Below are 56922 nucleotides of genomic sequence, written 5' to 3' on the forward strand. Positions count from 1 at the left end.
GATTATGCGTAGCGCGTGATTATGCGGAGTGGGGTGATGGAAGTGGCGGTTATCTGGCGCTTTTTCTGTGTTCCTGCTCCACATAATAACGGCGGCGGTGCCGCAGCCCCTCGCCGGGTAGCGGGCGCCGCGGGCTAAGGTCACCGCGACCAGATCAGCGCATGCTCGCCATTTTCACCTTCGAAGACCCATCGGCACCTCAAGTCGGCTCGGCATGTGGGTCCGCCATCAGTGATGCGATCAGCGCGTCAGGCGCATTGAACCGACCGCGTCGAAGTGCCGGCGGGAGCACCGCCTCGACCGCCTCGAGCTTCTCGGTCGGGTCCATCCGCAGATACACTTCGGTGGTCCGGATGTCGGCATGACCGAGCCACAACGCGACCTTGCGGATGTCGCGCGTGGCCTGGAGCATGATAACCGCACAGCTGTGCCGCAACAGGTGCGGCGTCAGCGTGCGTCCCGCCAGGGTCGGGCAGGTTCGCGCCGCGGTCACGGCATGCTTTGCCAGGATGTATTCGAACCCGGCCCGTGTCATCGCGTCGTCCCGCGCATTGACGAACAGTTCCGGCACGGGTGCCGGGCCGCGAACTGTGAGCCAGGCACGAACGTCTCGCGCCGTCTCCTTCCAGAGCGGAAGACTTCGCTCGCGACGGCCCTTGCCCATTACCAAGATATTGGGCGTAGGCTGCAATGTGACGTTTTTCAGGCGCAGACCGACCAGCTCGGATACGCGCAGGCCGGCTGCGAAGCAGACGTGCAGCATGGCTCGATCGCGGATTCCCGAGCGCGTGCGGAGGTCGGGAGCATCGAGCACCGCCTGCACCTCCGGCATCGTCAGATGGCGGATCAACTTCTGGTCGTACCGTTTGCCCGGGATCGCATTGATCTGTGCGACCTGCTCGAGCGCACGGGGATATTTGAGTTCAACGTAGCGCATGAACGCCTTGATTGCGGCGAGCCGGACGTTGCGGGTGGCGGGGCTGTTACCGCGCTCGCGCTCTATATAGCCGAGGAACGCGAGCACCATGTCGGCGTCGATCTCTTCGAGCGTGAGCTGTGATGGCCGCGTTCGCAGTCGATGGGCCGCGAACGCGAACAGCAGCTTGAAGCTGTGCGCATAGGTGTCGCAGCTGTGGGGACTGAGGCCGCGCTGGCGCGGCATATGTTCGCGCAGAAAGCCGGTGATGAGCGGGGCGATCGGCGTCATGCACACCTCCCCAGGGTGAGCATTTCGGCCGCAGCCGCGATGTCGCCCATCAACTCGGGCACCGCTTCCAGATACCAGTAGGTGTGCCGGATGTGGCCGTGTCCGAGGTAGGTCGAGAGCGCGACGAAGTCACGCGCCACCTCTTCCCGTCCGGCAGCGCATTGCTCCAGCACACGCGTCGCGAACGTATGGCGAAGATCGTGCATGCGCGGTCGACGCGGTCGATCGACCGCGACCCCGGCCGTCCGCAAGACGGTATGGAACGCGGCGCGGGCCGTCCCCCAAGGTAGGGGCCGGCCACATTCTGTCAGGAACAGGTGGCCTTCGAGAACGCCGTAATAGCGTTCGCGGACCCTCAGATAGGCTTCGAGCCTTGCCAGGACGCTCGGATGGAGCGGGACGAGCCGGTTCTTGTTGAACTTGGTCGCGCGGATATGCAGCACCCCGTCCGCGAGCACGTCTTCGAGCCGCAGCTTGAGCGCCTCGGATATTCGCAGTCCGGTCGCAGCGAGCAGGCCGAACAGCATCTCGAAGGTGAGGGGTTTGAGCGGATTGAGCCGGGTCGCACGCAGCTCGCGTGCGGACATGAGCATCCGCTCCACCTCGCCCTGCGAGAAGATATAGGGCGCCGGCCTCGATCGCGACCGATAGAACAGACGGTGCTGCGGCACCTCGTGCCCAGCGTCTTCGGCACGGAGGAAGCGGGCGAACACGGCCAGCTCCTGGAGCCTTCGATAATAACTGTCCTGGGTCGAGGACTTCGCCGCCGCCCATGCCAACGCGGTGTCGCTGCGCACATGGACGTCACCGACGCTCGCTGCATATTCTGCGAACGACGCCAGGTGATCGGCGGTTTTGCAGAGCTTGAAGCCGAGCGAACGGCGCAGCTCGATATAGCGATACGCGTCGTCGATCAGCATGCCGACCTCCCCGGCCAGGGCTGCGCGATGGCCGATAGAAGCGCGATGTCGACCTTGGCGTAATGCGCGGTCATCGCCCTGGCGCGGTGACGCAGAACGGTTCCCACGTCGCCAAGGCTGACCCCATGGCGCAGCATCGCGGTCGCTGCCGAATGGCGCAGGATATGGGCGCCTTTGTGCGGACAGTCGATACCGGCGCGCCGGTACGCGGCCGTTGCAAGGCATTTGACGGCGATGCGGTTGATGGGTCTGAGCGGCGCGATCTCCGTCAGGAACAACGCGCGCGTCGGCATCGCTGGCCGCGCACGCTCTATATAAGCGATGATCGCGTCGCCGACCTCCTGGCTGAGCGGGAGCAGTTCTTCGCGCCGACTTTTCCCGAGCAGACGGATGCTGCCTTGGCGCCAGTCGATGTCATCGAACGTCAGCCGGGCGACCTCGCTCGCGCGCAGTCCGAGCCGCACGAGCAGGAGGATAATCGCGCGATCGCGCAGGCGCCGCTCCCCCTCGCACGCGGCGAGGATCCGGACGATATCGGCGTCGGGCAGGAACCGCGGGATCGATGTCAGCTGCCAGGTCGCGGCTCTGGGCATGGCATGATCAAGCCCCGGTTGGCATCGCCCGGTCGCGATCAGGAAGCGCAGGAACGCGCGGACCCCGACCCCGATGCCGTTCAGACGGGCGCCGGATACAGTGCCCGCGCGCCCCAGCATGAAGCGGCGGATCGCGGCGGCATCATAGACAGCAGGGTCATCGCCGAGCTGGGCGATGAACGGCAGGATCGCGCCACGATAGGTACCGAGCGTCGTCTCCGCGAGGCCATGTTGCTCGCGCGCCCAGCGCGCAAACTCGATCATGAGAGCCGGATCGGACCGCTCGGGCAGACGCGGCAGGGCACCGCAGCCCTCCAGATATGCGATGAACAGCTTGGCGGTTTCCACGGCATCCTTGTTGACATCGCCACGGAACCGGGGCCGGTATCCGGCCCTGATCATAGCGAACGATGCCGCATGCGCCTCGCGGATTGTGTCCAGCGCATAGCTGTTCTCGCGCGCCCACTGCGTCCAGCTTGCAAGCAGCCGTACCCTCTCGATGATAGTGAGCGGCGTATAACGTCGCTCGCGGAGCCATTCCGCAAAGTCGTCCGCATGATCCGCCGCCATTCCGGCCTTCAACCGTTCCCCGACAACGCTCTTCGTTGGCTGATCGACACCTCTTGGCATACCGCCTCCTCTTTTTGGTGGAGGCGGGACTATGACCCGACGTGCCTGGTATTCGGAACGCCGCAACTATTCGGACATCCGTTATCGTTACACGAGCATGCGCTGCTCTGGTCGCGGTGACCTTAGCCCGCGGCGCCCGCTACCCGGCGAGGGGCTGCGGCACCGCCGCCGTTATTATGTGGAGCAGGAACACAGAAAAAGCGCCAGATAACCGCCACTTCCATCACCCCACTCCGCATAATCACGCGCTACGCATAATCGACGCCTTCGGAATAAACCCGGTAATCGGGCTGGACGTCGCCGCTCTTGGAGCGGTTGGTGCGGATCTCGATCGCCGCGCGGATCGTGAGAGTTTTCAACTGGCCCACGAAGCCTTCTTCGATGGTGCCGTTCACAAAGCCGATAGCTGCCATTGGTCGTCTCCTTCAAACTGCCGCGGGACCATCCCTGCGACATGGGCGGACAAGGGACCGGCGCATGAGGCGATCCGCGAACCCGCAAGGGCCGCAGCGCAGCGGAGGAGTGCGACGCCGCGATTATTTGAAGCGCAGCGACCGCGAGGAGGCGGCGCAGCCGGCGGGGAAATAATCGCGCCGCCGCACTTTCGCGGGGCGCCGTGCCGGTCCAGGTCGATCGCCCATCGACGGGGATGGTCTTCGGCTTGATCAAGGCAGTCACTAACAGCACCGGATTAGTAACGTCATGAGAGCAGGATGCCCAAGCGGAACACACGCCTCAATGCGCCAGAGACACATCGTCAAGGACGGTTCAACGCAGACGTTCCGCGATTGTTGTTATTCCGACGCCATAGCGCGAGTTGGACAACCCACCGGGTCATCGGGAAATGCACAATCTGGAGCGCCATCACTCCGTTTTGGCGGATCTGTACAATCCTGCCCGACCGGCAACGGCCATAGGCCTCGCAACACGAACTTTCGTCGGACGCTCCCTGATTGCGACCCAGGGGACCGTTCGGTGGTGGGGGGCGATATTCTGCAACGCAGACCATCGTTTAAGGCGGCGCGATTTATCGTGCCGCCTTTTTTCCTTGCCGAGTCCGCGCGCCGTCGCCGCTTGCGGCGGCGGCGCGCCAAAAATGAAAGCGCCGCGCTGGCCCGAAGGGACAGCGCGTCCGTTACCGGTGAGGGAACAATAGGCGGGCGACCAAAAGCCGCCCGCCTATTGTTATGCCGCCAATGGCGGTTCGTCGGTTTCCGGTCCGCTGCTGTCCTCGGTGAGAGGCACAATGCTCGCGGAGAGATCGAAAGCCACACGCGCCGCAGCCTTCACGCTGCCGACACCGCCGCGAGACGTGTAGGCAGTCGGCGGGAACGCCATCCACTGCGGAACCCACGGCTCGGCCTTCGCCCGACCGTTCTCGCCCGCAAGGCAATCGGCGATGATCGCTTTCAGCGCCTTACCCTTCTCACCGGCGTTTGCTGCTGCGACCTCCGCGCCCGCGACCTCGCCGACGATGGCGAGCAGCACTTCGCGGTCGCGAAGCTGGTCGAAGAACGCCGCGTCGGCTTGCCAGTGCTGGTGCATGTCGGTGCCGAGATGAAGGCCGATCATTTCCACCGCCTCGCTGCCCGCTTGCAGCGTCTCGCCCATGACGATTGCGATAATCTCCATTACTACGGGGTCGGGAAGTTCGAGCAACCGAGCGAACAAGGGAGCAAAAGGGGGACGGTGATAACCCTTGCCGGTAACGGTCGGGGCGTCTTCGTCGAAACCAAGCACGGCGAGCACGGCACGGCGCTTCGTATCGAAAGCGGTTTCGGCGGAGCAGGTCTCGACACTCTCGGCAATTTCTTCTTTCGGAGCGCGCTGCGCCTCGACATCGACCCGCCACAGGTCTGCGCCCGCAATGACGTGCGCGGCCATCGCTCGGAGTGCGACACCGGTATGTGCCAGCAGGTCGGCGCGCACCGCCGCATGGCGATGAAGATCGATATAGGCATTGAGCGGACCCGACACCTCGGGACGCGATGGCTTCTCGGAGATGGCAACACCCTCCCCGCTGCCGCTGGAAAGCCGCTTCGCTTCCTTTGCGGTGACAAAGCCCTCGTGGAAGCTGACCTCGCCGCTCTCGCGAACCTCGACATAGACACGACCGCCCTTGCGCTTGCCAGCGTAGGCATGATCCCACTCGCGGAACCACTGGCCGCGCTCCATGATGATCACGTCGGACCATCCGGCCTCAAGATAGTCGGCCTTGCGGGAATCGACCGCTGCCATCTGCGCCGCCCAGAACGCATCGCTGTCGGCAAAGAACCGATCCTCGCCGAACAGGTCGGCAACAATGCTGCCCTTGAAAGCCTCGACGTCGAACAAGGCATGCGTAACCGCAATGGCCGTGCCGCCAAACAGCCACGCCTTGAGTTGATGGCCGGTTGGGCAATAGGCGCTCTCGTCATCGAACAGTGCCAGCCATGCCTTCTGCTGGCTTTTCGATGCAAGGGTCAGATGCCGCACCGTGTTCACGTCGATCTGACCGCCGCGATAGAGGGTGCGGATGCGCGGCAAGAGATTGCCGAGCGCAAGGATGCGCTTCACCGCGCTCGGCTCGAACCCGAACGTATCGGCCACCTCCTCCACGCTGCGCCCTGTTTTGACCAGCGCCACAAACGCTTCCCACTGGCTGACCTCGTCAGGACGGACCCGCGCCAGATTTTCGAGCATCGATGCTTCGAGCGCATCGGCATCGTCACCTTCGTCGAGGATCGCACACGGGATCGGCTTCACCGCTCCGCCCTCGCGCACAACGGCGTTGACGGCGGTAAAGCGGCGACGTCCCGCGACGATCTCGAACCGGCCTTCGGCGCAGTTGGGACGAACGAGCAGCGGAACCAGTACACCCCGCGCGCGAATGCTCGGGAGCAGGTCGGACACATCGGGGTCTTTGCCCTTCCCCCGCATGTTGGCGGCGGCAATCGACAGATGGTCCACATCGATAAAATCGAGCTTCATGATTTTCTTCCTTTCCTTCCACCACACCCGGCCCCGGACGGCGGGGCGGGCGGCGAGGAAAGGCGACGGGACCGCGCTCAAGGACGGCGCGCACCCGCAGGGCCGCAACGCAGTGGAGGAGCCGACGCGTAGCGGCGGCTTGCGCACCGTCCGAGCGGTCCCACAGCCGTGCGCCGACTGCCACGCAGTCCGTGGCCGGCCAACGACCAGCGCCGCTGCGCTTTAGCGCGACGTCATCATCGGACAACAAACGCGCCCTTGTCGCAACCGCCGGCGCCGCGGCGTGCGCGGACCGGTGGCGGGTCGGGGGTGGCGAATCCACGCCCGGAACAGCGCTATGCGCTGTTTACCCGCCGCAAGGGCTGCGCGCCCACGACGCCAAGAAGCGAGACAAGAGCGCGGTGCGGCCAACCGTGAAAACGCGCGACCTCTGGCGGCGCCTGTCTCCGCCAGTGTGCGCTCATTTGAGGCCGCGCCCCGCCTCACCACCCTCAAGACCTCACCACCCTCAAGAACTACCGCGGCGCTCAAGCCGCCACAAGCGATTGGGCTTCATCCATTTTGCTGGCGCGCAGTGCGTCGAGATAATCGCTCCACCATTGGTGCATCGCAACTCGCTCATCCCAATAGCGTCCGCGATTGTAGATGCCGCGCACGGTGTTCGGGTCGGCATGAGCAAGCGAGCGCTCGATGGCGTCCGGGCTCCATTTCCCGCTTTCATTCAACAACGACGAAGCCGTGGTCCGAAGTCCGTGCGCTGTGACCTCGCCAGTCGCGTAGCCCATGCGTCGGAACGCCTGGTTGATCGTATTTTCGCTCATCGGGCGTTTCGACGTGTGAAAAGCTGGAAAGACGAAACCTTCCGGGCCGGTCAGCCCAAGTAGATCTTCCAGATAAGTGAGAACCTGCCGCGACAGGGGAACAGCATGTGGCCGACGCATTTTCATGCGCTCGGGCGGAACCGTCCAGATCGCGGCCGTCATGTCGATCTCGGTCCATAGCGCTTGTCGCAACTCGCCGGGCCGCATCATGACATGCGGCGCGATCTGACATGCAATGCGCGTGATCGCATTTCCGGAATAGGCGTCTATCGACCTCAACAGTTCACCGACACCCGCGGGGTCAAGAATCGCCGCGTGATGCGTCACTTTCGGTGTCACGAGAGCACCACGTAACACAGAAGTCGGATCGACTTCTCCTCGCCCGGTCGCCACGGCATAGCGGAAAACGCGGCTTGCGAACGACCGGCAACGCCGCGCGGTCTCGCGTTTGCCACGGGCCTCAAGCTTTTTGAGCGCGGCAAGCACCTCGATCGGCTTGATATCGGCAACCGGCATCGCGGCGATCGGCTTCAGTTGAGCTAGGAGCCAATTCGCTTTCACCGTCGTCGTTTCGGCGCGACCATCGGCGACCATCTTCTCGATATATTCCTTGGCGACGTCACCAAAGTTGTTCGCCGCCTTGAAAGCTGCGGTCAGCTTTTCTCGTCTCCGCTCGGCTGCAGGATCGAGGCCCTCGGCGAGTTGCTGCCGGGCTTCATCGCGCTTCCTTCTGGCAGAAGCCAATCCAATTTCGGGATAACTACCCAGCGATATGCGGCTTTCCTTGCCAAGGTGGCAGAAGCGAAAGCGCCACAGCTTGGCTCCCGAGGTCCGAACTTCAAGATATAGTCCGTCAGCATCCGGAACCTTATATGCCTTGTTTCGGGGCTTAAGCGCCCGAAGGCGAACATCGCTCAACGCCATCTATCAACTCCTGCATCGATCTGTCTCGATGGTCGGAGGATTCGCCACTCAATCCTTGGCACACGGGTCACCGATTTGGGCACATGCGACGTGACCCGTTTCGTGACCCGTTTTTTGCCGAGATGGAGTGAAATCTCTCTGGACGACACAAAACAGAACCAAGAGAAAAATGGCAGATTTCTGCCATTTTTTCAAGGGTTCTTGGATGTTATGAGAAGGGTAAATGGTGCCCAGAAGAGGACTCGAACCTCCACGACCTTGCGATCGCCAGCACCTGAAGCTGGTGCGTCTACCAATTCCGCCATCTGGGCACGGGGTAGGAGCGGGCGCTTAGCGGGGGGGCTGGCGGCTTGTCAACCGCGGTCCGGCGATCGTGGCATATTTTATCGCAAAGGTTCCCGTTTCAGGCCATCAGGTGGCCGTCGCCCCTTGCCCCCTCCCCCGCTTCGCGGCATGGGGAAGCGATCGGGCGCACGCTGCGCCACCCACACAGAATTGATAACAGGCGGATGCAATGCAGAAACTCGACGGGCAATTGATCACGGTGCTGGGCGGTGGCGGCTTCGTCGGCCGCTATGTCGTGCAGCGCCTGCTCGCACGCGGCGTCCGCGTCCGCATCGCGCAGCGCAACCCGCGCGCCGCGACCTTTCTGAAACCGCTCGGCGGGCTGGGCCAGACGCAGTTCGTCACCGCCGATGTCCGCGACCCCGCCAGCATCGCGCGTGCGGTCCAAGGCAGCGACGCGGTGATCAACCTGGTCGGCGCGTTCGACAATATGCAGGCAGTGCAGGCCGATGGCGCGGGGCATGTCGCCGGGGCAGCCAAATCCGCTGGGGTGCGCGCCCTCGTCCATATCTCGGCGATTGGCGCCGACCGCGACAGCGCGTCGGCCTATGGTCGCAGCAAAGGCGATGGCGAAGCCGCGGTGCGCGCGGCGTTTCCCGCTGCCGTGATCCTGCGCCCGTCGATCATCTTTGGCCGCGAGGACCAGTTTATCAATCGCTTTGCGGCGATGATCCGCATGGCGCCGGTGATCCCGGTGGTGGCGCCGAACGCGAAGTTCCAGCCGGTCTATGTCGGCGACGTCGCCGATGCTGTCGTCGCCGCGCTGGGCGATGCCGCGGCGGGGCAGACCTTTGAGCTGGGCGGGCCGCAGGTGCTGACCATGGGCGAATTGCAGCGCTGGATCGCCGATGCGACGGGCCGCTCGCCGCTGTTTGTCGATGTGCCGGATGCCGTCGCCGGGGCGGTTGCATCGGGTCTCGGCTGGGCGCCGGGCGCCCCGATCACCAAGGATCAGTGGCTGATGCTGCAAAAGGACAATGTCGTCGCCGCTGGCGCCGCAGGGCTGGCCGAGCTTGGCGTTGCGCAGACCTCGCTGGCTGCGGTCGCCGACGACTGGCTAGTGCAATATCGCCGCCACGGCCGCTTTGCGGTGCAAAAGCCCGCCTGACCCAACCAACCGGGCGACGCCCTGCCCCCACCCGATCGTTGGGTCGTCCGGGGTGATCAACCTCAGGACCATTTATGCACGACCTTGCGACCATCATCCTGCTTGGCATCATCGAGGGGTTGACCGAATTTTTGCCGGTGTCCTCGACCGGCCACCTGATCCTCGCCGCCGAACTGCTCGGCTTTACCGGCGAAGGGTCGGCGGCGTTCAAGATCTCGATCCAGCTCGGCGCGATCCTTGCAGTGCTCGTCGCCTATCGGCAGCGGTTCTGGGATGTCGGCATGGGGCTGCTGCGCGCCGATCCTGACGCGATCGCCTTTACCCGCAACATCCTGATCGGTTTCCTGCCCGCAATGCTGATCGGCGCAGTCGCGTACGAAGGGATCCGCGCACTGCTCCAGTCGCCGACGACCGTCGCGGTCGCGCTGATCGTTGGCGGCGTCGTGATCCTCGCGATCGAGCGTATGGTCAAGGTGGTGAAGGTCGAAAGCGTCGAGGCGATGCCGCTTCGGACCGCGATCATCATCGGCGTCGTCCAGTGCATCGCGATGATCCCCGGGGTCAGCCGCTCGGGCGCGACGATCATGGGCGCGCTGCTGATGGGGGTCGAGCGCAAGACCGCGGCAGAGTTCAGCTTTTTCCTCGCCGTCCCCACAATGCTGGGCGCGACTGTGTATTCGCTATGGAAAGACCGCCACATACTCGTGATCGACGATCTGACCGCAATCGCAATCGGGCTGGGCGTCGCGTTTGTCGTCGCGCTGGCGGTCGTGAAGGCGCTGGTGGCGATCGTCGGCCGCTTCGGCTTTGCGCCCTTTGCCTGGTATCGAATCGTTCTTGGCACGATCGCGCTGATCTGGCTTGGCCTGAGGTAGGACCGAAATGGGACTAGATTTGAAAGAAAATTGCGCCCGCGACGCCATCTCTCTCGATCGAGTGTAATTTTAGGACAGTTTACCTTACCTAACTGGCAATTCTTCCGTGACAGAGCCCGTCTGACCATGCATCTGGCCCGCATCGAAGGGGAAATTGCATGGCTGCCGATCGCATGCTTCAATTTGTGGAGCGCGAACAACATTACCCGGACAAGCGTTCCGCCGACGACAGAGCGCGAGATTTTCGCGAGATCGCCGAGCGCTACGCCGCGCCCGATGCCGACGAACAGGCTGCGCGCTGCTCGCAGTGCGGCGTCCCCTATTGCTCGGTGCATTGCCCGCTGCACAACCATATCCCCGACTGGCTGCGCCTGACCGCCGAAGGGCGGCTGCGCGAAGCCTATGAACTCAGCAACGCCACATCGACGATGCCCGAGATCTGCGGCCGCATCTGTCCGCAGGATCGCCTGTGCGAAGGCAATTGCGTCATCGAATTTTCGGGGCATGGCGCGGTAACGATCGGCAGCGTCGAGAAATATATCACCGACACCGCCTGGGCGGAGGGCTGGGTCGAGCCGCTACACCCCGGCAAAGTGACCGGCCAGTCGGTCGGCATCATCGGCGCTGGTCCCGCAGGGCTGACCGCCGCCGAATATCTGCGCGTCGCGGGGCATGAAGTGCATGTCTACGACCGCCACGACCGCGCCGGCGGGCTGCTCACCTATGGCATCCCCGGCTTCAAGCTGGAAAAAGACGTCGTGATGCGGCGCGTCGACCGGCTGGCTGAGGGCGGCATCCATTTTCATCTGGGGTTCGAGGTCGGCGGCGACGCGACGCTCGACGCGCTGCGCCAGAAGCATGACGCGCTGCTGATCGCCACCGGGGTATACAAGGCGCGAGAGATAAAGGTTCCCGGCAACGAAGCCGAAGGAGTCATCGCCGCGCTCGACTATCTGGTCGCGTCGAACCGCAAGGGCTTTGGCGATGCGGTTCCGGCGTTCGACGACGGCCGCCTTGACGCCGCGGGCAAGCACGTCGTCGTCATCGGCGGCGGCGACACCGCAATGGACTGCGTCCGCACCGCGGTACGGCAGGGCGCCAAGTCGGTGAAATGCCTCTACCGCCGCGACCGTGAAAATATGCCCGGCTCGCTGCGCGAAGTGTCGAACGCCGAGGAAGAAGGCGTCGACTTTGTTTGGCTGTCGGCGCCCGAAAGCTTCACCGCCGACAAAAGCGTCAAGCAGGTCGCGGTCGCGGGCATGCGCCTTGGTGCGCCCGATGCCAGCGGTCGCCGCAGCCCTGAGGTCGATCCCGGCCGCACCTTCGACCTGCCCGCCGACATGGTGATCAAGGCGCTAGGCTTCGATCCCGAGGAACTGCCCAATTTGTTCGGCGCTCCCGACCTCAGCGTCACGCGCTGGGGCACGCTGCGGGTCGATCATCAGACGATGATGACCAGCCTGCCCGGCGTTTTTGCCGCCGGCGACATCGTCCGGGGTGCCAGCCTGGTCGTCTGGGGCATCCGCGACGGCCGTGATGTCAGCGACCAGATGGCAAAGTGGTTGAAAGCCAAAGCCAAAAGCGAAAAGAAGGCAGCATGACCAACAGGGGAAGGAATTCATGATGTCGAAATTCAAAACGATGCTGCTCGCCGGGACGTTCGCGCTGGCACCCCTGGCCGCTACCGCGCAGGAAGCACCCGTGGCCGAAGTCGTTGCCGATGATGCTCAAGCTGATGTCAACAGCGAAGACTTTGCCATCGATACCAAGGCGAAGATGCAGAAGGACATGGATGCGGCAATCGCGCTGGTTGAAAAGATGTTCGACACCAGCAGCTTGCCGCCGATCGAGCCCGCTCGCCTGACGCTCGCGCAGCAGACGATGGGGGCTCTAATCCCCGCCGGCAGCCTCGAGAAGATGATCGACAACCTCTATGGCAAGATGTTCAAGACGATCATGGCAGAGCTTGGCGGCCAGTCGGACCTGATGCTGTCGATCAAGACCGGGGTCGAAAGCGACAAGATTGCCACGCTCGACGAGGCAACAAAGAACAAGATCGCCGATATGTTCGACCCGCATCGCCAGGAACGCGAAGACCAGATCACGCGAGTGATCAAGCCGCTGATCAGCGAAGCCCTGACCGATCTGGAGCGGCCGATGCGCGACGGCATGGCCAAGGCCTATGCCCGCAAGTTCAGCGCGGCGCAGCTCACCGACCTCAACAGCTTCCTCGCGACGTCCACAGGCCGCCTCTATGCCAGCGAATGGATGGCCTTGCAGGCCGACCCCGAAGTGATGGTCGCGGTGATGAAGGCGCTGCCGCCCATGGTCACCAAATTCATGGACCGCGGACCGCAGATCGAAAAGGAAATGAAGGAACTGCCCAAGGAAAAGCAGCTATCCGACTTCAGCGACAAGGAACTCGCCTCGCTCGCCAAGCTGATGAAGGTCGATGTGAAGGTGCTGAAAGAGCAGCGCGACATGTCGAAGACCGATGTGATGGAAGCGACCGACGCTGCGGATGCTGCCGCCGATGCCTCGTATGACGGCAGCGCCGCCGACGCGGCGGCAGACGCCGCCGATGCCGCAGCAGATGCCGCTGCGGCCGCTACTGATTATGCCAGCGAAGACCCCGCCTACGACCGCAGCAACTGGTCGGCCGCCGATCTGAAGCGCGTCGAAGACCTGGAGGCTGCCTCGGCCGCCGCCGCCACTGCCTATCTCGAAGCCGAGGCCGAAGCCGCGAACAAGGCGCGCAAACGGCTGGACAAAGCCCCCTCCGAATAGGCGCCAGCCTATACCGTCAGGACGACAAAGATGACCCACTACCCCACCCCCGAACACGCCCGGCTTGCCGAGCACGGCATGTATCGCCCCGACCTGGAATCCGATGCCTGCGGCGTCGGCATGGTCGCGGCGACCGACGGTAAGGCGTCGCGCCGCGTCGTCGAGGCGGCAATCGAGGCGCTGCGTGCCGTCTGGCACCGGGGCGCGGTCGATGCCGACGGCAAGACCGGGGATGGCGCGGGCATCCATGTCGACCTGCCGGTCCGTTTCTTCGACGATGCAATCGCCGCGTCGGGCCATAAAGTGCGCCCGAACCGTCTCGCCGTCGGCATGATCTTCCTGCCACGCACCGACCTGGAGGCGCAGGAGCATTGCCGCACCATCGTCGAGGCCGAGATCATCGACGCGGGCTTCACCATCTATGGCTGGCGCCAGGTGCCGGTCGACGTATCGGTGATCGGCGACAAGGCGCAGCGCACGCGCCCCGAAATCGAGCAGATCATGATCGCCGGGCCGCTCCCCGACGAAGCGTCGCTCGCCGAGTTCGAAAAGCAGCTCTATCTGGTCCGCCGCCGGATCGAGAAAAAGGTGATCGCCGCCCAGATCGCTGATTTTTACGTGTGCAGCCTGTCGTGCCGCTCGATCATCTACAAGGGGCTATTCCTCGCCGAGAGCCTCGCTGATTTCTATCCCGACCTGACGAGCAAGCTGTTCGAAAGCCGCGTCGCGATTTTCCACCAGCGTTATTCGACCAACACCTTCCCGCAATGGTGGTTGGCGCAGCCGTTCCGCTGTCTTGCGCATAATGGCGAAATCAACACGATCCGCGGCAACAAGAACTGGATGAAAAGCCACGAGATCAAGATGGCAAGCCTCGCCTTCGGCGAGCATTCGGAAGATATCAAGCCGGTGATCCCCGCGGGCGCATCGGACACGGCGGCGCTCGACGCGGTGTTTGAAACATTGTGCCGCGCCGGGCGCGACGCGCCGACCGCAAAGCTGATCCTCGTCCCCGAGGCGTGGGTCAACGAACCCGAAATGCCCGATGCGCACAAGGCGATGTATAATTATCTCGCCAGCGTGATGGAGCCGTGGGACGGCCCCGCGGCGCTCGCGATGACCGATGGGCGCTGGGCGGTTGCGGGCATGGACCGCAACGCGCTCCGCCCGCTGCGCTACACGCTGACCGCGGATAATCTGCTCGTCGTCGGCTCCGAAAGCGGCATGGTCCTGCTACCCGAGGCGAGCATCCGCAAAAAAGGCCGCCTCGGCCCCGGCCAGATGATCGCGGTCGATCTGGAAAGCGGCACCCTCTACGAAGACCGCGCGATCAAGGACAAGATCGCGGGCGCGCATGACTACGGCGCACGCGTCAAAGGCTTCCGCACCATGGCCGACCTGCCCAAGGGCGGCAAATCGAGCCTGCCAGTCTTCGAGCGCAGCGATTTGCTGCGCCGCCAGGTCGCCGCGGGCCTGACCATGGAAGATATGGAGCTGATCCTCTCGCCGATGGTCGAGGATGCGAAGGAAGCGATCGGGTCGATGGGCGACGATACCCCGCTCGCGGTCATCTCCGACAAGCCACGCCACGTCGCGCAATTTTTCCGCCAGAATTTCAGCCAGGTCACCAACCCGCCGATCGACAGTCTGCGCGAACGGCATGTCATGAGCCTGAAGACGCGCTTTGCCAACCTCGCCAATATCCTCGATGAAAAGGGGCAAAGCGACCACGTCCTCGTGATCGACAGCCCCGTTCTCGTCGGCGACGACTGGGATCGCCTGCGCGCCTATTTCGGCGATGCCGTTGCCGACATCGATTGCACTTTCCCCGTCGGCGGCGATGCCGCGAGCTTGCGCGAGGCGATCGCGCGCGTCCGCCGCGAGGCCGAGGATGCGGTGCGCGCCGGACGCAGCGAGCTGTTCCTGACCGACCAGAGCATTGGCGAGGATCGCGTCGGCATGGCGATGGTGCTCGCCGCCGCCGCCGTCCACACCCATCTCGTCCGCAAGGGGCTGCGCAGTTACGCCTCGATCAACGTCCGCTCGGCCGAGGTGCTCGACACCCATGCCTTTGCGGTGCTGATCGGGGTCGGCGCGACCACAGTCCACGCTTATCTGTCCGAAGCCGCGATTGCCGACCGGCACGCGCGCGGACTCTTCGGCAGCACCCTGTCGCTCGACGATTGCCGCCTGCGCTTCCGCAAGGCGATAGACGACGGTCTGCTCAAGATCCTCGCCAAAATGGGGATCGCGGTGATCTCCAGCTATCGCGGCGGCTATAATTTCGAAGCGGTCGGCCTCTCCCGCGCGCTCGTCAACGATCTGTTCCCCGGCATGCCGGCGAAGATTTCGGGCGAAGGCTATCAATCGCTGTTCATCAACGCGACCGAGAAGCATGAAGCCGCGTTCGACCAGCGCGCCACCACCCTGCCTATCGGCGGTTTTTATCGCCAGCGCGCGGGCGGCGAGACGCACGCCTATTCGGCGCAACTGATGCATTTGTTGCAGACCGCGGTCGCGACCGACAGTTATTCTACCTATCTGCAATTCTCGCGCGGGGTCGCCGACCTGCCGCCCGTATACCTTCGCGATCTGATGGAATTCAACTATCCGGCGCAGGGCGTGTTGCTCGACAGCGTCGAGGCGATCACCGAGATCCGCAAGCGCTTCGTCACCCCCGGCATGTCGCTCGGCGCGCTGTCGCCCGAGGCGCATGAAACGCTGGCGATCGCGATGAACCGCATCGGCGCCAAGGCGGTGTCGGGCGAAGGCGGCGAAGCGCGCGAACGCTACCAGCCCTATGCCAATGGCGACAACGCCAACAGCAACATCAAGCAGATCGCGAGCGGCCGTTTCGGGGTCACCGCCGAATATCTTGGTGCCTGCGACGAGATCGAGATCAAGGTCGCACAGGGCGCCAAGCCCGGCGAGGGCGGCCAGCTTCCGGGCTTCAAGGTCACCGAGTTCATCGCGCGCCTGCGCCATGCAACGCCGGGTGTGACGCTGATCAGCCCGCCGCCGCATCACGACATCTATTCGATCGAGGATCTCGCGCAGCTCATCTACGACCTCAAGCAGATCAACCCGAAGGCGCGCGTCTGCGTGAAGCTCGTCAGCTCGGCGGGGATCGGGACCGTCGCGGCCGGCGTCGCCAAGGCACACGCCGACGTCATCCTCGTCGCGGGCAACACCGGCGGCACCGGCGCCAGCCCCCAAACTAGCGTCAAATATGCCGGCACCCCGTGGGAAATGGGCCTGTCCGAAGTCAACCAGGTGCTGACCTTGAATGGCTTGCGTCACCGGATCCGTCTGCGCACCGATGGCGGCCTCAAGACCGGGCGCGACATCGTCATCGCCGCGATCCTCGGCGCCGAGGAATATGGCATCGGGACGCTCAGTCTCGTTGCGATGGGTTGCATCATGGTGCGCCAGTGCCACAGCAACACTTGTCCCGTCGGCGTCTGCACGCAGGACGAAAAGCTGCGCGCGAAATTCACCGGCAGCCCCGAGAAAGTCATCAACCTGATGACGTTCATCGCCGAGGAAGTGCGCGAAATCCTCGCCAAGCTGGGCGTGACCAGCCTGGACGAGGTCATCGGCCGGACCGAATTGCTGCGCCAGGTCAGCCGCGGCGCCGAACATCTCGACGATCTCGACCTCAACCCGATCCTCGCCAAGGTCGACGCCCCCGACAACCAGCGCCGCTCGCACGGGCTGCTCCGCAACCCGGTCCCCGACAGCCTCGACGCGCAGATTCTCAGCGACGCAAAACCGCTGTTCGAGCGCGGCGAGCGGATGCAGCTGACCTATAATGTCCGCAACACTCACCGCGCCGTCGGCACCCGCCTGTCGGCCGAGGTCACGGCGAGGTTCGGCATGAACGGGCTCGCCGACAATCACGTCCAGGTCCGCCTGCGCGGCACCGCGGGCCAATCGCTCGGCGCCTTCCTGTGCAGCGGCATCACCCTCGAAGTGTTCGGCGACGCCAACGACTATGTCGGCAAAGGCCTGTCGGGCGGCCGCATCGTCGTACGCCCCACCGTGTCGAGCCCGCTGGTCAGCCAGCACAACAGCATCATAGGCAACACCGTCCTTTACGGCGCGACGTCGGGCACCTTGCTTGCGGCGGGTCAGGCGGGCGAGCGCTTCGCGGTCCGCAACTCGGGCGCCAAGGTCGTCGTCGAGGGCTGCGGCGCCAATGGCTGCGAATATATGACCGGCGGTACCGCGGTGATCCTCGGCCCCGTCGGCTCCAACTTCGGTGCCGGGATGACCGGCGGCATGGCCTTCATCCTCGACACCGACGGCCGGTTCGAACGCCGCGCCAATGCTGAATCGATCGTCTGGCAGCGGATCGAGAGCGCGCATTGGGAAGCGGTGGTGAAGGATCTGGTCGAAGATCATGCCAAGGCGACAGGAAGCAAATGGTCGAGCGAAATTCTTGCCGACTGGGATCGCTGGAAAGACCAGTTCTGGCAGGTGTGTCCGAAGGAAATGCTCTCGCGCCTGACTTGCCCGCTGAGCGATACCGAGACCGAGGTCGTCGCGGCAGAATAATCCTCCCGGTCGCACAGCGATGGGAAGGTGGCAGCGTAGACGCTGACGAGGAGCCATGGCGCAATGTTGCTGCCCCTCCACCATTCGCTCCGCGAACGGTCCCCCTCCCCATGGCTTCGCCACAGCGAGGACCGCTCAACCCGTTCCGGTTGCAGTTCATCGCAATGCGGCGGCACGTTCAGCCCAGCGAAAGCGTTACATCGCTAGACACCCGGCCTTTACCGAACCTTGCGTCCTCTGAAAGGATGACAGCCATGACCCGTTTCGCCCTGATCGCCCTTCCCCTGCTCGCGGTCGCCGCGCCGCTGCCTGCGGCCGCCGCCGACCCCGAACTGCGCGATACCGTCGCGACGCTGAACGATCCGGTGGCACAGGACCGCATGGCCGACACCATCACCGCGATCGTCGGCGCGCTGATGCAGATGCCGGTCGGCCCACTCGCCGACGCTATTGCCCGCGTCGACCCCGAATCCGACGCCGCCTATATCCCCCGCGATGCGACGCTGGGCGAGGTTGCGGGCCGCGATCCCGATTATGCCGATCGCATGGGCGCCGACGTCCGCGCGACAACGCGGATGGCCGGACAAGCTGCGTCGGCACTCGCAGTGTACGCGCCGGTGCTCAAGGACATGGCGCGCGATATGGCCGCGCAATGGGAACGCGAACGCGCCGTGCCGCGCCGCTAAGCGACAATCCACAACCGGAACGGCCGCACCGCGCCATAGCCGTTGCGCGGGGCGCCCCGCTGCCGCTATGCCAGACCCATGTGGCAACTCTATCAATTCCCGCTCTGTCCCTTTTCGCGCAAGGTTCGCCTGTTGCTGGGCGAAAAGGGCGTCGGTTATGAATTGGTCCGCGAATCGCCGTGGGAGCGCCGCGATGAATTCATCGACCTCAATCCCGCGGGCCGCACCCCCGTGATGGTCGATCAGGCGCGCGGCCAGGTGCTGATGGACAGCATGGCGATTTCCGAATATTTCGAAGAAACCGTCGAAGGCAAGGCGATGATCAACGGCACCGCGGCCAACCGTGCCGAAATCCGCCGCCTGACAGCGTGGTTCGACCATGATTTCTATTACGAAGTCACCGGCCCGTTGCTGTTCGAGCGGATGCAGAAACGCATTGTCCACCGCCAGCCCCCCGACGGCGGCGCGCTGCGCGAGGCGATGAAGGCGGCGAACAACCATCTCGACTATGTCGATTATCTCATCGACCACCGAACCTGGCTGGCCGGCGCAACGATGAGCCTCGCCGACCTGACCGCCGCGGCGCATATCTCGGTCGCTGACTATCTCGGCGGCATCGACTGGACCGGTCACGAGCAGACAAAAGGCTGGTATTCGGGCCTCAAATCCCGCCCCAGCTTTCGCCCGCTGCTGGCCGAGCGGATGGAAATCGTGACGCCGCCGAAATATTATGAGGATGTCGATTTCTGAGCTCCGTCATGGCGAGGAGCCGAAGGCGACGCGGCGATCCAGAGCCCGCGTAAGCCGCCCTGGATTGCTTGGCTACGCTCGCAGTGACGATTTGATGAGGAAATCTATCAGCCCGGCCACCGTGCCGCGACCAGATAGTTCAGCGCCTCGCTGCCACCCAGCTTGAAGCCCTTCGCGGGCGAAGGCGACAGGCCGGTGCGATCGACAACCTCTAACCCCGCGTCTTCGAGCAACTTCGTCAGTTCCGCGGGCTTCAGGAACTGGTCCCAGTCATGCGTCCCGCGCGGCACCGCGCCGACGCGTTCGGCCGCCTCGACGAGCAGCAGCTTCGACAGCATCGTCCGGTTCGGGGTCGAGAGGATCATCAACCCGCCGGGCGCCAGTCGTGCCGCGAGGCCGGCGATGAACGCCGCCGGATCGGTGACATGCTCGACCACCTCCATCGAGGTGACGAGATCAAATGTCGCGGGCGGCAAAGCGGCCAGCTCGCCCGCAAAATAGTCGATCTCCAGCCCCTGCCCCACCGCATGCGCGCGCGCCGCCGCGATGTTCTCCGGCGCCGCATCGACGCCCATCACCTGTCCGCCCATGCGCGCCAGCGGCTCGGCCAGCAGCCCCGCGCCGCACCCGACATCGATCGCCGTTCTGCCAGCGAGCGCAAAACGCTCGCGCGCGTCGACATGCCAATGCGCATCGATCTGCGCGCGGATATAGGTCAGCCGCACCGGGTTCAGCTTGTGCAGCATCGCCGACGAGCCGTGCGGATCCCACCAGTCGGCGGCGAGCGCGCCGAAATGGGCGGCTTCATGCGGGTTGATTGTGGCAGCGCTCATGCCCCGCGATGTGGCACTCCCCCTCGCCCCATGCAAGAAATTCTATCCGCTGCGGCGAGCGCTCCTCTTGCCTTCCCGCGCGCCCTTCCCTAACAGCCGAGCGCCGCGGAATTGTTCGAATGTTGCGGTAGAAACCAGTTTCTTGAAAGCGGGGCGAGATGGCGCGGATCGTGATGAAATTCGGGGGCACGTCGATGGCGGGCACCGAGCGGATTCGCACCGTCGCGAAACTCGTCGCGCGCGAAGTTGCGCAGGGCAACGAGGTCGCGGTCGTGGTGTCGGCGATGGCGGGCGAGACCGACCGTCTCGTCAATTTCTGCCGCGAGGCGAACCCGCGCTACGACCCCGCCGAATATGACGTCGTCGTCGCCGCGGGCGAACAGATCACCTCGGGCCTGCTCGCGCTGACGTTGCAGGCGATGGGCACCCCAGCGCGTAGCTGGCTCGGCTGGCAATTGCCGATCCGCACCGAAGAAGCGCATGCCCGCGCGCGCATCGCCGACATCGACACCGGCGCGCTCGGCGCCGCGATGGGGCGCGGCGAGGTTGCGGTGATCCCCGGCTTCCAGGGCTTGATGGACGATGGCCGCGTATCGACGCTCGGACGCGGCGGGTCGGACACCAGTGCGGTCGCCGTGGCCGCGGCGCTCAAGGCCGATCGCTGCGACATCTACACCGACGTCGACGGCGTCTACACCACCGACCCGCGCATCGTCGCGCGCGCGCGCAAGCTCGACTATGTCACCTATGAAGAAATGCTCGAACTCGCGAGCGTCGGCGCCAAGGTGCTCCAGACCCGCTCGGTCGGACTCGCGATGAAAGAGCGCGTGCGCGTGCAAGTGCTCTCCAGCTTTGTCGAGGGCGACGAAGCCCCCGCCCGCGGCACGATGATCGTCAGCGACGAGGAAATAGAGGAACATCAGATGGAACGGCAGCTGATCACCGGCATCGCCCACGACAAGAATGAAGCGAAGGTCATCGTCACCCGCGTGCCCGACCGGCCCGGCGGCGTCGCCAACATCTTTGGCCCGCTCGCCGCGGCGGGGATCAACGTCGACATGATCATCCAGAACGTCGGCCGCGACAAGGGCGAGACCGACGTGACCTTCACCGTGCCCCAGACCGACCTGCTGCGCTCGATCGACCTGCTCGACGCCGCGAAGGAAAAGATCGGCTTCAACCGCATCATCAGCGACGACAAGGTGGCAAAGATCAGCGTCGTCGGGGTCGGTATGAAGAGCCACGCCGGGGTTGCGAGCACGATGTTCCGCGCGCTTGCCGATCGCGGTATCAACATCCAGGCGATCTCGACCAGCGAGATCAAGGTCAGCGTGCTGATCGACGAGGATGAAACCGAACTCGCGGTGCGCGTTCTGCACACCGCCTACGGCCTCGACGCCGACTAGGCCCGCCTAACACCCATCTTCCGTTCGCCCTGAGCTTTTCGAAGGGCCGTTCTTCCTCGGCAACGCTGAAAGGAAGGATGGTGCTTCGGCAAGCTCAGCACGAACGGGTTTGGGAGGATCGGTTCAATTATTCTGCGGCGAGCGGTTCCAACTGGCCGCCCGCACCACGCCGCAGCCGCGCTTGTCCGATGAAATGTACCACCGCAATGTGGACCGCGAACAGACCGAATTTGGACGCCAGCGGGAATATCCCGATGAACAATGGCCACGATGCGGTGAAAAACACCGCGACGACCAGGTTGAGTCCCGCGCTCGCAAACATCATCGCCGCCCAGATAAAACCGAACCGGTCCATCACGTCGCCGACCAGCGCCAGTTGCTCGGGCTGAATATAGCGGTTGAGCCAGCCCTTGCGCAGCATCACCGTTCCGACGATCAGATAGACGATCGTCGGCTTCGCCATCACGAAACGCGGATCGCCGGTAAACAGCGTCGCTGCAGCGGCGAGGAGCACCGACGCCAGGCTGATCCACTGCAATGCCGCGACCTTGTGCCCGCGCGCGAGTTCATAGCCGACGACCGCAACCGCGACGACCGTCCCGGCGACCGTGGCGGTGACGATCCCGGCACCCACGGCCAGCAACACCGCGAAAACGATGATGCCGAGCGAATCGAACAGCATCGGCCCGATGGCATAGAGCAAGGTTCGCATGGCACATCCTTTCCGCGACTCAATGTTGTCGCCGTCAACATGACCCGGGGCGGCCCAGGCGGTCAAGTCTGATTTTACATTGTTAACATTGAGCGCAATGGACGCGCGCTCAACGGCGTCATCATCGTCCGCGTCGTGAAAGGCAGGGACCCATCGCCGGTGGGTTCAACATGAACCAGCGGGAGATGGGCTCCCGCCTTCGCGGGAGAACTCGCTGCTTTTTACGAAGCGGCGAGCCGATGCCCCAAAAAGAAAGACCCGCCCCCAGGCCCATGTCCCCGGGGGCGGGTCGCGACCCGTCATCTGTTCGGCTGATCCCGATCAGGCGAGGTCGAACCGGTCGGCATTCATCACCTTGGTCCAGGCCTTGACGAAATCCTTGACGAATTTCTCCTCATGGCCCGTTTCGGCATAGACTTCGGCGACCGCGCGTAGCTCCGAGTTGGAACCGAACACCAGGTCGGCGCGGGTGGCGCGCCAGGTTTCGCCGCCGCCCTTGCGGTCGGTGGCGACATATTCCTGATCGTCCGACCCATCGACGGCCTTCCAGACATTGGTCATGTCGAGCAGGTTGACGAAGAAGTCGTTGGTCAGCTGACCCGAACGTTTGGTGAAATGACCATGCCCACGCTCGCCGTGATTGGCGCCGAGTACGCGCAACCCGCCAACCAGCACCGTCATTTCGGGTACCGACAGGCCGAGCAGCGAGGCGCGGTCGAGCATCATTTCCTCGGTCTTGATCGCCAGCTTCTTCTTGCCGAGATAGTTGCGGAACGCATCGGCCTCGGGCTCCATCACCTCGAAGCTGTCGGCGTCGGTCTGTTCCGCGGTGGCATCGCCGCGGCCGCCGGTGAACGGCACCGCGACGTTGAAGCCCGCATCCTTGATCGCCTTTTCCAGCCCGACCACCCCGCCGAGGACGATAGCATCGGCGATCGACAGCGAACCTCGCAGCCCATCGAGGGTTTCGATCACCTTCGCCAGCATCGCCGGTTCGTTGACCTCCCAGTCCTTTTGCGGTGCCAGGCGAACGCGCGCGCCATTGGCACCGCCACGATGGTCCGATTTGCGATAAGTGCTGGCAGAGGCCCAGGCGGTCTTGACCAGCTGGCTCACGGTCAAACCGCTTCCAGCAATCGCGGCCTTAACGGCAGCCACTTCGGCGTCCGAAGGCATCGTGCCGGCGGGGATCGGATCCTGCCAGATCAGGTCTTCGGCCGGGACTTCGGGGCCGAGGTACCGGACCTTCGGTCCCATGTCGCGGTGACACAGCTTGAACCAGGCGCGCGCAAAGGCGTCTTTGAAGGCTTCGTGATCGCTGCGGAATTTTTCGCTGATCGCGCGGAACTCGGGATCCATCTTGAGCGCCATGTCGGCCGTCGTCATCATGGTCGGAACCTTGATGTTCGAATCCCACGCCGCCGGAGCCATATCCTCCGGCTTCTGGTTGATCGGCTGCCACTGCTGTGCACCGGCAGGCGAATGGACGAGCTCATAATCATAGTCGAGCAACAGGCGGAAATAATTCTCCGACCATTCGGTAGGGGTGTTGACCCACGATCCTTCGATCCCACTGGTTACCGTGTGTTCGCCGATCCCGCCGCTCTCATGGCTGCTGACCCAGCCGAAGCCCAAGGCGGTGAGGTCACCGCCCGAGGGCGCGGCGCCGAGCAGCGAAGCGTCGCCATTGCCATGCGCCTTGCCAAAGGTGTGGCCGCCCGCGGTCAGCGCGACCGTTTCTTCGGAATTCATCGCCATGCGCTCAAAGGTCGCGCGCATGTCGCGCGCCGACTGCAGCGGATCGGGATTGCCGCCCGGCCCTTCCGGGTTGACGTAGATCAGCCCCATCTGAATCGCGGCAAGCGGGCCTTCGAGGGCCTCCATGCCCTTGTCGGGGTCGATACGCGTCTGGACGCCTTCGTTCACCCACTTGTCTTCGCTGCCCCAGTAAATGTCGCGTTCGGGCTCGAACACGTCGGCGCGGCCGCCGCCGAAGCCGAACACCGGACCGCCCATGCTTTCGATCGCGACATTGCCGGTCAGAATGAACAGGTCGGCCCAGCTGATCTTATTGCCGTATTTCTGCTTGATCGGCCACAGCAGGCGGCGCGCCTTGTCGAGATTGCCGTTATCGGGCCAGCTGTCGAGCGGCGCAAAACGCTGCTGCCCGCTGTTGGCGCCGCCGCGGCCGTCGGCGGTGCGATAGGTGCCCGCGGCGTGCCACGCCATGCGGATGAAGAAGGGACCATAATGGCCATAATCGGCGGGCCACCAAGGCTGGCTGTCGGTCATCAGCGCGGTCAGGTCGGCTTTCAGCGCCGCATAGTCGAGCAGCGCAAACGCCTTCGAATAGTCGAAGTCGTCGCCCATCGGGTTCGACGGGCCATTGGGCGTGAGGACTTCGGTCGCCAGCATGTCGGGCCACCAATCCTTGTTGGTGCGGCCAAGCAGCGAACGCACGCCGCCGGGCTGGTGAACCGGGCAGCCGCTGCCGATGGGGGTCTGGTCGTTCATGCAGTCTCTCCTTTGGGTTTATCGTTGAATACAGTGGCGTGGCAGGATGACGGGCGCATGACGCGCGGGTGACCGGGAGTCACCGCTAGCACGTCGGTCGAGGCCGGTCGCGAGTCGATTGGATCATCCTTTCGCCTTGGGATGGAAAGGATAGGCCGCCCTCCTCCATCGACATAACCGAATAAGCTGAATTCAGTCATTGAACGAACCGATTACAGCGGCGCAGGTTGCCGCAATGAAATGACGTTGGTCGCGTCGCCAACACGCCCCGGCGAAACGGTCGAGGCGCAGCGCAACATCGCGGCGGGACAGCGGGTTGGCTTAGTGTCACCCGGACAATGGTGTGACGAAATGGAGAGAGAAAGTGGCTAACCAGAACCCCAATGAGCAGCAGCAGCGCGACGAAGAACAGCGTCGCAAACAGCAGCAGCAACACCAGGATGGCGGCCAGGATCGTCAGCCGGGCGGCCAGCGGTCCGATCAGGACCGCGACAACCCACAGCAGCGCTGATCGACCGGCTGCATTACAAAGGGGGCGCCCCTCGCAGAGCGCCCCCTTCTCTGCGTCCAGCGAATGGGCTGGATCAGAAACTCAATTTCACCGTTCCGCCCCAGGTACGCGGATCACCGGGCTGACCGGCGATCAGCCCGACGTTGCCCGGCGCTACCTGTAGTTGATCGAAATAGTTGACATCGAAGACATTGCGGACCCAGCCGAACACATCGACACCGTCACCGCGGAATCCGACGCGCAGGTTGGTCAGCGCATAACCTTTGACATTGGTGTAGATCGATTCCGACGGGTTGGATGAGAAGCCTGACCGGTAGTTGCCATCCAAGCCGAGATATATCTGGCCATCCTGCGCCAGCAGCATGACCGGCGCATTGGCTTCGGCACCGAAGGAAAGAGACCATTTCGACACGCCCGGCAGCCGCTGGCCCGAAATATCACAGTTGGCAGGGCTCAGCCCGCCCGGCGTCCCCGGCGCACTCGGTGTCTGGCCTGCGCCGACTGTTGTGCCTCCCGACAATTCGGGCGGACACGGCGCATCAACGAACCTGACATATTTTGCGTCAGTGTAGGCCGCGTTGGCATAGGCGGTGAAGCGGTCGCTGGCACGGACCTTGAAATCGGCCTCGACGCCCTGAGATCGCACCTTGCCGGCATTGGCAAGATAGCCGCGCAGCACGCCGAGTTGACCGTTCGTAACGGTGGCTTGGTAGTTTTTGATGTCGGTGCGGAATGCGGTGAGATTAAACGTACCCTTGCGATCCCAGAACTGTGTTTTGATGCCGACTTCGTAGTGGTTAACAGATTCGGGCTTTATCACCCCGGCGCTGAGGATCGGGTTCCCCGCTGCGTCGGTGGGCAAGCCGTTCTGGTTGATTCCGACCGTCTTGAAGCTCTTGGCATAGGACAAATAGGCGAGGACATCGGGCGCGAGCTTGTAGTTGATGTTCAGGTCATAGCTGAAATTCCAGTCAGACACCGATGGAGCGGACGTTTGTTCCTGATAAATGGCGAGCTGCGCCGTCCGGACCGCACTGGCAGGCTGATTGATCACACGATTGCCCGCACCATCAAAGACTCGGCGCCGATAGAAGCCCGATTTCTTGTCGTAATTGATGCGGGCGCCGGGTTGAATGGTCAGCGCGTCGGTGACCTTCCAGCTCACTTGGCCAAACAGCGCCGCGCTGGTGCTTTTCAGAAACTGTGTGTTGATAGCGGATAAACCGTTCAAGACCGAAGGATCGTTCGACAACGCGTTCGTCGGGTTGATATTCCATCGGCTCGCATTGATCCCTTGCGATTCGGTCCCTTGCGTGTCGACACGCTGCTTGAACCCGAATGCACCGACCACGAAGTCAATCGTGTCGCTGGAGTAATTGTAGCGGAATTCCTGGCTATATTGATCTTGCTGCGACGGGTTTTGAGACCGGGCAACGACAGACAGTCCGGTGAAGTCACGGTCATTCTCGGGCTTCCAGTCCCAGAAACGCCAGGCGGTGATCGAGGTCAAGGTGCCCGGGCCGACGTCCCATTTCACGCGCAAGGACGTCCCGCCTATTTTGTTACCGGCATTCAGGCTGGCGTCGATGTCCGTCAGCCGGTCGAACCGATTGCGGCTGACCACCTGGTAGTTCTGTGCGGCCGCCAAAGAGTCATATTGGCGGTTTAGCGGGCGCTGGGTCAGGCCGGTTCGCACGAACACGGTGCCGCAGCATTCGGGGTCCTGCTTGCTGTAATCGGCCGACAGCGTGATGTCCAAATCGTCATTCGGCCTGAACAACAGCTGGCCGCGTAGGCCGAAGTTGTCCTGTTCGTTGATATAGCGATCCGACGTGACGTTGAATATGGTGCCGCGGCGGCTGGTCGCCGAGACGGCGATGCGTGCAGCAACCGTTTCGGACAGCGGACCCGACACCGCAGCTTTGGCCTGCCGGAAATTAAGATTGCCGACCGTTACCTCGGCCCGGCCTTCAAAGTCGAACGTCGGCTGGTTCGTGGTGATGTTGATCGCGCCAGCAGTGGTATTTTTGCCGTACAGCGACCCTTGCGGCCCGCGCAGCACTTCAACCTGATCGACGTCGAGGAAGTCGAACGTGGCCGCCGCAACACGCGCGTTATAGACGTCGTCGACATAAATGCCGACGCCTTGCTCGAAACCGTCGCTGGTCAGGCCAAAGGGCACCCCGATGCCACGAATATTCACCGCGGTGTTGCGTGGGTTCGACGTATAGACCTGCAGCGTCGGGGCGAGTTGCTGTAACTTCACGACATTGAAATTGCCCGTAGCCTCGATCGAATCGCCTCTGATGACCGAGATTGCGATGGGAACTTCCTGCGCCGTCTCTTGCCGACGGCGGGCGGTGACGATGATGATGTCGCCGCGGCTGACGTCGTTATCGACTTGTGCCGCGGTGTCTGCCGAAGCCGTCGCGGCGGGCGCAGCAACGGCGATGCCCTCCTCCGTCGTGGCTGCCGATATCTCCTCCGCAGCGACGGGGGTGGCGCCGATAGCGAGAAGAAGCGAAAGGGTTAGCGACGATGCCTGCACGCGGCGGCGACGAACGGACGGGTATTTTGCGGTCATGACAATTTCCTGTTGCATAGAAAATTGCCACATCCGGTGGACCGGTCTGCGGCAGGACGAGGGGAGAGTCCCTCGTGGGAGCTTCTGAAATCAGTTGGGGTAACGGTGCCGTTCGGTCACATCGACCTGCACCAGGCGTCCTTCGTGGACGGTTAGCTGGATCGCGCCGAACTTCAGTTTCTCGAGCGCATCAAGCACGGTCTGCACCGCGCGAGGCGTTTGTTCGGACCCGTCTTTGTCGGTCTGCGCAGCGGAACTCATAGATAATCCTTTCCCTGGAGGATTCGCCGCACAAGCATATGCAAAGTGATTTAGTTGACAATGATCGATTTGCTTTCTGCGCCGAAAGGTTCGGTTGCTGCGCCAAACGGATTCCGGCGTGCGACGGGCTGATGGCCCTGACACCGCCAGGGATTGCACGCGAGTCCGAGTGCTGGCAAAGGCAGCCTCAATGAGCAAAATGAACGAATTGATGGCGCGCGGGACCGAACTGCTCGGCAGCGACTACGCCATCCTGTGCGGCGCGATGAGCTGGGTCTCCGAACGCCATCTGGTCAGCGCGATCAGTAACGCCGGCGGCTTCGGGGTGATCGCGTGCGGCGCGATGACGCCTGCGCTGCTCGACACCGAAATTGCCGCGACTAAGGCGCTTGCGACCAAGCCTTTCGGCGTCAACCTGATCACCATGCATCCGCAATTGTTCGAGCTGATCGATGTCTGCGCCAAGCATGGCGTCGGCCATGTTGTGCTCGCCGGCGGCCTGCCGCCCAAGGGCAGCCTGGAGGCGATCAAGGCATCGGGCGCCAAGGTCATCTGCTTTGCGCCAACGCTCGCGATGGGCAAGAAGCTCGTCCGCTCGGGCGTCGACGCGCTGGTGATCGAGGGGATGGAAGCCGGCGGTCATATCGGCCCAGTGTCGACCAGCGTGCTGGCGCAGGAAATCCTGCCGACGCTGGCCGATGAGGTGCCGGTGTTTGTTGCCGGGGGCATCGGCCGCGGCGAAGCGATTGCTGCCTATCTGGAAATGGGCGCCTCGGGCGTTCAGCTCGGCACCCGCTTCGTCTGCGCCACCGAAAGCATCGCGCATCCCAATTTCAAGAAAGCCTTTATGCGTGCCTCGGCGCGCGAAGCGGTTGCGAGCGTCCAGATCGACCCGCGCCTGCCCGTCATCCCCGTGCGCGCGCTCAAAAATGCCGGGACCGAGGCGTTCACCGCCAAGCAGCGCGAAGTCGCCAACAAGCTCGACAAGGGCGAGATCGACATGATGCAGGCCCAGCTCGAAATCGAACATTATTGGGCCGGCGCGCTGCGCCGCGCGGTTATCGACGGCGACGTTGAAAATGGTTCGTTAATGGCAGGGCAATCTGTCGGTATGGTATCGGAAGAAGAGAGTGTCGCCGATATTATCGCAACTTTGGTGCAACAGGCCGACGCCGCATTGCACGCTCGGGGTTGATGCCGCATGATAATGCGGCTGGGGAGAAGATCATGAATTTGTCGCGCAAGATCATCGTGGCCGGCTTACTCGCTAGCGTCGCCGCTTGTACCAAACCGCCGCCGCCGCCGCCGCCGCCCCCGCCTCCACCGGTGGTGATCGTGGTCCCCCCGCGGCCGCTGCCGCCGGGCAATGCCGCCGTCACCCAAATCCTGCCAGGCCGCGGCATCGACGGGCGGTTCGTCACGGCGAACAGCAATGTCACTGGCGACCGCGCCTTCTGGCAGCTCAAGATCGGCCTGAACGTGGCCGCCATCGGTTGCCGTGGTCTCGAAGAAACGACACTGGTGTCGGCGTACAACAACATCATCAAGGCGCATGGCAAGATCATCCGCTCAACCGAGAAGAACGTTATCACCCAGCTCGGCAAGGAAAATAAGACCAACGGCACCGCCGCGCGCGACAAACTGTCGACCCAGCTGTTCAACTACTTCGCGCAGCCCCCCGCGCAGCGTGCCTTTTGCACGCGTGCCAACGAAATCGCGCAGCTGGTCTCTTCGACGCCGACCGCGCAGGTGGTCGAACAGGCGCCCGCACATCTGGCGCGGCTTGACGAGCCTTTCCATGATTTTTACGAGGCCTACGCCCGGTATCAGTATGATGTCGTCGCATGGGACGCCAAATATGCGCCCCCGCCGGCGATCATGACCGCCCCCGCACCGGTTACGCCCTTCGCTCCGACAACGACGACCGCCACGCCGCCGGGTGCAGCGCAGGGGCCGACCGCGCCGGTCGGGACCAACTGACGCCGGCTTGGCGACTGCCAAGAATAGTTTGTCCAGGATGGCGCGCGGGGGTCATGGCGCTCGGCGCATCCATCTGTTAGCAGGGGGCGAATGACCAACGCTCCGCCTCCGCCATCCTCTGCCGCTCAGTCAGCGCGGACCATCCTGACCCGGTTGCACGAGGTCATGGCCTCGCGCGCGAACGCGCAGGGCAAGCTCAATCAGGTTGTCGGCATCATCGGCGAATGCCTCGATAGCGAGGTCTGTTCGATCTATCTGCTCCGCGACGGCGCGCTCGAACTTTACGCGACGCGCGGGCTGAAGCAGGAAGCGGTGCACGTCACCCGCCTCGGGCTGGGCGAAGGCCTGGTCGGCATGATCGCCGATCAGATCGAAACACTCAACCTCGACGAGGCCGCGGCGCACCCCGACTTTTCATACCGCCCCGAAACCGGCGAAGAATTGTTTCATAGTTTCGCAGGGGTGCCGATCATCCGCCGCGAACGAGCGGTCGGTGTCCTCTGCGTCCAACATGCTGACCCACGCCGCTACGCCGATATCGAGATCGAGACGTTGCAAACCGTCGCAATGGTTCTCTCCGAACTAATCACCAACGCCGACCTGGTTGACACCGCCGCGCGCACCGATGCCGCTGCTGCCGACCAGTCGGCGCAGCGGCTGAACGGGCAGAAATTGGTCGACGGCATGGGCGCCGGGGTCGCGGTCTTCCACCAGCCGCGTATCACTATCGAACATACCGTCGCCGAAGATACCGAGGCCGAGCGTCACCGCGTCTATGCAGCGTTCGACAAGATGCGCGAACAGATCGACCGCATGGCAAGTCAGGCCGACTTCGGGGTCGGTGGCGAACATGATGAGGTCATCCAGACCTACAAGATGTTCGCCTATGATGAAGGCTGGTCGCGGCGGATCAATGAAGCGATCGATAGCGGCCTGACCGCCGAGGCGGCGATCGAGCGCGTTCAGCAACGCACCCGGATGCGGATGCGCCAAATCGACGACGCGCTGCTGCGCGATCGCATGCATGACCTGGAGGATCTGTCGAACCGGCTGATCCGCATCGTTTCGGGGCAGATGGGGACAGCGGCGCAGATGGGCCTGCGGCAGGATTCGATCCTGATCGCACGCAACCTCGGCCCCGCCGAACTGCTTGAATATGACCGCCGCCGCCTCAAGGGCGTCGTGCTCGAAGAAGGCTCGCTCACCGCGCATGTCATTATCGTTGCGCGCGCCATGGGCGTTCCCGTAATCGGCCGCGTCAGCGACGTGCGTGCTTCGATCCGCGAAGGCGATTTGCTGCTGCTCGATGCCGCGGCGGGCGCGCTGCATGTCCGCCCGACGCAGGCGGTGCAGGATGCGTTCGACGCCAAGTTGGTAATTTCGCAAAAGCGCCGCGCCAACCTCGCCTCGCTGCGCGACCTGCCCGCGATCACCAAGGATGGCGTGCCGATCGAACTGATGATCAACGCGGGTTTGCGTGAGGACGTCGCTGCGCTCGACCTGACCGGCGCATGTGGTATCGGGCTGTTCCGCACCGAGTTTCAATTTCTGGTATCGGCGACATTGCCGTCGCGCGACCGCCAGCAACGGCTCTATCGCGACGTGCTCGACGCCGCAGGCGATCGCCCGGTGATCTTTCGCACCGTCGACATCGGCGGTGACAAGGCGCTGCCCTATATGAATGTCGAGGGCAGCGCGCTGGAGGAAAATCCGGCCATGGGCTGGCGCGCCCTGCGGCTGGCGCTCGAGCGCGAAGGGCTGCTCAAGGTTCAGGCGCGCGCGCTGATGGAGGCCGCCGCCGGACGCACGCTCAACGTCATGTTCCCGATGGTGTCTGAACCCTGGGAATATGAGGCCGCGCGCAATCTGTTCGTCGGGCAGCGGGCGTGGCTGGCGCAGCATAACAAAAAGCTGCCGGTAGCGATCCGCTATGGCGCGATGCTCGAAGTGCCGGGGCTGCTCGAAACGCTCGACCTAATGCTACCGCATCTCGATTTCCTGTCGGTCGGCACCAATGACCTCACCCAGTTCCTGTTCGCCGCCGACCGCGCCCATCCGCGCCTCGCCGAGCGATATGACTGGCTGTCGCCGATCGTCATGCGCTATCTGGCGCGCGTCGTGCGGACGGTGGTGGGATCCAAAGTCGCGCTGGGCGTTTGCGGCGAGATGGGTGGGCGGCCATTGGAAGCGATGGCGCTGCTCGGCGTCGGCATCGAACGCCTGTCGATCACCCCCGCCGGGGTCGGCCCCGTCAAAGCGATGATCCGCTCACTCGACCTCGCCGCGCTGCGCGCCGACATGCCGAAAATTCTGGCCCAACCATCATCCAACCCGCGCGGCCAGTATCAGGCATGGGCGGAGGCGCATCGGGTTGATTTGGGGGATTGAACCACAGGTGAGCGCTCCGCAGGACAGAGCAGGCTGGCCGGGCATTCGTGCACTGCTCGCGACGTTGATAATCCTTTTGGGACTAATCGTCGTAGGATCCGCGATCACCGGCGCCAATCACGGCTCGGGCCTCAGTCAATTTTTTTGGCAGCGGCAGGACTGGCCTATGCTTCTCGTCTTGCTGGCAGGCCTGTTGCAGCTGCGCCGAACGAATACCGGCACGAGAGTAGCGCTCTTCAACGCACAAATTGCGCCTTGGATGATCTGGCTCGCTGCTTTCATTATCGCCCTGCTCACCTGGAGCGGGCACTACTGGCTAATGGCTGGCTATGACCTCAGCCGCGACGAACAGATGGTGCTTTTCGATGCAGCGATCATCGCACAGGGCGATGGATTCGCGCGCCTTCCCCACGACTGGAGCGCCGTCGGATCGGCGCTCAGTCGCGTTTTCATTCTGCCGGGAATAGCCGACAATGCGTGGGTGTCCGCCTATCTGCCCGGAAATGCGGCGCTGCATGCGATCGGAGCAGCGCTGGGCGACACGCGTTTGGCCGCTCCCATCCTTGCAGGATTAGCAATCGTTGCACTGTGGGATTGCGCACGCCGTCTTTGGCCCGATGATACCGCACCCCAAGCAATCGCGCTCTTGTGCCTGCTGCTATCGGCGCAGTTCCTTGTCACCGCGACGACCAGCTATGCGATGACGGCCCACCTCTCCCTCAACCTTGTCTGGCTTACGCTGTTCCTCCGCGGGCGGTGGTGGTGCTACGCGCTGTTGTTGCCTATCGGGTTTGTCGCGACCGGCTTGCACCAACCGATTTTCCATCCCCTGTTCGTCGCCCCATTTCTCTGGCTTCTCGTCGAGAGACGCGGATGGCGACTCCTCGCTTTCCTGACCATCGGTTATGCGGCCGTCGGACTTTTCTGGTTGGGCTGGCCAGCAATGGTCATCGCGGCAACGGGCAGTGCTTCCCATCAGACTGCGGTCGAGGGCGCTAGCTATCTGACCCGCCTGATCGACACGCTTGGCGGTTGGTCGCCGTCGGGCGTCTGGGTGATGGCGCTCAACTTGTTGCGTTTTGCAGCGTGGCAGCACTTGCTGCTGCTTCCTTTGGTCACGGTCGGCGTCGTGACGAGTTGGCGCAGCAGCGGGCTTGTCCGCGCACTGGCGCTGGCACCGCTTATCACGATCGCGGTGATGCTGATCTTGCTTCCCTACCAAGGGCATGGTTGGGGGTACCGCTATTTGCACGGGCTGATCGGCAATCTTTGTCTGCTTGCAGGCTTCGGCTGGCTCGCACTGCGCGAACGCGGAATCGACCGGTGGCGTGTCGTCGCCTTATCAAGCGCCGCAAGCCTGATTGGACTGGCGTGGCTGGGCGGAAATGCCCACCGCATGGTCGTACCCTATGCAACGATAGATCGCGCGATTGCCGCAAGCCGTGCCGATTATGTTCTGATCGACGACACGACCGCACCTTTTGCACAGGATCTGGTCTATAACCCACCCTATCTGGAACGCCGCCCGATACGGCTGGCTGCGTCAGCCGTTTCTCAGCTGCGCTGGCCGCAGTCATTATGCACCGGGAAGCGCGTGGCGATCGTTGACCAAAAAGCCCTTGCATCGATAAACCGGCTGTTCAAAACGGCGCAGCCAATCGGCGCCAGCCCCGCGCTTCAAAAGGCGCGCGCGCGGCTTTTGGCATCGGGTTGCACGGTGATTCAATGAAAATTGCCATTGTGTACGACTGCATCTTTCCATGGACGATCGGCGGAGCTGAACGCTGGTACCGCAACCTTGCCGAACGGCTCGCGGCAGCAGGACATGACGTCACCTATCTGACGCTTCGCCAGTGGGATGCTACCGACCCGCCGCAGATTCCCGGCGTTGAAGTCATTGCCGTTGGCCCGCGGCTTGCGCTCTACTCCGAGGGGAAGCGGCGCATCTCACCGCCTGTACGTTTTGGATGGGGCGTATTTCTCCACCTGTTGCGACACGGCGCCCGATATGACCGTGTACATCTCGCTTCCTTTCCCTTCTTTTCGCTACTGGCCATCGGCCTGTTATTGCCCGTTGCCCGCTATCGCATTGCAGTCGACTGGCATGAGGTATGGACCTCCGAATATTGGCGCGCCTATCTCGGTCCGCTTGGTAAGATCGGCGTCTTGGTGCAACGCCTCTGCGCACGAATCCCGCAAAAGCCTTACGCGTTTTCCCGCCTGCACGCCGCGCGAGCGCGGGATCTGGGATGCCGCGAACCCGTGACGATCCTGACCGGGGAATTCGCCGGCAGCGCAAGCGCGGGGTTCGACGCCGCCGACCCGCCGGTCTTTGTCTATGCTGGTCGGCTGATTCCAGAAAAGCGGGTATCGTTGCTCATTGATGCTTTCGCGCTTCTTAGGAAACGAAAACCGGATGCGCGATTGACCATCTTTGGACGCGGTCCAGAAGAAGAAGCGATCGGAGCGCAGATCGCGCTGCTCGGCCTAGATCACGCCGCGCGGCTTGCCGGCTTTGTCGCCGAGGCCGACATCGAAGAGGCAATGGCGCGCGCAGTCGCAATCGTCCAACCATCGGAACGCGAGGGCTATGGAATGGTGGTCGTCGAAGCCGCGTCACGCGGCGTCCCCGTCGTCGTTGTCGACGCGCCCGACAACGCCACGGTCGAACTCGTGGATGCAGGCCGCAACGGCTTCATCGCCGACAACGCCAATCCCACAGCCCTAGCCGATGCGATGAACGCTGTGCTGACAGCGGGTGCGCCTCTGCGTGCGCGAACGCGGGACTGGTTTGCCGACAATCAAACGCGCCTGTCAATCGACCACAGCCTTTCGGTGATCCTGGCAGATATGGAAGCCGAAAAAGATAGGATTTAACCCGCTATTAACCACAACGTCACACAAGCAAACTTTCTTTGCCTGCGTGGAAAAGCAACATGACCAATCGCCATACTATTGCCGATGTCAGGCGCTGCCCTCTGGATAACGGACAGCCATGCGACTTTACTTCACTCGGCTCGTTCATCGACAAGAGCGGGAAGGTTGGCGAAGTCAGCGTCATCCGCTGCACGCGTTGCGGCATTGGTGTCTCGTTGCCACCCCTGCCAGACGTTGCCTTCCTCTACGATGGCCGCGAAAGTCAGGATTTTCAACCCGACGCGCGCGGCCTTTCACACCGGATCAAGGATATCGCCTTTCGGCGACAGGCGCGCGCACTGCTGCGGCAGCTAGCGCACCGACCCAAGGCGGCTCTCGATTTCGGATGCGGCAGCGGCCAGTTCACTCGTTGCCTCGACGACCTTCTTCCCTGCGCAACGGTCACTGGCACCGATTTCCATTCAGAACCGCCTGCCGAACTCGCCGGTCGAGACTACTTCCCAATCGCTACGGCCTCTGTACATGCCGACGCTTTCGACCTTGTAACCGCCTTTCACGTGCTGGAGCATGACGATGATCCGGAGAGCCTGCTGAACCGCATCGCCGCGCTGGCGGCGCCGGGGGGTACGCTGGTGATTGAGGTACCGAACATCGATTGCATGTGGACGCGCCTTCTCGGCCAGGCATGGGACGCTTGGTATCTCCCCTTCCATCGCATTCATTTCTCGCGTCCCGCGTTGCGTGCGCTGATCGACAACGCAGGACTAACGATCGAACAGGATATCGATATTTGCGTACCGACGATGGGCCGCAGTCTTGCCAACGCCTTTGGGCGACCCAACAGCCTGCCCTTCCTGTTAGCGGGTATCGCGCTGCACCCGCTGCAGTGGCTGGGCGAGGCTCTGAGCGGCAAACCCTCGGCGATCCGGATCATCGCACGCAAGAATTGACCGCCAGACCTTCGCCGGGCGGCTGGTCACCAGAATATCAGCGGTTCTTCCATTAGCCCTGCACTCGTTGTCTATGGCCGGTGACGAGCAAGCAGGACGGCGGTACATCAACGGTGTCGGGACGCACGCCCATCGCGATCGCCTTGGCGAGGGCGACAGCGATCGGGCGCGGCATCGCCATATGATTTTGCAGGTCACGCAGTTTCAGCCGACGCTGGATTTCAATCGGGCGGCTACGCCCACCGGTGAGGCTATGGAGGAGGCCGCCGGTCATCCGCGAAAGCGTTTCCCATCGCCGAGTCTCGCCGCGGTCGAGATAGCCCTCGATGCTGTCGACGGCCAAACCGTTGCGCTCGCAGATATCATGCCAGTCCGTTTCCGACAGATAATGGAAATGGGCAAGCCGCTTGTCGAGTTCGGCGAGATAGGCCTCGTGCGATGCCCCGGGAACGATGCTGCCCGACAGATTGGCTCGAAAACCCGGACCAGGGACAGTGAACCAGAATTGCCCACCCGGTTTCAGCAAACGACCGACTTCAGCGATCACGCCTTCGAGATCAGGGATATGTTCAAGCACCGAATTTGAGATGACATAGTCGAAGCTCGCGTCCGGCTCGGGAATCGCCTGTGCCGGCACGGTATGGATGCGTTCGTAGAAGTCATATTGCGCCGCCGCTGTGGTTTCGAGCGGATCGATATCGACGCCGACAAGGCGCGGCACGACCCCCGCTTCGCGGAACAAGATATCGGTCAAGATCCCGTCGCCGCAACCGAGGTCGAGACCGAGGCCGTCGGGCGCGATCGCGTCGGCAAAACGCTGGATTTCAATGCTACGCAAAAAGGCGGTCGCGGGCTGCGCTGGGTAACGCGCGACGAATTCGGTCAGAAGATCGGAAGGGATCGACATATTTAGCCTTTCACAACGAAGATTTGACGCGCGAGCGCGGCGCAATCGCCCACCCGCTCGTAAAGAAGTTCCAAACGAAGAGCAGCCCGGTCACGACCGGTGCGGCAAACAGCATAGGCATCGCCCCCCAATCATGGACGAGCAGGAAGAGCAGCCAGGCGATCGGCGTATTTACGATGAGTACAGCGGAATAGCGTGCAAACGCCCGCCAGCCGGGTTCGGTCGCAAAGGTCAGCATGCAATGCAGCGCATAGGAAAGCGGGATCATCACCGCCGCGCTTATCAAAACCGCGGCACCATAATGAACGCCGGTCCAATCGAGTCCGATGAGCAGCGCATTATTGAACACGATGCAAAAAAGGCTGACCGCAACATAGCGAGGTCCATGTTGCAGGCGAATATTCACCGCTCCGCGCCGTCGGGCGTCAGCGCCGCACGGTGACCATTGATGATCGCAAGCAGGAAGCCGCCAAGGATCGTCTGGATCGCGACCGTCGCTCCTGTCAGCGCCACCACCGTCGGCAGCACCGTTGCAAGAGCGGCAAAACCTGTTTGCGACCAGTAATAGATCACCACAGCAACGCCGACCGTCGAACCGAGCAGCAGCAGAACTCCGGCGATCAGCATGGTTTCAAGCGTCAGATAGTCGGCATAGCGGCGGATCAGCGGGCGAAGCGTGCGATAGCCCCGATTGACGCCGTGAAAATGCGTCGCGAGCGCCATGATCGCGGCAAGATGGCCAACGCTGACCAAGAAACCAGCAGCAATCGTCCAACTCGCCCCGATCAGCGGCTCCCCGCCAGCCACGCCGATCAGATGTGCCAGAGCGATGAGGAGGATCAGCGCGCCGCTGCCCATCGCCAGCATCGCCGGCACGCCGAAAACCCAAGTCGGCGACAGCATCAGCAGGTAGCGCAAATGCCGCCAACCGTCGCGCCACGGACGCAGATGCGGCGCGCGGTCGCGCAGATCCACGGACAGGGTCGCCGGAACCTGAGCGACTTTCATCTTCTTGAGCGAAGCCTTGATCACCATCTCGCTCGCAAACTCCATGCCCTCACCTGCAAGGCCGAGTTGAGAAAAGGCGTCACGACTGATCGCGCGCAGACCGCAATGTGCGTCATTGATGCCCGAACGAAAGAACAGGTTCAGAATGCCCGTCAGCAGAGGATTGCCGATGTGACGATTCTTCCAAGGCATCGCGCCAGGGGCAATCCCGCCGTCGAACCGCGATCCCATGCACAGGTCATGCTTTTCGATCAGCTTGCCGATCATGGCGACGCCTTCGGTGAAATTATAGCTGCCGTCGCAATCACCCATCAGGATATAATCGCCAAATGCAGCCTCGCAGCCCCCGATGAGTGCTGCGCCATAACCGCGCCGCGCGATCGCGACGACGCGCGCTCCGAGTGACTCTGCTAGCGCCTGACTCCCATCTGTCGAGCCATTATCGGCGATGACAATCTCGCCTTCCAGTCCAAAATTTTCTTTGATCTGATCCAATGCATGGCGGGCGTTGGCGATGCAATGCGGCAGACTGATCGTTTCGTTGAGGCAAGGCATGACGATTGTCACACCGAGCGAATACGCACGATCGATAGTCAGCACTTCAGCCCGCTGTTGATACATAAAGATCCCCACAATGCCCGCACTGTTGGCCTAACCGGATGTGGTTAACACGGTCCTAATTCGGATTGACGCGCGGGGTAATTGTGTTCGCCAAGATGTTTATGGTATGTTCTTTTCATTGGAATAGGGAGAACAAGGATGAGTGATTCGACGCCCCGTGCCACCGGTCAATGCCATTGCGGCGCGATCCGCTATTCGATGACCACGACTGTGCAGCATCATGCGCTCTGCCATTGCAGCGATTGCCGCCGTCACGCCGGTGCACCGATGGTCGGGTGGGCGCTGGTCGGGCAGGACGAGATCGAGATCACCGGCACACCCAAAATCTATGCGTCGTCCGAACATGGTCGGCGCCATTTCTGCGGCGAATGCGGCACCGGGCTGTTCTATACCAGCGAAGCCATTTTTCCGGAGCAGATCGACGTCCAGTCGGCGACGCTCGACGACCCGAGCCTCATCCCTGCACAGGTGCAAATTCAGACTGCGGAGCGGATCGGGTGGATGGAAAAATTGGACAGCCTGCCCGCGTTCGAGCGCTATCCGCCGTTCAAATAGGATCGGCGCGGATCATCGGCGGCGTCATTGGCGCAGCGTTTGCACTAAGCGTGCGTCAGCATCATTCTTCGCGCCGTGTCTTGCGCTGTTCGTCCCACCACGCGATGCGTTCGGCGATTCGCTTTTCGAACCCGCGATCGGTCGGCGTGTAATAAGTTTGCGCGCCCATCCCCTCTGGCCAATAGTCGGCGCCCGAAAAGCCGCCCTCCGCATCATGATCATATTCATAGCCCGCGCCATAGCCGAGATCTTTCATCAGCTTGGTCGGGGCGTTGAGGATATTTGCGGGCGGGGCGAGGGATCCGGTGTCGCGGGCCGATGCGAACGCCGCCTTCTGCGCCGCGTAAGCGGCGTTCGATTTGGGGGCAGTAGCGAGATAGAGGCACGCCTGCACGATCGCGAGTTCGCCTTCGGGTGAGCCGAGAAACTGATAGGCGTCCTTCGCGGCAAGGCATTGCACCAGCGCCTGCGGGTCGGCGAGGCCAATATCCTCGCTCGCAAAACGCACCAGTCGCCGCAGCACATAGAGCGGCTCCTCGCCCGCGACGAGCATCCGAGCCATATAATAGAGCGACGCCTGCGGATCGGAGCCGCGCAGCGCCTTGTGCAGCGCCGAAATCAGATTGTAGTGGCCGTCGCGGTCCTTGTCATACACCGGCATCCGGCGGTGCAGAAACTGCGCGAGCTCGGCGGGGTCGAGCGAATCGGGGATCGCTGCGGCGAACAGGGTTTCGACCTGATTGAGCAGGAAACGCCCGTCGCCGTCGGCGCTCGTGACCAAGGCGGCCCGGGCATCGTCGGTGACCGGCAAGCTGCGCCCGATATCGGCCTCGGCACGCGCGACTAGCTGCGTCAGCGCATCCTCGCCAAGGCGATTGAGCACCAGCACTTGCGCCCGCGACAATAGCGCCGCGTTCAACGCAAAGCTGGGGTTCTCGGTCGTCGCGCCGACCAGCACCACCGTGCCGCGCTCGACATAGGGCAGGAAGCCATCCTGCTGCGCGCGATTGAACCGGTGAATCTCGTCGACGAACAGCAAGGTCCGCTTGCCCGCCGCGGCCATTTTTTCGGCGTCGGAAAAAGCCGTTCGCAAGTCGGCGACGCCCGAGAACACCGCAGACAGCGCCGAAAAGCGCATTCCTACCGCTTCGGCAAGCAACCGCGCGATCGTCGTCTTGCCGGTACCCGGCGGCCCCCACAGAATGATCGAAGACAATTGCCCCGCCGCAACCATGCGGCCGATCGTGCCTTCGGGCCCGGTCAGATGCTCCTGCCCGACGACGTCGGCCAGCGTGCGTGGGCGGAGGCGCTCGGCAAGCGGCACCGGGCCGGTCGCCGCGCCTTCCCGCTGAGCCGGTGCATCGCCGCCGAACAGATCCCCGGCCACGATGGCCCTAGCCCCCGCGCCGCTGTTTCTGGCGGATCAGGCGCAGATAGGTGTCGGCGACCGCCTGGTTGATTGCATCCCATTGATAGGCGCCGCTTTCGATCACCGCCGCCGCGCCATGGTCGGCGCGGAGCGGAATGTCGCGGCAATAGCGCTGCAGATGATCGGCAAAGCCGGTGATCGACCCCGGCGACACAAGATAACCCGTCCGGCCGTGCTTGACGATGCTGGCGCTGCCGGTGGCGCGCGCCGCGACGACGGGCAGTCCGCACGCCATCGCTTCAAGCGTCACATTGCCAAAAGTTTCGGTGACCGATGGGTTGAAGAAAATGTCGCACGACGCCAGCGCATGTGCCAGATCTTCGCCACCCTGAAACCCGATAAAACGCGCGTTTGGCAGGCGCGATTCGAACCATTCGCCTGCCGGTCCCTCACCGATCACGACGACCTTGTGCGGCACTCCGCGCCGTGCGAGCACGTCGATGGAGTCGGCGAACACATCCAGCCCCTTCTCCATCACCAGCCGACCGAGGAAGGCAATCGCGGGAACGTCGTCTTCGATACCAAGCGACTGGCGCCACGCGATGTCGCGGCGCCCCGGGTTGAAGATCCCCTGCTCGACGCCGCGGGTCCAGATCCCGATATCGTAATTCATCCGCTGGTCGCGCAGCACCTGCGCGAAACTTTCCGACGGTGCGATCAGCGCGTCACATCTGCGATACAGCTTACGCAGCCAGGCAACCATCAACGGCTCGAGGAACGACAGGTTATAGTAACGGAAATAGGTTTCGAAGCGTGTGTGGACGGAACAGGCCACCGGTATGCGGCGTCGCCGCGCCCACGCCGCCACCTGCCGCGAAACGCGGTCGGGGCTGGAGATGTGGAGGACGTTCGGCGCGAAGGCAGCGATGTCCTGCCGCACGCGCGACGAGAAGGTCACCGGGATGCGATATTCGCTGCGGCCGGGGATTGCGAAGGAGGGTACGCTCACCAGATCGCCTGTCGGCTCGAAATCGGGGTTGGCGACGGTCGGCGAATAAACGCGCACCGCGGCGCCATGCGCGAGCAGATAGCCGACAAGGCGGTTGAGTGCCTTGTTCGCGCCATCGACGGTCATATTGTAATTGCCGCTGAACAGGGCGATGCGCAGATCGGAGACGTCCATCGCGTCTGCGCTAATCCTCTCGCCGCGCAAACGCAACGCCGCCGTCAGGCCATGATGCTGTACGGTTCGCCCGGTTTCTGTCGGCACATCCGCTTTGCCACCCGCGTTTCCTCGCCCTCGACGATTGCGATGTCGGTAATCGACAGGCATCGGCTGCCATTGGGTTCGGTGTTAAGCGCGGTGATCGTCGACGAACCCGCCACCCCTTCGCGGGTCGGGCTCGTCCATTTGGCTGTGGCACCGACCTCTTCCTTCTTGGTCACCGCGATAGTCGCCTCGGCGGCGACCTTCTGTTCCTTTTCGTCGAGCTGGCACGCGATCTCGGAAACGAGCACCGCGCCGAATAGGCCCGACACCGCGGTGCCGATGCCTTTCAGCCCTGCCGCACTGCCCGCAACGCCGCCGATCAGCCCGCCGAGCGCGCCGCCTCGTTTGCGGGCGCGCTTGCATTTGGCGTCGGGGTTGGCGCCGTCAGCGCGCTTCGTCTCGTCGCCCTTCTTCCCAGGCTTGTCGACGTTGTGGGCCGTTGCAACCGCAGCGGGGACTGGATAGCCATTGCATCCCGTGTTGAAACAGAAACGGTCGGCAAGATAGGCGCGGTCGGTCTGATATTGCGCCTCGATGCCGCGATAGGCGGCAAGATTGGCCCCTTCTGGATTGGACGCGGCATGTTCGGCCATCACGGTCTGGAAAAAGCGATACTGTGTGTCCGCCGAATAGCGTTTGTTGGCGCCTACCTGGGTCGAATAGAGCGACGACAAAACGTCCTGATAGGCGATCATCGCCTGCCGATAGGGCAGCATCTTGTCGCGATAATAGGCGTCGATCGCCACGGTGCAGCGGTTGATGGCCTCGGCTTGGTCGAATGGCTCTTTCTTCTTGCGATAGTCCTCGCGGCAAGCCGGATAGCTATCGGTATCGAGCGTCGGTCGTGGTGGCAGGGCGGGCAGCGGCGGTTCGGCGACCACGGGCGGGACATAGGCTTTGTCGCCCTCGCCCGGTGCGCCCTGCCACGCGGCGGCGGCGCCGCTGGACAACAATATCGCGCCGATGGCGACGAGCACCGTTTGATGTCGCAACTTCATTCGCATCCCAAATCCCCTGCCCCTGTACTTCAAAGGCTACGCCTCAATATTCGTCCCCACAAGCTTGGTCAGTGACGCCGGTCATACCGCCAAGCGCCAGCGACCGATATTGTTCTGGCGCCGGCGGTGGACTAGAGTCAGGGTTGAATTGGGAGGGGTGGCATGCGCAGCTGGATCAAATCGGTCACCGCAATCGCCGCGATGCTGGCATGCACCGCGGCGACGCCGCCGGGCATGGACCCTGACAACCCGACCTGCCCCGCCAAACCCAATTGGTCCGATTACAAGACGATGGTGCTGACGCCGTTCAAGCGCAGCGGCGAAACGGTGCTGCTCGCCGAAGGCCGCGTCGACAGCGAGCTTCCCGCACGGCTCGAAAAAGTGCTGACCGACAATCCGTCGATCAGCGAAATCTGGATCCGTTCGCCCGGCGGCGACGCGCGCGCCGGCAATGCCGCGGGCTTGCTGATCCGCAAATTCAGCAAAGAGCGGCAGATGATCACCCGCATTCCGTCGGGATGGACCTGTTTCAGCGCGTGCAATTTCGTCTTCATGGGCGGCCGCGCGAGGACGATCGATCCCGGCGGCCATTTCATGGTCCATATGTTCACGATGACCGGCGACAAGGACGCGATCCAGTCGAGCGTCGCGCTAGGTACCGAATCGACCACCGAGCTGATCAGCGATGTCGAGCGCGAAGCGGCGCTGATGGCGACCGAGGACAATGACCTGCTCATCCGGCTCGACGTCTCGCGCGATCTGCTGTCCGACATCATGTATCGGCAGAAAGCCGTCGCGACGGACAGCGACCGTTCGACGCGCCGTTGTCTGACGCAGAAAGAAGCGCTGAAATATAATGTGGTCAACGTCGACGATTAAGTAGCGGTTTAGTCGCCGGTTTCGAACGGCGCTTCCAGGTCGACCTCGACGGGTGGGTGCAGGCGCAGGCGATGGACGCGGCGCTCGTCGGCCTCGGTCACCTCGATCCGCCAGCCGCTGGGGTGGAGCAATATCTCGCCAACTTCAGGGACGTGCCCCGCCAGCACCGCGGCAAGACCGCCCAGCGTGTCGACATCTTCGTCAATCTCGGCAAGCCGCGGGTCGATCGCTTCACCGATATCGTCCAGCTCGGCGCGCGCGTCGGCGTTCCAGCAGCCGTCGTCGCCGGGCGTGAACAGCGCGGTGGGCTCGTCGTCATGCTCGTCCTCGATCTCGCCGACAATTTCCTCGACCAGATCCTCGATCGTCAGCAGTCCTTCGGTACCCGAATATTCGTCGATGACGATCGCCAGATGGGTGCGCTTGGCGCGCATTTCCGCCAGCAGGTCGAGCACCCCCATCGACTGCGGGACGTAGAGCGGCTGGCGGATCAGATCGAGCAGCGGCGGCGGCGGGCGCCCCTCGGCCAGCACCGCGAATACGTCCTTGACGTGAATCATGCCGACAACTTCGTCGAGGTTCCCGCGATACACCGGCAGGCGGCTGTGCCCCGCCTCGGCGAATTGCGCCACGATTTCGTCGAAACTCGCGCTTTCGGGGATCGCGATGATGTCGGCGCGCGGCACCGCGACATCGTCGACCGTCTGTTCGCCGAAATGGAGCAGGTTGCGCAGCATCTTGCGCTCGATCGGCGACATATCGCCAACGATATTGCTGCCGCGCCGGTCGTGACCCTCTTCCTCGGCCTCGTCGATGACCTCTTCGATCTGCTCGCGCAGCGACGGTTCCTTGTCGCCGCCGAACAGCAATGTCCGAAGCCCGGCCCAAAGGCCGGACCTACTGTCCTCTTCCGATCGGTTCGAAGACCCCTGGTCGTCGGGCATATCTGTCGTGGTTCCTCAGTTAGTCCTGATCCGCATATGGATTGGCGATGCCCAGCGATGCAAGCGCTTTCACTTCCAATGCCTCCATTGCCCCAGCGCTGGCGTCGTCGCCATGATCATATCCCAGCAGATGCAGCGTGCCATGGACGATCAGATGCGTCGCATGGTCGGCGATCGAAATTGCCTTTTCTTCGGCCTCGCGCGCGCAGGTTTCGCGCGCCAGCACGATGTCGCCGAGCAGGATTTCACCATCGTCGCTGTTAGCGAGACCTTCGAGGAGATCGTCCTGCACTTGCGGAAAGGAGAGCACGTTCGTGGGCTTGTCCTTGCCGCGGAAATCGCGGTTGAGCGTTTGCACCTCGGCGTCGTCGGTCAGCCGCACCGCGACCTCGACCAACGGGGCGGCCTGGGCAAGCGACGCAAAGGGCGTCAGCGCGAGGGCGGCGGCGACGGCTTCCGCGGCGCGCTCTTCCCAATCGAGCGCGTCGGGCCAAGGGGCGGCTTCATGGGTTTCGACGCTTAGCATGCAATATGTCGCGCAAGGAAAACAGCGGAAAACTGCGTAACTTCACTCGCAATGCCTGTTTTCCAGGCGGCGCGCGTGCCCGCTGGATGATCGTTGAAGGTCATACCCATCCGCTACCGCGGCACGGGAATGTAGGACAGCGTTTTTTCCGGTTCCGGTTGGGGTTGCTTTGCAGTGGGGAGCGGATGCGGCCGGTCCTCCCCGGAACGGGGAGGGAGGATTTCTGACCGCCATATCCGCTTACCGCCCATCATTCTCAATGCACATGCCCAAGCTTGTCAGGATTGCGCATCACATAGATGCCGACGACCTTGCCGTCCTCAATCTCAAGCGCAGTGGTCTGCAGCTTGCCGTCAGCCTCGCGGGTGACGAAGCCCGGCAAGCCGTTGATCGTCCCGGCGTGGACCAGCGTCGAGCCATATTTGCCAAAGAGCACCGCCAGGCTTCGGTGCAGCTTGAGCACGATGTCATAACCGAACACCGGCTCCGTCACCGCCGGACGCTTGCCGCCGCCGTCGGCCCACATGCAAACATCGGCGGCGAGCAGCGCGCCAAGCGCGGCCATGTCGCCGCTGCGCGAAGCAGCGAAAAAGGCGTTGGCGATCTGGAGCCCCTGCTACTTCTCAAGCTTGTAGCGCGGACGGGCATCGCGGACGTGAGTACGGGCGCGCGCGGCAAGCTGGCGCGTTGCGGCGGGGTCGCGGTCAATCGTCTTTGCCACTTCGTCGAATTCGACACCGAAAACATCATGGAGCAGGAAGGCGGCGCGTTCGAGCGGCGACAGGCGTTCGAGCGCGAGCATCAGCGGCAGCGTGACATCATCGGTCTCCTCCTCCTCGACCAGGGGATCGGGGAGCCAGGGACCGACATAGGTCTCGCGGCTGCGGCGCGCCGATTTGATCTGGTCGAGGCAGAGGCGGGTTACCGTCCGGCGCAGAAACGCCGCGGGCTCGCGTACCGCGGCGCGGTCAGTGCCGAGCCAGCGGATAAAGGCATCCTGCACCACATCCTCGGCATCGGCGACCGAGCCGAGCATGCGGTAGGCAACGCGGGTGAGCAGCGGGCGCAGCGGGTCGAAACTGACCGCCGCGTCCGCCGCGTCTTGGGAACCCGGTCGGGTCATCAGGCCGCCTTGGCCGCCGGCTGTTCAAGCCACAAGCCGAAGCCGACCGCGATGCGGTTCCAGCCATTGATGATGTTGATCATCAGCGTCAGCTTCACCTGTTCCTCCGCCGTGAAATGCGCCTCGAGCCCGTCTTTCGCAGCCTGTTGTGTGTGACCTTCGGACAGGCGGGTCAAGGCGTCGGTCCACGCCAGCGCAGCGCGTTCGCGCGGCGTATAGACGGGCGCTTCGTGCCAGGCGGCGAGCAGGTAGATGCGCTGTTCGGTTTCGCCCCTGGCGCGCGCTTCGGCGGTGTGCATGTTGATGCAATTGGCACAGGCGTTGAGGATCGAGGCGCGAATTTTCACCAGTTCGATCAGGCTCGGCTCCAGGCTGTCCTGTACCGCAAGGCTGACGCCCATCCACTGTTTCATCAGCTGCGGCGCGGCGGCGAAGGGGTCGGTTACGACGGTCATAATCTGTCTCCTGTGGTTGGTTTACACGGACATGACGAGACAGGATCGGCGGGTGTGACATGGCGCGCGAAAAAATTTCGCACGGGCGTGAAAATCCGGTAGCTTGCCCACCTCGACAATGATGAGGAGGGGTCCAATCATGAAGTTTCTCGATGGTTTCGGCGAACAGGCCTATGCGCTGCTGCGCATCGTCGCGGGTCTGTTGTTCATGGCGCACGGGGTGCAGAAATTCTTCAACTTCCCCGCCGCCTTTCCCTATCCGTTGACTCCGATGCTGCAAGCCGCGGGCGCGATCGAGCTGATCGCGGGCGCGCTGATCGCCGTCGGGCTGTTCACCCGCCCCGCGGCGTTCGTCGCCAGCGGCATGTCGGCGGTCGGCTATTGGGTCGCGCACGGGATGCAAAGTCCCTTCCCGATCGCCAATGGCGGCGAGACGATCGCGCTTTACTGCTTCATCTTCCTGTTCATCGCGACGCGCGGAGCGGGCATTTGGAGCATCGACGGCGCACGGTCTAAATAGCACCGTCCCTCCTCCCCCAAAGGCGCCCAAAGAAGGAGCGGGACAATTTGGGGTCGTCCGGTCCCCCGGGCGCGATTTGGATTGCCGGAGGCAATCCAACCCCGAACTCGCAGCATCGTGAAGGGGCACCCGCGGTGTTTCCTGCTGCGGACACGTAGGATGATCACGCACCTGCCCCTCCACCACCTTCGGTGGTCCCCCGCCCCGTGCCGGGGAGTCACGCAGGTTGTCAAAGCTTGCGGGTATTCGCCTCGATCAGCTTTTTCGCTTCGGCAATGGCTTTGGCGGTGGTCAGTTTCTTGTCCTGCACCTCGTCGGCAATTTCGAGCAGGCGGCCGCTGATCACGGTGCCGGTCTGCGCTTCCTCGTCGATCGCAATGCCGCCCTTGGTCGCGGCGACGCGGTCCCATTCGGCGCGCACCGCGGCCCAATAATCCTTGGTCGCCGCCCAATAATCGTCGGCCGACTTCACGTCATACTCGTCGTTCTTGGCATAGGTGTTGAGGACATATTCCTGGACGATCGGGATCAGCTTGCCGTCCTTTGTCCCCATCTTGGTATTGTCCTGCCAGTGGATCCAGCCGTCGGGCGAGCTCTGGTGGCGGTTGATCGACAGATAGCGGTCATAGACCGGGTTACGCACCGCGTCGCGGCGGGCGAGCGGGCGCCAGGTCCAGCTCGACCGCCAGCGGCGGACCCCGCCCTGCGTTTCGAACTGGCCCCAGCCGGCGTAGCGCGGACTGTCGTCGACCTGATAGACGGTTTGCGACCAGCGCCCGGTGCGCATGCGTTCGGGGACATCTTCCCAGGCCCAGCTGTTACGGTCCGAATAGGCGAGGATTTTGGCAGGTTCATATTCCCAGTCCTGCCGCCAATGCTTGATGATGTGCGACTTGCCTTCATGCTCGATGACCAGCAGATGCTGCAGCACGATCTTGCGGCCGGTATCCTCGATCACCCGCACCACCTCGTTGCCGCCTGATTTCTTGGGCTCGAGCGGTTGATAGGTCGGATCCCAGCGCGTCGATTCCTGCATGTCGAAGCGAACGCGGTAATTGCCTGCCATCGCCAGGATGTCGGCGCGATCCTGTTCGAAATTGGCCGCGGCAGCATCGGCGGCGATCGGCGAATGGGCGAAAGCGGTGACGGGCAGTGCGGCCGAGAGCAGCAAGGCGGCGGCGAAGTTGCGGATGGTTTTCATGGGGTGCAGTCCTTCGGTTGGTCAGAAACGGAAGCTGAGCGACACGCTCGCGTTGCGGCCGGGCTGGGTATAGGCGTCGGTGACGGTCGAGGTGGAGGCGAGTCCACGAACGTCGCTCCACCAGGCATATTTCTTGTCGAGGATGTTGAAGACCCCGGCACGCAGCGTCAGCCCATCGACGATGCGGGCGAATGCTGTCGCATCGAGGATCGTGAAGGCATCGGGGCGGAAGCAGCCGGGGGTGCAGATGCCGGTGGTGCGCGATGCGCTGACGCGGGCGCTATGCGTCATGATGATCTGCCCGCCAAAGCGCCCCTGCGTTTCGCGATAGCCGACCCCGGCCACCAGCTTGAGCGGATCGATCGTCGACAGCGGCGCGCGCCCGCCGGTCGGTTCGATCACATCACCCTTGGCATAGGATAGGGCGAGCGTCGCATACAGGCCGGACGACGCTCGCCCCTCGAACCGCGCCTCGGCCCCTTTGACCCGGACGCGATCGAGATTCACGAATTGATAGAGGATGGGATTGGCGATCGTCCCGGCGCCGCCAATCTGTTCCTGGCTGATGAAATCCTTGTAGCGTGCCGAAAAGCCGGTGAAGTCGAGGCTGACCGCGTCGCTGGCAAAGCGGATGCCGCCTTCTACGCTTTCGCTGCGTTCGGGACCAAGATCGGGATTGGGGATCGAGCGGTAGGAAAAGAAGGGAGAGGTCAGATTTTCGAAGAACTGGTTGACCTGCCCCGGCTCGGGCGCCTTGAAACCGGTCGCATAATTGGCAAACAGCCGGACCTGATCGGTGATTTTCCACACCGCGCCGAACTTCGGCGACAGGCGCGAGCCATGCTGTTTCGCACCGACGAAGCCCGGCAGCAGCCGGTCGTTGTCGGGCGACAAATCATACCAGTCGAATCGCAGCGCCGGATAGAGCAGCAGGCGGCCATCGGCGATCGCGATTTCGTCACCGACGAACAGACCGGCGCGGGTGAAGTCGGTGCTGGGGAAGGCGCGCGTCGGATAGGTCTCGCCAGCAGGCGGCACGGTTCCGCCGCGCAGACCGCGCTGGCGCGTCTGGCTGATGTCGCCGCCGAACACGAGGCGATGGGTGATCGCGCCAATGGTAAAATCGGCGCGCGCGTCGGCCGAGGCGCCGAAGACGCGGTTCTCAAAGGTGTTGAGGCGGGTGCGGTCCGGGAGGGTGGTGCGGTCTTCCTCGGTATATTGGCGATCTTCGCCGTCCTGCCAGTAAAGCGCGACGCGGGCGAAATCGATCGCCCCCTCGCCGTCCCAGCTCCAATCGAGGGAGACGCGCTTGCGGGTTCCGCTGTCGAAGCCTTCGAGGCGATCGACCGACGCGCTGAGGCCCGAGAGGCCGTTGGTGTAGAGGTGCGTGTCGAGATACTCGCCAGTCAGGCGCAGCTTGTGGCCGTTCGCCGGGTCGTACACGAGGCGCGCTTGTGCGGCGTCGGAGCGCCCGTCCTGCGGATTGGGCCGCGTCCGCGCGGCGCCGGTGCCGCCAACTGCCCCCTGATTGTCCAGCTCCTGGTAATCGCGGCGGGTGTAGGCCGCCATCGCCGACCAGTCGCCGCTGCGGCCCGCGAGAATCGCAGTTTCGCTGAACTCCTGATCGGCGCTGCTGTACGCGGCGCGGAGCAGGCCGCCGATGCTCTTGCCTTCCTCGACGAAATCCGACGGATCGGCGGTGATGAAGCTGACCGCCCCCGCCAGGCCATCGCTACCGTAAAGCGCCGACGAGGGGCCGCGCAGGATTTCGACCGATTTGATCAGCCCCAGGTCGACATAATCGCCGCGGCCCGACGCCTGCGCGCCAAAGCTGAAGCCGTCGGGAACGCGGACGCCGTCGACCTGGATCAGGACCCGGTTGCCGCCGATGCCGCGGATATTGAAGCTGTCGTTTCCGGCGCGGCCGGTGGCGCCAAGCGCGGCGCCGAAGCGCGCGGGCTGGCGCTGGACGCTGACCCCGGGTTCGAAGCGGACGAGGTCGCGGATGTCGGTGACCAGCTCGTCGGCGATCTGTTCGTCGGATTTGACGGTGACGGTGACCGGAATATCCTCGGCCTTCACCGCGGTGCGCGTCGCGGTGACAACGATCTGGCTCTTGCGCGCGGCCCAATAGTCGCCGTCATTGTCCTGTGCAAAAACCGGCGTTGCGGGCGCTGCGAGCGCAAGGCCCAGCGCGGTGCCCGCCGCAAGGCGAATGACGGACGGCGAACGATCGCTAGTCAAAATACTTCCCCTGAATATCTGCGAGTGATTCGCAATAGCGTCGCTCTAGAGGCGTCAAATCAGGGGGTCAAGTTTTATGCTATTGCAACTCGTTTGCGTTAATCGCTGCATGGATATGGGGATCGCATGCCGGGCGACGCGCGGTGAAGCGGAACGGTCCTCACGGTGGCGAAGCCATGGGGAGGAGGCAGCGCGAAGCGCGGACGGAGGGGCGATGGCGCAAACGTCGCCGCCCCTCCACCTCGTTTCGCGAACGACCCCCTTCCCTATCACTGCGCGACAGGGAGGATTTTCAGGAGTTAAGCCTCTGGCCCCTCATAGGCGTCGACGATCCGTCCGACGATCGGGTGGCGCACAACGTCGGCGCTGGTGAAATAACTGACGTTGATGCCCTCGACGCCTTCCAGTCGGCTGACCGCGTCGGCAAGGCCCGAGCTGGCGGGGATCGGCAGATCGACCTGTTTGGGGTCCCCGCACACGACCATGCGGCTGTTCATGCCGAAGCGGGTCAGGAACATCTTCATTTGCGGGATCGTCGTGTTTTGCGCCTCGTCGAGGATGATGAAGGCGTCGGCGAGCGTCCGCCCGCGCATGAAGGCGAGCGGCGCGATCTCGATCTCACCGCTGGCGATGCGGCGCTCGACCTGTTCGGCGGGCAGGCAGTCGTGGAGCGCGTCGTAGAGCGGGCGCAGGTACGGATCGACCTTTTCCTTCATGTCGCCGGGCAGGAAGCCGAGCTTCTCGCCCGCCTCGACCGCGGGGCGCGACAGGATCAGGCGCTGGACGCTGCCGGTGATCAGCTGCGCCACCGCTTGCGCGACCGCGAGATAGGTCTTGCCCGTCCCCGCCGGGCCGAGCGCGAAGATCACGTCGTCGCGCGCCAGCGCCTTCATGTAAGGAACCTGCGACGGGGCGCGCGGCACGATCGTCTTTTTGCGCGTGCGGATCATCACCGTCGGCGCTTCGTCCTTGTCGTGGCGGATGATGCCGGCGAGCGTCGGCTGCGCCGACATCGCGATCACCCCGTCGACCATCCCGGCGTCAACCTCCTGCCCCTGTTCGATGCGGTTATAGAGATCGACGAGCACGTCGCGGGCGCGCGCCGCGGCTTCGGCCTCGCCCTCGATCTGCACCCGGTTGCCGCGCGCCGAAATATAGACGCCGAGGCGGTTTTCGATGCCGACCAGATTGCGGTCGAACTCGCCAAACAAAATGCCCAACAGCTGCGTTCGCTCAAATTCCGCGGTCAGTCGGACGCGGTCGCCGGGTTCGGCGGGGGTCGAGGCGGTCAGCGGGCGTTTGGACATATGGGCAAGTCACCTAAGCTAAGAATGATCCTGTGTACTCGCGCAAAGGCGGGAGTCCATCACCGATAGTTTCACAATTCGACGGAAGGCGAGCAAGTGTGTCGTCGTGGAGACAGCTTCCGCCAGTCGCACTAGGCGACTTCTTCCGCCAGTGCTTCGGCGGCAACGCTGTTCGCTCCGGCCGATACGATCCGCACGTCGACCATGTCGCCGATCGCCAATCCCGGCGCGATGACATGCGCCGACTGGAGCCACGGCGTCTTGCCGATCAGCTGCCCGTCGAGCTTGCCCTTGCGTTCGAGGAGGAGCCGCGTCGTGCTGCCGACACTCGCTTCATTAAACGCCTGCTGCTGTTCGTTGAGCAGCCCCTGCAAGCGCTGGAGGCGATCGTTCATCACTTCCTCGGAAATCTGGTCGTCCATCGTCGCTGCGGGGGTGCCGGGGCGGCGCGAATATTTGAAGCTGTATGCCATGGCGTAGCGCGTCTGGTGAATCAGATCGAGCGTCGCCTGAAAATCGGACTCACTCTCGCCGGGGAAGCCGACGATGAAATCGCCCGAGATCGCGATGTCGGGGCGTACCGCACGGACGCGTTCGATAACGCGCAGATAACTTTCGCTACTATGGCTGCGGTTCATCGCCGCGAGGATATGGTCGCTGCCCGCCTGCACCGGCAGATGGAGAAAGGGCATCAGCTTGTCGACCTCGCCATGCGCCGCGATCAGCCCGTCGGTCATGTCGTTGGGGTGACTGGTGGTGTAGCGGATGCGCTCCAGCCCGTCTTCGCGCGCCAGTTCGCGGATCAGTCCGTCGAGGCCGATCGCCCTGCCCTTGGCGTCTTCGCCGTCCCAGGCGTTGACGTTCTGGCCGAGCAAGGTGATCTCGCGCGCACCGCCCGCGACCAGCGCGCGCGCCTCCGCGACCAGGTCGGCGAACGGGCGACTGATCTCGGCGCCACGGGTGTAGGGAACGACGCAATAGGTACAGAATTTGTCGCAGCCTTCCTGCACCGTCAGGAACGCGGTCGGGCGCTGACCCGCGCCGCGGGCCGGTAGCGCACCGAACTTGCTCATCGCGGGCATGTCGAGGTCGACGGCTTTCTCGCCGCGCGCGGCGCGGGCGAGCAGGTCGGGCAGGCGGTGGTACGCCTGCGGGCCAACGACGACGTCTACGGTGGGGGCGCGGCGGGCGATTTCGGCGCCCTCGGCCTGAGCGACGCAGCCCGCGACGGCGATCGTTGGGCGACTGCCGTCGGCGCGCTTCAAGCGGCCGATGTCCGAATAGACTTTCTCGGCGGCTTTCTCACGGATGTGGCAGGTGTTGAGCACGACGAGGTCGGCGTCGGCGCCGTCTGCGGCAGCAACATAACCTTCGGCGCCCAGCATCTCGGCCATGCGCTCGCCGTCATAGACGTTCATCTGGCAACCGAAGGATTTGACGTGGAAGGTCTTGGCAGAATTTGGTGGGGAGTCGGATTTCATCGGCGCGCTATAGGCGATGCCGCGGCGCGGCGGAAGGCCGCGCAGTCGCCGCAATTTTGCCAGCGATAGCGATACGCGCCGCCTCGTTGATCGCCTTGCGGTCGCGCTCAGCTTCGTCGGGCAACGGGTCCAGATAATGGATGGTGAGCGGGATTGCCCGCTTCCGCGCGAGCAGGCGCTTAAAATTGCCGAGCCCCGATTCAGGATCGAGCCATGCGATGTCGTTCACCTCCGGTCCATAATCGAGGAGCACCGGCTGGACCTGCAGATTGGGCGGGGTCGGGATGATCGCCTGGAACAGCGAAGCGCGGAACGGCAACAGGCCGTCACCGGGTCCGGTCGTCCCCTCGGGGAACAGCGTCACCGGACGCCCACGCGCGAGGGCGTCGCGCAGGCTGTTCGCCTGATTGTGGATGTCGCGCTTCGCTTCGCGCTGGACGTAGATGGTGCTGTTCTGATCGGCGAGCCAGCCAACGACGGGGGTTGTTTTCACTTCCGCCTTTGACACGAACGCCGAACGCGCGGCACCGCCGAGCGCCAATATGTCGAGCCAGCTGACATGGTTCGACACGAACAGGACGTCGCGGCGGAGCCGGGTGCCGGTGGTGCGGATGCGCAGCCCAGCGATCCAGCCCACCGCATTGAGGAACGCCATCACCATCGGCGACGGCCGACCGACGGCGCGGTAGAGCAGGTGCGGGACGATCAGAAACAGGAGCGCCAGCACCATCAGGGTCAGGCGAGCGACCGTCCGCCAGGTGATCGCGGCGCGATCAGTCGCGCTTGCGATCGAGGGCGACACCATAAAGCTCCATGCGATGGTCGACGAGGCGGAAGCCCAGCCGTTCGGCGATCACCTTTTGCAACGCTTCGAGTTCGGGATCGACAAATTCGATCACCTTGCCCGTTTCGACGTCGATCAGATGGTCGTGATGCGCCTCGGGCGCGGCCTCGTAGCGCGAGCGGCCGTCGCCGAAATCGTGGCGATCGAGAATACCCGCCTCTTCGAACAGGCGCACGGTGCGATAGACAGTGGCGATCGAAATGCCGCTGTCGACCTTTGACGCGCGCTCGTACAGCGTCTCGACGTCGGGATGATCCTCGGAATCCGAGATGACGCGCGCGATGATGCGGCGCTGCTCGGTGATGCGCAGCCCCTTTTCGTGGCACAGTGCTTCAAGATCGATGGTACCGGACATGCTGGCCTTTCCTGCAAGATGCAGCCGCGTCTTTCTTATCCTGACTGTATAGGGTCACCCCGGCGCGAGGACAAGGGCGGCGGCCCGCGACACGGCCGTTCCCTGCCTCTGCGGGCGACCAATCGCGACGGATCAGACTTTGGCCTTGCGCTTGCGTCCGCCGCCACGGCCCTTGGTGCCAAGCCCGATTTCCTTCGCCAGCGCCCGGCGCCGTTCGGCGTAGTTAGGCGCGACCATCGGATAGTCGGCGGACAGGCCCCATTTGGTCCGATAGTCGTCGGGGGTCATGCCATAATGCGTCATCAAGTGACGGCGCAGCATCTTCAGCTTTTTGCCATCTTCCAGGCAGGTGATGAAGTCGGGCTTGACCGAGGCGCGGATCGACACCGCAGGGACCAGCTTTTCCTCAACGACCGGCGCGGAGCCGAGACCCGTCAGGGCGGCGTGGACATTGTTGATGAGCAAAGAAAGATCGGAAATCGCAACGCTGTTATTGCTGACGTGCGCCGCGACAATGTCGGCAGTCAGTGTAACGAGCATCTCGTTGGTATCGGCTTGGTCAGACATGACACTATTCCTTATTGTTTTGACCCAGAAGCTGAACAGCGAACATTGGAATTCTTGTTGCGCCACTTACAATGTTGCCACTTTGCAAGCGATTGCGCAACAACCGATCAGTTGCCACCTGATACCGATTGCGTTCGCCGCATGGTAATCGCATCACGCATCTTGCCGTCCTGGCCGCGATAATAGGCCGCACGCCGACCCACTTCCGAAAATCCCGCGCGCGAATACAGATGAACGGCGTCATTGTCGGCGCGCATTTCCAGAAAATACTCATCGGCTCCTTGCGCCATCGCCCATGCCTGCCAGTCCTGCATCAACAACTTGCCGATCCCGCGTCCGCGCCAGTCCGGGTCGACCGCGAGCAGCAAGAGTTCGCTTTCGGGTCCAGCGATCCGCGCCGCCGAAAAGCCGCATGGCTGGTCGCCATCCCATGCAATGCAAACGCGCGCCGAGGGCAAGGCGAACAGGGTGAGCAGCTGCGCACCGCTCCACGCTTCGCCATAGGCCGACTCGAAGCCGGCATCCATCACGCGCATCACTGCGGCCAGATCGGCGACGCGCGCGGTGGCGAGGCGAATGTTGCCCGTCATGCTGGCGCCATCGGCTTGGCGTCGGGTGCGCGGCCATAGATCGGGCTGGGCTGGTCGAGCAGCGCGGCTGGCGGCAGGTGCACGAACGCGCGCGCATCGGGCAGCGTCGCCACCGCACGGCCGCTACCACGGCGCGCGACAAATTGTTCGGCGCGGTTGCCGACGACCAGTTCTTCGGTCAACGTGGCCGCGTCATCGGGCAGCAGCGAGCGGAGATCGGCGCGCGGCGACAGGTCGGCGGCGAACGGCTGGACAAACCATTGGCCGTGCCCGCCTTCCATCACGACGAGCGCGCCGCCCGCCGCTGCAATCGCGTCGGCAGCGCTGGCGGCGACCAGCGCGAGCGTCGAAAACCCCTGCACCGGCACCTGCCAGCCCAAAGCCAGTCCGCGCGCCGCAGCAACGCCGATGCGAACCCCGGCAAAACTGCCCGGTCCGCAGCCGACGACGATCGCGTCGGCCTTGCCGCCGCCGACGAGTTCGGCGATCAGCGGAACCAGCCGCTCGGCGTGACCGCGACCGATCTCCTCGTGGCGATAGTCGACGAGGGTCGCGCCGTCCAGCAGCGCCACCGAACAGGCCTCGCTCGCCGAATCGATCACCAACTGGCGCATGAAGTTGAGAGTGTCCGGCTCAGGCGATACGATTGAAACGACCGAAGTCCGGGCGCGGGCTGCGCTCGAAAATCGTCGATGGATCGCCATAACCGAGGGTCGAAATGAAATTGCTCTTCACGCTCGGCTGGTCGGCAAAAAAGGCTTCGTCGACCGCCGCATTGTTGAAGCCCGACATCGCGCCGGTGTCGAGGCCGAGCGCGCGCGCCGCGAGGATGAAATAGGCGCCCTGCAGGCTGGAGTTGCGAAACGCCGTCGTCTTCGCCAGCTCCTCATTGCCGACAAACCAGCTGCTCGCGTCGGTATGCGGGAAGAGTTCGGGCAGATTTTCGTAGAATTCGAGGTCCATGCCGAT

Annotated in this window: 48 protein-coding genes, 1 tRNA gene and 1 pseudogene (1 of these 50 running past the window's edge); 18 read left to right on the forward strand and 32 right to left on the reverse strand. The window is 63.4% G+C overall.

The features are described 5' to 3' along the window. Nucleotides 1-199: 199 nt before the first annotated feature. The 7 genes from CDQ92_RS00570 to CDQ92_RS00605 form a co-directional block, all read right to left on the reverse strand. The gene (locus tag CDQ92_RS00570; protein ID WP_088439143.1) at nucleotides 200-1207 is read right to left on the reverse strand and encodes a tyrosine-type recombinase/integrase; all 1008 of its coding nucleotides are present in this window, start codon (nucleotides 1205-1207) and stop codon (nucleotides 200-202) included. Then, nucleotides 1204-2127, reverse strand: a complete 924-nt coding sequence (locus CDQ92_RS00575) for a tyrosine-type recombinase/integrase (protein WP_088439145.1) — start codon at nucleotides 2125-2127, stop codon at nucleotides 1204-1206. Before CDQ92_RS00575 ends, CDQ92_RS00570 begins: the two co-directional genes overlap by 4 nt. Beyond that, nucleotides 2121-3350, reverse strand: coding sequence for a tyrosine-type recombinase/integrase (locus CDQ92_RS00580; RefSeq protein ID WP_088439147.1), 1230 nt, complete (start codon nucleotides 3348-3350; stop codon nucleotides 2121-2123). Before CDQ92_RS00580 ends, CDQ92_RS00575 begins: the two co-directional genes overlap by 7 nt. Nucleotides 3351-3598: 248 nt before the next feature. Beyond that, nucleotides 3599-3763, reverse strand: coding sequence for a DUF736 family protein (locus CDQ92_RS00585; RefSeq protein ID WP_088439149.1), 165 nt, complete (start codon nucleotides 3761-3763; stop codon nucleotides 3599-3601). Nucleotides 3764-4535: 772 nt separating this feature from the next. Then, nucleotides 4536-6320 carry a ParB/RepB/Spo0J family partition protein gene (locus tag CDQ92_RS00590; protein ID WP_088439151.1) on the reverse strand — a complete coding sequence of 595 codons (1785 nt, stop codon included), beginning with the start codon at nucleotides 6318-6320 and terminating at the stop codon, nucleotides 4536-4538. 527 nt (nucleotides 6321-6847) lie between these two features. Beyond that, nucleotides 6848-8065, reverse strand: coding sequence for a tyrosine-type recombinase/integrase (locus tag CDQ92_RS00600; protein ID WP_088439155.1), 1218 nt, complete (start codon nucleotides 8063-8065; stop codon nucleotides 6848-6850). A gap of 224 nt (nucleotides 8066-8289) precedes the next feature. Beyond that, nucleotides 8290-8376: transfer RNA gene (locus CDQ92_RS00605), tRNA-Leu, on the reverse strand. Nucleotides 8377-8579: 203 nt separating this feature from the next. Here CDQ92_RS00605 and CDQ92_RS00610 point away from each other — a divergent pair. The 7 genes from CDQ92_RS00610 (at nucleotide 8580) to CDQ92_RS00640 (ending at nucleotide 19173) form a co-directional block, all read left to right on the forward strand. Then, the gene (locus CDQ92_RS00610; RefSeq protein WP_088439157.1) at nucleotides 8580-9518 is read left to right on the forward strand and encodes a complex I NDUFA9 subunit family protein; all 939 of its coding nucleotides are present in this window, start codon (nucleotides 8580-8582) and stop codon (nucleotides 9516-9518) included. 74 nt (nucleotides 9519-9592) lie between these two features. Beyond that, a complete protein-coding gene (locus tag CDQ92_RS00615) occupies nucleotides 9593-10393 on the forward strand; it encodes an undecaprenyl-diphosphate phosphatase (RefSeq protein ID WP_088439159.1) in 801 nt (266 codons plus the stop codon). A gap of 158 nt (nucleotides 10394-10551) precedes the next feature. Continuing rightward, nucleotides 10552-11994 (forward strand): NAD(P)-dependent oxidoreductase, encoded by a 1443-nt coding sequence (locus CDQ92_RS00620; protein ID WP_088439161.1) that lies wholly within the window; start codon nucleotides 10552-10554, stop codon nucleotides 11992-11994. Between the two features lie 19 nt (nucleotides 11995-12013). Beyond that, on the forward strand, nucleotides 12014-13180 hold the full coding sequence (locus tag CDQ92_RS00625; RefSeq protein ID WP_088439163.1) for a DUF2059 domain-containing protein: 1167 nt from the start codon (nucleotides 12014-12016) through the stop codon (nucleotides 13178-13180). A 30-nt stretch (nucleotides 13181-13210) separates the two neighbouring features. Then, entirely contained in the window at nucleotides 13211-17737 is a 4527-nt protein-coding gene (gene gltB / locus CDQ92_RS00630) for a glutamate synthase large subunit (RefSeq protein ID WP_088439165.1), read from the forward strand. A gap of 254 nt (nucleotides 17738-17991) precedes the next feature. Then, entirely contained in the window at nucleotides 17992-18423 is a 432-nt protein-coding gene (locus CDQ92_RS00635; RefSeq protein WP_088439167.1) for a hypothetical protein, read from the forward strand. Between the two features lie 78 nt (nucleotides 18424-18501). Further along, a complete protein-coding gene (locus tag CDQ92_RS00640) occupies nucleotides 18502-19173 on the forward strand; it encodes a glutathione S-transferase family protein (protein ID WP_088439169.1) in 672 nt (223 codons plus the stop codon). Between the two features lie 107 nt (nucleotides 19174-19280). On the opposite strand, the gene ubiG is transcribed toward CDQ92_RS00640, so the two are convergent. Continuing rightward, nucleotides 19281-20006 (reverse strand): bifunctional 2-polyprenyl-6-hydroxyphenol methylase/3-demethylubiquinol 3-O-methyltransferase UbiG, encoded by a 726-nt coding sequence (gene ubiG / locus CDQ92_RS00645; protein WP_088439171.1) that lies wholly within the window; start codon nucleotides 20004-20006, stop codon nucleotides 19281-19283. 158 nt (nucleotides 20007-20164) lie between these two features. Between ubiG and CDQ92_RS00650 the strand changes: the two genes are divergently transcribed. Continuing rightward, complete coding sequence (locus CDQ92_RS00650; protein ID WP_088439173.1) at nucleotides 20165-21412, forward strand: aspartate kinase; 1248 nt, start codon at nucleotides 20165-20167, stop codon at nucleotides 21410-21412. A gap of 127 nt (nucleotides 21413-21539) precedes the next feature. On the opposite strand, the gene CDQ92_RS00655 is transcribed toward CDQ92_RS00650, so the two are convergent. Together CDQ92_RS00655 and katG are read right to left on the reverse strand one after the other, a co-directional pair. Then, nucleotides 21540-22124, reverse strand: a complete 585-nt coding sequence (locus CDQ92_RS00655; RefSeq protein WP_088439175.1) for a septation protein IspZ — start codon at nucleotides 22122-22124, stop codon at nucleotides 21540-21542. A gap of 321 nt (nucleotides 22125-22445) precedes the next feature. Further along, the gene (katG, locus tag CDQ92_RS00660; RefSeq protein WP_088439177.1) at nucleotides 22446-24638 is read right to left on the reverse strand and encodes a catalase/peroxidase HPI; all 2193 of its coding nucleotides are present in this window, start codon (nucleotides 24636-24638) and stop codon (nucleotides 22446-22448) included. A 364-nt stretch (nucleotides 24639-25002) separates the two neighbouring features. Here katG and CDQ92_RS21020 point away from each other — a divergent pair, with 364 nt between their 5' ends. Next, entirely contained in the window at nucleotides 25003-25149 is a 147-nt protein-coding gene (locus tag CDQ92_RS21020; RefSeq protein WP_158213748.1) for a hypothetical protein, read from the forward strand. Nucleotides 25150-25222: 73 nt separating this feature from the next. Here the strand turns inward: CDQ92_RS21020 and CDQ92_RS00665 are convergent, their stop codons facing one another. Together CDQ92_RS00665 and CDQ92_RS00670 are read right to left on the reverse strand one after the other, a co-directional pair. After that, nucleotides 25223-27751 carry a TonB-dependent receptor gene (locus tag CDQ92_RS00665; protein ID WP_237246104.1) on the reverse strand — a complete coding sequence of 843 codons (2529 nt, stop codon included), beginning with the start codon at nucleotides 27749-27751 and terminating at the stop codon, nucleotides 25223-25225. 72 nt (nucleotides 27752-27823) lie between these two features. Then, entirely contained in the window at nucleotides 27824-27994 is a 171-nt protein-coding gene (locus CDQ92_RS00670) for a YezD family protein (protein ID WP_088439179.1), read from the reverse strand. Nucleotides 27995-28184: 190 nt separating this feature from the next. On the opposite strand from CDQ92_RS00670, the gene CDQ92_RS00675 reads away from it, so the two are divergent. From CDQ92_RS00675 to CDQ92_RS00700, 6 genes are all read left to right on the forward strand, one after another. Then, entirely contained in the window at nucleotides 28185-29189 is a 1005-nt protein-coding gene (locus CDQ92_RS00675; protein ID WP_088439181.1) for an NAD(P)H-dependent flavin oxidoreductase, read from the forward strand. Nucleotides 29190-29221: 32 nt separating this feature from the next. Continuing rightward, nucleotides 29222-29974 (forward strand): hypothetical protein, encoded by a 753-nt coding sequence (locus CDQ92_RS00680; protein WP_229667537.1) that lies wholly within the window; start codon nucleotides 29222-29224, stop codon nucleotides 29972-29974. A 90-nt stretch (nucleotides 29975-30064) separates the two neighbouring features. Then, on the forward strand, nucleotides 30065-32362 hold the full coding sequence (ptsP, locus tag CDQ92_RS00685; RefSeq protein ID WP_088439183.1) for a phosphoenolpyruvate--protein phosphotransferase: 2298 nt from the start codon (nucleotides 30065-30067) through the stop codon (nucleotides 32360-32362). A 166-nt stretch (nucleotides 32363-32528) separates the two neighbouring features. Beyond that, entirely contained in the window at nucleotides 32529-34091 is a 1563-nt protein-coding gene (locus tag CDQ92_RS00690; protein WP_144035665.1) for a hypothetical protein, read from the forward strand. Beyond that, nucleotides 34088-35239: a glycosyltransferase family 4 protein gene (locus tag CDQ92_RS00695; RefSeq protein WP_088439187.1), complete on the forward strand. Its 1152-nt coding sequence runs from the start codon at nucleotides 34088-34090 to the stop codon at nucleotides 35237-35239. The genes CDQ92_RS00690 and CDQ92_RS00695 overlap by 4 nt, the downstream gene beginning before the upstream one ends. A gap of 59 nt (nucleotides 35240-35298) precedes the next feature. Beyond that, on the forward strand, nucleotides 35299-36189 hold the full coding sequence (locus CDQ92_RS00700; protein ID WP_088439189.1) for a class I SAM-dependent methyltransferase: 891 nt from the start codon (nucleotides 35299-35301) through the stop codon (nucleotides 36187-36189). A 52-nt stretch (nucleotides 36190-36241) separates the two neighbouring features. Here CDQ92_RS00700 and CDQ92_RS00705 read toward each other — a convergent pair whose 3' ends face one another. The 3 genes from CDQ92_RS00705 to CDQ92_RS00715 are packed head-to-tail and all read right to left on the reverse strand — an operon-like array spanning nucleotide 36242 to nucleotide 38704. Further along, nucleotides 36242-37096 (reverse strand): class I SAM-dependent methyltransferase, encoded by an 855-nt coding sequence (locus tag CDQ92_RS00705; protein WP_088439191.1) that lies wholly within the window; start codon nucleotides 37094-37096, stop codon nucleotides 36242-36244. Between the two features lie 10 nt (nucleotides 37097-37106). Next, a complete protein-coding gene (locus tag CDQ92_RS00710) occupies nucleotides 37107-37502 on the reverse strand; it encodes a GtrA family protein (protein ID WP_088439193.1) in 396 nt (131 codons plus the stop codon). Next, nucleotides 37499-38704, reverse strand: coding sequence for a glycosyltransferase family 2 protein (locus CDQ92_RS00715; RefSeq protein WP_229667540.1), 1206 nt, complete (start codon nucleotides 38702-38704; stop codon nucleotides 37499-37501). The genes CDQ92_RS00710 and CDQ92_RS00715 overlap by 4 nt, the downstream gene beginning before the upstream one ends. A 159-nt stretch (nucleotides 38705-38863) precedes the next feature. Here CDQ92_RS00715 and CDQ92_RS00720 point away from each other — a divergent pair, with 159 nt between their 5' ends. Next, nucleotides 38864-39280, forward strand: coding sequence for a GFA family protein (locus CDQ92_RS00720; protein ID WP_088439197.1), 417 nt, complete (start codon nucleotides 38864-38866; stop codon nucleotides 39278-39280). 61 nt (nucleotides 39281-39341) lie between these two features. Here CDQ92_RS00720 and CDQ92_RS00725 read toward each other — a convergent pair whose 3' ends face one another. Genes CDQ92_RS00725 through CDQ92_RS00735 form a run of 3 tightly spaced genes read right to left on the reverse strand, consistent with a single transcriptional unit; the run spans nucleotide 39342 to nucleotide 42917 of the window. Then, nucleotides 39342-40667 (reverse strand): replication-associated recombination protein A, encoded by a 1326-nt coding sequence (locus CDQ92_RS00725; RefSeq protein WP_088439199.1) that lies wholly within the window; start codon nucleotides 40665-40667, stop codon nucleotides 39342-39344. A 7-nt stretch (nucleotides 40668-40674) separates the two neighbouring features. Beyond that, nucleotides 40675-41832, reverse strand: a complete 1158-nt coding sequence (locus CDQ92_RS00730; protein ID WP_088439201.1) for a glycosyltransferase family 4 protein — start codon at nucleotides 41830-41832, stop codon at nucleotides 40675-40677. Between the two features lie 44 nt (nucleotides 41833-41876). Further along, on the reverse strand, nucleotides 41877-42917 hold the full coding sequence (locus CDQ92_RS00735) for a hypothetical protein (protein ID WP_088439203.1): 1041 nt from the start codon (nucleotides 42915-42917) through the stop codon (nucleotides 41877-41879). A 162-nt stretch (nucleotides 42918-43079) separates the two neighbouring features. Between CDQ92_RS00735 and CDQ92_RS00740 the strand changes: the two genes are divergently transcribed. Continuing rightward, nucleotides 43080-43796 carry a COG3904 family protein gene (locus tag CDQ92_RS00740; RefSeq protein ID WP_229667541.1) on the forward strand — a complete coding sequence of 239 codons (717 nt, stop codon included), beginning with the start codon at nucleotides 43080-43082 and terminating at the stop codon, nucleotides 43794-43796. An 8-nt stretch (nucleotides 43797-43804) separates the two neighbouring features. Here CDQ92_RS00740 and CDQ92_RS00745 read toward each other — a convergent pair whose 3' ends face one another. The 4 genes and pseudogenes from CDQ92_RS00745 to CDQ92_RS00760 all read right to left on the reverse strand — a co-directional run bounded on the left by CDQ92_RS00745 (nucleotide 43805) and on the right by CDQ92_RS00760 (nucleotide 46844). Beyond that, on the reverse strand, nucleotides 43805-44740 hold the full coding sequence (locus CDQ92_RS00745; RefSeq protein WP_088439205.1) for a hemolysin family protein: 936 nt from the start codon (nucleotides 44738-44740) through the stop codon (nucleotides 43805-43807). Nucleotides 44741-44759: 19 nt separating this feature from the next. Next, nucleotides 44760-45266, reverse strand: coding sequence for an rRNA maturation RNase YbeY (ybeY, locus tag CDQ92_RS00750; protein WP_088439207.1), 507 nt, complete (start codon nucleotides 45264-45266; stop codon nucleotides 44760-44762). A 256-nt stretch (nucleotides 45267-45522) separates the two neighbouring features. Beyond that, a pseudogene (locus tag CDQ92_RS00755) lies at nucleotides 45523-46389 on the reverse strand (sigma-70 family RNA polymerase sigma factor). Then, on the reverse strand, nucleotides 46389-46844 hold the full coding sequence (locus CDQ92_RS00760) for a carboxymuconolactone decarboxylase family protein (protein WP_088439209.1): 456 nt from the start codon (nucleotides 46842-46844) through the stop codon (nucleotides 46389-46391). The pseudogene CDQ92_RS00755 and the gene CDQ92_RS00760 overlap by 1 nt, the downstream one beginning before the upstream one ends. Nucleotides 46845-46983: 139 nt before the next feature. Here CDQ92_RS00760 and CDQ92_RS00765 point away from each other — a divergent pair, with 139 nt between their 5' ends. Then, on the forward strand, nucleotides 46984-47364 hold the full coding sequence (locus tag CDQ92_RS00765) for a DoxX family protein (protein WP_088439211.1): 381 nt from the start codon (nucleotides 46984-46986) through the stop codon (nucleotides 47362-47364). 229 nt (nucleotides 47365-47593) lie between these two features. Here the strand turns inward: CDQ92_RS00765 and CDQ92_RS00770 are convergent, their stop codons facing one another. From CDQ92_RS00770 to CDQ92_RS00815, 10 genes are all read right to left on the reverse strand, one after another. Next, complete coding sequence (locus tag CDQ92_RS00770; RefSeq protein ID WP_088439213.1) at nucleotides 47594-48565, reverse strand: DUF6607 family protein; 972 nt, start codon at nucleotides 48563-48565, stop codon at nucleotides 47594-47596. Nucleotides 48566-48586: 21 nt separating this feature from the next. Next, on the reverse strand, nucleotides 48587-50809 hold the full coding sequence (locus CDQ92_RS00775) for a TonB-dependent hemoglobin/transferrin/lactoferrin family receptor (protein WP_229667542.1): 2223 nt from the start codon (nucleotides 50807-50809) through the stop codon (nucleotides 48587-48589). Between the two features lie 299 nt (nucleotides 50810-51108). Beyond that, nucleotides 51109-52116 (reverse strand): PhoH family protein, encoded by a 1008-nt coding sequence (locus tag CDQ92_RS00780; RefSeq protein WP_088439215.1) that lies wholly within the window; start codon nucleotides 52114-52116, stop codon nucleotides 51109-51111. Between the two features lie 131 nt (nucleotides 52117-52247). Further along, nucleotides 52248-53597 carry a tRNA (N6-isopentenyl adenosine(37)-C2)-methylthiotransferase MiaB gene (gene miaB, locus CDQ92_RS00785; protein WP_088440489.1) on the reverse strand — a complete coding sequence of 450 codons (1350 nt, stop codon included), beginning with the start codon at nucleotides 53595-53597 and terminating at the stop codon, nucleotides 52248-52250. 7 nt (nucleotides 53598-53604) lie between these two features. Beyond that, nucleotides 53605-54402 carry a lysophospholipid acyltransferase family protein gene (locus CDQ92_RS00790; protein WP_229667543.1) on the reverse strand — a complete coding sequence of 266 codons (798 nt, stop codon included), beginning with the start codon at nucleotides 54400-54402 and terminating at the stop codon, nucleotides 53605-53607. Continuing rightward, nucleotides 54371-54796 carry a Fur family transcriptional regulator gene (locus CDQ92_RS00795; protein WP_077147848.1) on the reverse strand — a complete coding sequence of 142 codons (426 nt, stop codon included), beginning with the start codon at nucleotides 54794-54796 and terminating at the stop codon, nucleotides 54371-54373. Before CDQ92_RS00795 ends, CDQ92_RS00790 begins: the two co-directional genes overlap by 32 nt. A gap of 132 nt (nucleotides 54797-54928) precedes the next feature. Then, a complete protein-coding gene (locus tag CDQ92_RS00800) occupies nucleotides 54929-55363 on the reverse strand; it encodes a Ros/MucR family transcriptional regulator (protein WP_088439217.1) in 435 nt (144 codons plus the stop codon). 107 nt (nucleotides 55364-55470) lie between these two features. After that, on the reverse strand, nucleotides 55471-55953 hold the full coding sequence (locus tag CDQ92_RS00805; RefSeq protein WP_088439219.1) for a GNAT family N-acetyltransferase: 483 nt from the start codon (nucleotides 55951-55953) through the stop codon (nucleotides 55471-55473). After that, the gene (tsaB, locus tag CDQ92_RS00810; RefSeq protein WP_088439221.1) at nucleotides 55950-56567 is read right to left on the reverse strand and encodes a tRNA (adenosine(37)-N6)-threonylcarbamoyltransferase complex dimerization subunit type 1 TsaB; all 618 of its coding nucleotides are present in this window, start codon (nucleotides 56565-56567) and stop codon (nucleotides 55950-55952) included. Before tsaB ends, CDQ92_RS00805 begins: the two co-directional genes overlap by 4 nt. Before the next feature lie 19 nt (nucleotides 56568-56586). Then, nucleotides 56587-56922 carry the 3' portion of a malonic semialdehyde reductase gene (locus CDQ92_RS00815; protein WP_088439223.1) on the reverse strand. 258 nt of this gene lie beyond the right edge of the window, so the window shows 336 of its 594 coding nt (coding positions 259-594); its start codon lies off the right edge, out of view; the stop codon is at nucleotides 56587-56589.

This window comes from Sphingopyxis bauzanensis (assembly GCF_002205675.1).
Lineage (GTDB): Bacteria > Pseudomonadota > Alphaproteobacteria > Sphingomonadales > Sphingomonadaceae > Sphingopyxis > Sphingopyxis bauzanensis.

What these genes read in the sequence shown, in the direction of transcription:
- CDQ92_RS00570 (WP_088439143.1), bottom strand. Translation starts at nt 1,207, where the DNA reads ATGACGCCGATCGCCCCGCTCATCACCGGCTTTCTGCGCGAACATATG.
- CDQ92_RS00575 (WP_088439145.1), bottom strand. Translation starts at nt 2,127, where the DNA reads ATGCTGATCGACGACGCGTATCGCTATATCGAGCTGCGCCGTTCGCTC.
- CDQ92_RS00580 (WP_088439147.1), bottom strand. Translation starts at nt 3,350, where the DNA reads ATGCCAAGAGGTGTCGATCAGCCAACGAAGAGCGTTGTCGGGGAACGG.
- CDQ92_RS00585 (WP_088439149.1), bottom strand. Translation starts at nt 3,763, where the DNA reads ATGGCAGCTATCGGCTTTGTGAACGGCACCATCGAAGAAGGCTTCGTG.
- CDQ92_RS00590 (WP_088439151.1), bottom strand. Translation starts at nt 6,320, where the DNA reads ATGAAGCTCGATTTTATCGATGTGGACCATCTGTCGATTGCCGCCGCC.
- CDQ92_RS00600 (WP_088439155.1), bottom strand. Translation starts at nt 8,065, where the DNA reads ATGGCGTTGAGCGATGTTCGCCTTCGGGCGCTTAAGCCCCGAAACAAG.
- CDQ92_RS00610 (WP_088439157.1), top strand. Translation starts at nt 8,580, where the DNA reads ATGCAGAAACTCGACGGGCAATTGATCACGGTGCTGGGCGGTGGCGGC.
- CDQ92_RS00615 (WP_088439159.1), top strand. Translation starts at nt 9,593, where the DNA reads ATGCACGACCTTGCGACCATCATCCTGCTTGGCATCATCGAGGGGTTG.
- CDQ92_RS00620 (WP_088439161.1), top strand. Translation starts at nt 10,552, where the DNA reads ATGGCTGCCGATCGCATGCTTCAATTTGTGGAGCGCGAACAACATTAC.
- CDQ92_RS00625 (WP_088439163.1), top strand. Translation starts at nt 12,014, where the DNA reads ATGATGTCGAAATTCAAAACGATGCTGCTCGCCGGGACGTTCGCGCTG.
- gltB (WP_088439165.1), top strand. Translation starts at nt 13,211, where the DNA reads ATGACCCACTACCCCACCCCCGAACACGCCCGGCTTGCCGAGCACGGC.
- CDQ92_RS00635 (WP_088439167.1), top strand. Translation starts at nt 17,992, where the DNA reads ATGACCCGTTTCGCCCTGATCGCCCTTCCCCTGCTCGCGGTCGCCGCG.
- CDQ92_RS00640 (WP_088439169.1), top strand. Translation starts at nt 18,502, where the DNA reads ATGTGGCAACTCTATCAATTCCCGCTCTGTCCCTTTTCGCGCAAGGTT.
- ubiG (WP_088439171.1), bottom strand. Translation starts at nt 20,006, where the DNA reads ATGAGCGCTGCCACAATCAACCCGCATGAAGCCGCCCATTTCGGCGCG.
- CDQ92_RS00650 (WP_088439173.1), top strand. Translation starts at nt 20,165, where the DNA reads ATGGCGCGGATCGTGATGAAATTCGGGGGCACGTCGATGGCGGGCACC.
- CDQ92_RS00655 (WP_088439175.1), bottom strand. Translation starts at nt 22,124, where the DNA reads ATGCGAACCTTGCTCTATGCCATCGGGCCGATGCTGTTCGATTCGCTC.
- katG (WP_088439177.1), bottom strand. Translation starts at nt 24,638, where the DNA reads ATGAACGACCAGACCCCCATCGGCAGCGGCTGCCCGGTTCACCAGCCC.
- CDQ92_RS00665 (WP_237246104.1), bottom strand. Translation starts at nt 27,751, where the DNA reads ATGCAACAGGAAATTGTCATGACCGCAAAATACCCGTCCGTTCGTCGC.
- CDQ92_RS00670 (WP_088439179.1), bottom strand. Translation starts at nt 27,994, where the DNA reads ATGAGTTCCGCTGCGCAGACCGACAAAGACGGGTCCGAACAAACGCCT.
- CDQ92_RS00675 (WP_088439181.1), top strand. Translation starts at nt 28,185, where the DNA reads ATGAGCAAAATGAACGAATTGATGGCGCGCGGGACCGAACTGCTCGGC.
- CDQ92_RS00680 (WP_229667537.1), top strand. Translation starts at nt 29,222, where the DNA reads ATGAATTTGTCGCGCAAGATCATCGTGGCCGGCTTACTCGCTAGCGTC.
- ptsP (WP_088439183.1), top strand. Translation starts at nt 30,065, where the DNA reads ATGACCAACGCTCCGCCTCCGCCATCCTCTGCCGCTCAGTCAGCGCGG.
- CDQ92_RS00690 (WP_144035665.1), top strand. Translation starts at nt 32,529, where the DNA reads ATGCTTCTCGTCTTGCTGGCAGGCCTGTTGCAGCTGCGCCGAACGAAT.
- CDQ92_RS00695 (WP_088439187.1), top strand. Translation starts at nt 34,088, where the DNA reads ATGAAAATTGCCATTGTGTACGACTGCATCTTTCCATGGACGATCGGC.
- CDQ92_RS00700 (WP_088439189.1), top strand. Translation starts at nt 35,299, where the DNA reads ATGACCAATCGCCATACTATTGCCGATGTCAGGCGCTGCCCTCTGGAT.
- CDQ92_RS00705 (WP_088439191.1), bottom strand. Translation starts at nt 37,096, where the DNA reads ATGTCGATCCCTTCCGATCTTCTGACCGAATTCGTCGCGCGTTACCCA.
- CDQ92_RS00720 (WP_088439197.1), top strand. Translation starts at nt 38,864, where the DNA reads ATGAGTGATTCGACGCCCCGTGCCACCGGTCAATGCCATTGCGGCGCG.
- CDQ92_RS00730 (WP_088439201.1), bottom strand. Translation starts at nt 41,832, where the DNA reads ATGGACGTCTCCGATCTGCGCATCGCCCTGTTCAGCGGCAATTACAAT.
- CDQ92_RS00735 (WP_088439203.1), bottom strand. Translation starts at nt 42,917, where the DNA reads ATGAAGTTGCGACATCAAACGGTGCTCGTCGCCATCGGCGCGATATTG.
- CDQ92_RS00740 (WP_229667541.1), top strand. Translation starts at nt 43,080, where the DNA reads ATGCGCAGCTGGATCAAATCGGTCACCGCAATCGCCGCGATGCTGGCA.
- CDQ92_RS00745 (WP_088439205.1), bottom strand. Translation starts at nt 44,740, where the DNA reads ATGCCCGACGACCAGGGGTCTTCGAACCGATCGGAAGAGGACAGTAGG.
- ybeY (WP_088439207.1), bottom strand. Translation starts at nt 45,266, where the DNA reads ATGCTAAGCGTCGAAACCCATGAAGCCGCCCCTTGGCCCGACGCGCTC.
- CDQ92_RS00760 (WP_088439209.1), bottom strand. Translation starts at nt 46,844, where the DNA reads ATGACCGTCGTAACCGACCCCTTCGCCGCCGCGCCGCAGCTGATGAAA.
- CDQ92_RS00765 (WP_088439211.1), top strand. Translation starts at nt 46,984, where the DNA reads ATGAAGTTTCTCGATGGTTTCGGCGAACAGGCCTATGCGCTGCTGCGC.
- CDQ92_RS00770 (WP_088439213.1), bottom strand. Translation starts at nt 48,565, where the DNA reads ATGAAAACCATCCGCAACTTCGCCGCCGCCTTGCTGCTCTCGGCCGCA.
- CDQ92_RS00780 (WP_088439215.1), bottom strand. Translation starts at nt 52,116, where the DNA reads ATGTCCAAACGCCCGCTGACCGCCTCGACCCCCGCCGAACCCGGCGAC.
- miaB (WP_088440489.1), bottom strand. Translation starts at nt 53,597, where the DNA reads ATGAAATCCGACTCCCCACCAAATTCTGCCAAGACCTTCCACGTCAAA.
- CDQ92_RS00790 (WP_229667543.1), bottom strand. Translation starts at nt 54,402, where the DNA reads ATGGTGTCGCCCTCGATCGCAAGCGCGACTGATCGCGCCGCGATCACC.
- CDQ92_RS00795 (WP_077147848.1), bottom strand. Translation starts at nt 54,796, where the DNA reads ATGTCCGGTACCATCGATCTTGAAGCACTGTGCCACGAAAAGGGGCTG.
- CDQ92_RS00800 (WP_088439217.1), bottom strand. Translation starts at nt 55,363, where the DNA reads ATGTCTGACCAAGCCGATACCAACGAGATGCTCGTTACACTGACTGCC.
- CDQ92_RS00805 (WP_088439219.1), bottom strand. Translation starts at nt 55,953, where the DNA reads ATGACGGGCAACATTCGCCTCGCCACCGCGCGCGTCGCCGATCTGGCC.
- tsaB (WP_088439221.1), bottom strand. Translation starts at nt 56,567, where the DNA reads ATGCGCCAGTTGGTGATCGATTCGGCGAGCGAGGCCTGTTCGGTGGCG.